Origin of the sequence: Solibacillus sp. CAU 1738, from assembly GCF_039888725.1 — a bacterium.
Classification (GTDB): domain Bacteria; phylum Bacillota; class Bacilli; order Bacillales_A; family Planococcaceae; genus Metasolibacillus.
The window spans coordinates 115,343-173,013 of sequence record NZ_JBDQQN010000003.1 but is presented as its reverse complement, the minus strand read 5'-3'; the positions used below and the strand labels follow the sequence as shown (position 1 = coordinate 173,013).

Sequence of the window (57,671 nt, the reverse complement as noted above, 5' to 3'; positions counted from 1 at the left end):
TTTCCACTTAAACGAACATTTCAAAAATACCAATAACAATCAGCAATCCTCCTGAAATGGCCGTTGAATACTTACCAATAAATGTTTTCGTAAGTAAAACTCCGAACCTGCTACCTATTGCAATCGTTAAAAATGAGAAAGTACCAATAGAAATAACTGTCCATATAGCAGAAATACCATTCGCCCCAATTGCAATACCACCCGCTATACAGTTTACCGATAATACAAATCCAAGTGTAAATGCTTCCCCAAAAGAAATAATATGATTTTTATTTCCATCAAACGATTCAGGATTCGCCATAATCCCTTTATTAGAGAACTTTTGGGAAAATAAAGTCCATAAACCGATGATGCATAGTAAAAGGCTCCCTAAAATATTGGCCGTATGCACTGAAATGTACTCAATAATCGTCCCACCAGCTGATACTGCAACATATGTGACAACCATTGACATAAGAGCAATAATCACATTAGATAAAACAGGAATCCTCACCTGTTTCACTCCGTAAGCTAAACCAATGCCTAAATTATCCAAATTGGAAGCTATGCCTATAAGAATTATCGTAATCCAATGCATCAAAATCCTCCTCAAAACCATTTATCTATCTTTTCTCAACATAGTATGAGTAAAAAATTTATTGGTTCGATTAAGTGATTTTAATTTCTGGACAAGTTATTTCAATTTCATATGACTAGATGCTTTTATAATGAATAGCTCCATCGAGTATCTTTTTAGATCATATGTCTCGTACTCCCCCATAACATGCCTAGGAACAGTAAATAAAATACAAAAAAACTAGCTTACGAACATTAAAACTCCGCAAGCTAGCTATACTTATTATTTTAATAAACCTTGTATTTCTAATGTTTTCACAGGCTGAAATTGTTCACCTGTAGCGTAATACGTAATCGCTACTGAATCCCCTGCCTCTACATACATTGCAAGTGGTGATGTTTCTGTACTAACAATAAAGTTATCACCTGTTGCAGCTAAAAACGATACGATCGTAAAATCACCAACGCGCTCTTTATACACACGCACAACTTTTGCTGTGAGCTGTGCTTCCTCTGCATTTGATGTACCATCTACTGTGCTACCACCATGACTAAGCGCTGTTTTATACTGCTTCAACGCTTCATTTGGTGTAAATGCATAGGTTGAAATTTCAGGGTTTGCTGCCGACACAATGAAGTAATTTTGCAAGAAGCCATTGGAGTCAAGGACAGCTGATAACCAGCTTGCTTCTCCGTAGAAGTTATAAAGAATCGGCATTTCACCTTCCCATTCTTTTTCGATAAACTTCTTTTCTATAATATCTAAAGCACCTTGTGAATCCATATACGATTCCTCTAGATTACCAGTATAATAAGTCGCCTCACCTGTGCGAGCATGCGTTAAAGAATAACCTAGCATAGAATCAACGCCTTCTTTCGGACTAGTAAAATCAGTAAAGTAATACATTTCACCATCTTCCATAAAGATTGGGCTAACATTCGCCTCTGTTCCTTCATCAGAAGGTAATTTCACGTCTTTTTTACCGAATAAACTATTCCAGTATCCGTGAACATAATTGCCATAATAGCTATTTTGTAAGCTCACCGACTCCGGAGATACTGCCCCATCAATAAACGATGGTACATCCGCTAACGCAACTTGCTCTGATGCTCCCGTTTTCGCGTTGACCATAATGATCCCTTTCACATCAAAACCGTTACGAGCCGAAATGAATTCCCCATAAGAACGAATATAATACGGTGTGCCATCATCATCAATTTCTAACTGTGGATCACCAAAGAAAATGAGTGTAGGGTATTGTAGACGCATATGACGCTCTAAGTTTTTATTTAAAAAAGCAGACGGCACAAATGCCATTTCGTGCGCAATAAATTTTGGATTATCACTTGAATCCGTCGCACTCATCTTAAAGTATCCTGGTGTTGTTTTACCTGTAAACCATTTAAATAAACCTGAAAACTCAACAGGTGCAATATATACATATTCACCGTTAATCTTTTGAATTTGTAAGCGACCTAATTCATAATAGCTCGTATTTGGCACTTGCCCGAATGCCTTTTTCATTTTATTTCTTACAAATTTCGGAGGTACACTTGCAGGCGTTTTTGTTTCGTCAAATGACTGAATTTCCACCTTTACCTCCATTTCTGCAGATTTGTATTTCTCCTCTGCATTAAATAAAGGTGCGGCAAGTAAATACGCAACGGCAAGTATAGATGCGAGTGTTAGCGCTGATTTTATTTTTTGCTCGATCCCAGTCGTCAGTAATGCCCCTGCTAAAGCTACTACCGGCAAAATATACAAAAAAACAGTCCATTGCAAGTCAATTTTTGAAATATAAACAGTAAATAATGTTAATATGTAACTAGAAATAAAAACTAAAATTGCTAGAATATCAAATTGTTTGTTTGTTAAATTGCCTTTTGGAACTTTTTTCGTTAACGGTACAATTAAAACCGTTATGACGATAGCAGCAATAAGTGCTGTTATCAATAATTGTCCCATAAAAAATCATCCTCTCTTTCTACTATTTACGTCTGAAATTTAGTTAAGTTTCATATTTACCTATGATGGAATATTCACAAAATTACAATTCATTGAAAAAAGGGGTGTTTTATTTGGAAAGGAAAGTACTATTATCTTTATTCGCCATTTTCGGTTTTTATTATGTATTTATGTTTGAGTCGATTGATCCATCTTTAAAAATGATCTTTAAACTCATTCCAATGATTTTGCTCATTGTACTCGCACTTCGTTCAAAAGGTGAACCACGCTATAAATCGCTAGTCGTGATTGGACTTGTATTTTGTGCAATCGGTGATTATACGCTGCAATGGTTTATTATTGGTTTAACAAGCTTTTTAATAGGGCATCTTTTTTATATTGCCGCATTTCGCAGTACAAACTTAACGAAAACTCCAACTATTGTTAAAATCATACTCATTGCTTACGGTGCAGCGATGATGATTTGGATTGCAGGCTCGTTATTACGCGCAGGTGACACGGTACTTGCAGTAGCTGTTTGTGCATATATTGTAGCTATTTTAACGATGGGCTGGACGTCTTTTCGTACAAGTAGTAAATTCGCGATTGCTGGTGCAATTAGCTTTATGGCGTCGGATTCGATACTCGCAATTAATAAATTTGTAGTCGATGTTCCGTATTCTCATATTTTAATTATGGCAACATATTATGGTGCTCAATTATTAATCGCGTTAAGTATCGTCCAATATTCCGCCATTCGAAATAAGATGATACAATAAAGTCACTATACACAAGGAGGCATTTCGCCCATGAAAGAACAAGTAATTGAACGACTAATTCGCTACGTAAAAATTGATACACAATCTGACTTTAATAGTACAACAACACCTTCAACAATGAAGCAATTTGATTTATTAAATGTATTAAAAGCTGAACTTGCTGAAATCGGTTTAACAGACATTAACTTAGATGAAAACGGCTATCTATTCGCCACTTTACCTGCGAATACAGATAAAAATGTACCAACTTTAGGTTTTTTAGCACATGTCGACACAACATCTGATTTTTCAGGGACAAATGTTAAACCGCGTCGCATAGACAATTATGACGGTGGCGATATTCAATTAAACGACAACTTAGTAATGTCACCAAGCTATTTCCCGAACTTAAAAAACTATGTTGGTCAAACGTTAATTACAACAGATGGCACAACATTACTTGGTGCGGATGATAAAGCAGGCATCTCAGAAATTATGACGGCAATGGATTATTTAGTGAAGCATCCTGAGGTGAAGCACGGGAAAATCCGCGTAGCATTCACTCCAGATGAGGAAATCGGTCGCGGTCCTCATAAATTTGACGTTGAAGCATTCGGTGCAGATTATGCATATACAATGGACGGCGGACCACTCGGTGAGCTACAGTTTGAAAGTTTCAATGCTGCCGGCGTAAAAGTAACAACTCGCGGTACGAGCGTTCATCCGGGTTCAGCAAAAGGTAAGATGGTAAATGCCATTACAATGGCTATTAAATTTCAAAATGAAATGCCTACAGACGCTGTACCTGAAAAAACAGATGGTTATGAAGGTTTTATACACTTATCGAGCTTTAATGGACATATTGAAGAAGCCAAACTTTCTTACATTATACGCGACCATGACCGCGAAAAATTCGAAGCCAAAAAGGCTCATTTTATCGAAGTAGAAAAAATGATTAAAGCACAGTTTGGAGAAGATGCTATAACGGTTGAAATTGAAGACCAATATTACAATATGGGTGAAAAAATCAAACCTGTTATGGAAATTGTGGATATCGTAAAGGAAGCAATGGCAAAACTTGATATTACACCTATTATCGATCCAATCCGCGGGGGTACAGATGGTTCTCAGCTGTCATATATGGGACTTCCAACACCAAACATTTTTGCTGGTGGCGAAAACATGCATGGCAAATTTGAATATGTATCAGGCGAAACGATGGAAAAAGCAACAGAGGTTATTTTAGAAATCGTTCAGCTCTTCGAAGCAAAAGCATAAATTAATTGCTTGCCTAACGAAAAAATAGTTCAGTTCATCTTGTGAGCTGAGCTGTTTTTTTGTACAATTAAAATCTGAATATTCCGATACAAGAAAGAGGTGACGTGCAATGAAGGAAATTTTAATCGGTGTCGTTGCAGCGTTATTTTTTGCCTTTACATTTATATTAAACCATTCAATGGAACTAGATGGCGGTAGCTGGTTATGGAGTGCCTCTTTACGCTATTTCTTTATGCTGCCGTTTTTAATTGTCATTGTTCTCTATCGAAAAAACTTCCGACAATTACGAAACGAAATGATTTCTCGTCCTAAACAATGGCTCATATGGAGCTTTGTTGGATTCGTATTATTTTACGCCCCACTCACATTTGCAGCCGCATTCGGACCAGGCTGGCTCGTTTCCGGAACATGGCAATTTACCATTGTTGCAGGAGTTCTTCTAGCTCCCCTTTTCGTGACATTAGTCGTAGGGAAACAAGTACGACAAAAGATCCCGATCATTTCACTACTCATTTCTTGTATTATTTTTATCGGCATTTTACTTATTCAAATACCGCAAGCAAAGTCCGTATCGTTTAACACCTTAATGCTCGGTATTATTCCTGTTCTTGTTGCAGCATTTGCCTACCCACTCGGCAATCGTAAAATGATGGATGTTTGCGACGGACGTATTGATACATTTCAGCGTGTACTCGGTATGACGCTCGCTTCAATGCCTGCTTGGATTATTATGGCGATATATGCACTACTAACAGTCGGTCTGCCTTCTAGTAGCCAACTTTTTCAATCCCTACTTGTCGGACTTAGCTCAGGGGTGATTGCTACAATATTGTTTTTCATTGCAACAGAGCGAGTACGTGATGATCAAGGAAAGCTGGCTGCTGTCGAAGCAACACAGTCAACAGAAGTCATCTTCGTCATTATCGGTGAAATGATTTTACTAGGTATCCCTCTTCCGGCACCAATTGCCCTTTTTGGGTTAAGCGTCATCATTATCGGTATGCTACTCCATAGCTACCACACGATGCTCATAGGAAAACGTTCTAAACTGACAAAAGAAAATATTGAAGCAGCATCGTAATTCGCTGCTTCAATATTATAAAAAAGACGCCGACATTTGGAGTTATGTCGACGTAAATAGTTTTGTTCTCTAGTAAGAGAAGTATAAAGAAAATATAAAGGGTGTTGAAATTGTTACGACAAATCAACATGATTTGTCGCTATTTACGTTCTAAAAAATGAGGGGGGGTTTAGAACGCTATAATGAACTAGCATACTTCTGGAGAAAAGTAGCTAAAATTCAAGCTCACTCACACTGTTTTGTGGTGAGCGATAACACTTTACATGATAATGATAATCATTTTCATTTAAAAAGTCAAACTATTTTATTGAAAAAACAGTTAATTTTCATTGAGTTTTATCTTTTGCGCTCTGCGATACTGAAATTGCTTCAGCTGTAAATGCATAAAGTAGCCTTACCCTGTAACTCACGTTAATAACACTGACAGAAAAATTGTCCATTGATTGGCGCGCGCAAGTGGACGAGGAAGTGAATTCGGAATAGCCGACACACTAATCCCTACTTTCTTTATAAGTTTAATTTAGTTTAATGCATTTACAATCATTTGTGAAGTCAAAAATGTTACAATAGCGACATATAGAAAGGGTGAAAATTATGCCAGCATTGTCCTACGATCAAGTTCGTCAGCTCAATTCTTATAGCATCTATACTGAAAATCCGGAGCGTCCATTGTTTACACTTGCCAATTTACATAAAGATTTTTATTTAACTGATTTTCGCAATTTAATGATGGGTATTACACAAGCTGCAACTGAAACAGCTGCGATTTCTCATTTTACTCGACGCTATGGAATGTTCGTTGCGATGCAATTTTATATGCTCGCAACCTATGATGAAGTATGGGATGGGAAGTTAGAGGATATTCGTTTTGCACTCGTCCATGAATACGGTACAAACACTTTAGGCACCTTTATTTCAGCAAATGATTTCCGTTACGTTGAAGACGATGAACGTGAAGACGTCATGCATAAAATTTTATATAAGCAAACATTTGAAATTATACAGCAGCTACGTAAAACAACGTCCATCTCCCCGCTCGTGATGTGGGAAAATATTTTTGGCTATATGATATGGCATTATCACACGCTACTTGAAAATCCAGCGCTAGCGGACCGAGCATACGAAGATATCGACATACTCGAAGGCACAAATGTGTGGCGCTACATTTCAGAAAAATCGCTATTTCATAACTACACAGGTGGTAAGCATCCATCTCAACTACTAAATATTCCTGTGCGTAAAAGCTGCTGCCAATCAAAGGATATTCCAGGGCTTATGGCTTGCGGCTTTTGCCCGTTAAAATAATTCGCTACAAAACTTGGTCGCCAAAATTAGTTGGAGCTATGCCTACTGAAAGGAAACGCTTAGAACAGAAATCAACGGTCCTGTACTATTTATTGTGAAAAAAGACTGTATGTAAACTCAAATTTCTTTGAGTTTACATACAGTCTGGAGCTACTCTAAAAGTAGTAGCTCTATACATATATTTCACATATTATTTCCGATATTCTACAAACCAATCATCTGCTCGTTTTTCCATCGCAACTCCAAAATAGCCGTTCTTCAGAAGCTCTTGTTGCGCTTCCACTTCACCCATCGAAACGAAAACAGGTTCGCTACTATGTACACTCTCTGCACCTAAAGATTTCGCAAATACATAGCGTAACTTACCGCCATATTTATATTTCAAAGCAAAGATTTGCATACCTTGAGCAAATTTATCTTTTAAGCTTGCTACATTGTACGGCATTACCGTGGCGCAAACCCAATCAAATTTAGACACATCAACCTGCAACATTATGATGTTGGCTAATACTTTTTGCAAGCCAAACCCACGGAAATCGGGGTGAACGTTTGAAATTTCTTGGTACAGTACGCGCGATAAGTCACTTGCGGCAATATCCACCCCTAAATGCTCGTCCTCATTTACTTTAGGCACTAATAGCGCACGAAATGCAATTAAACGCTCTTCTACAAACGCACCGATCATTAACCCGTTGCCATCTAAAATATTTTGTAACTCCTCTCTACTAAGTGGCTGCAAAATATTATTATCCGGTAATGCCGCAATAACGAAATGTTGCAATTCTTCGATACGCTGTAAATCTGAAATATTTAACCCTTTTACTGTAAATGGAATATCACCGAGAAAACCTTCATACATCATGCCTTCACCACATCAGAATACTGTGTTAGCTCAGCTAAAATTGCTTCATCAATATCTACACCTAGCCCTGCACCGGTACCGAGCTCAATAAACGGAATATGATAACTCCCCTTTAAATTACCAATATCTTGCGAAAACTTAAGTGGTCCTGTTAATTCCACGCTAGTAATCACTTTTTTCGAAAAAGCAACGTGGAATCCTGCTGCAGAACCGACGGAAGACTCGAGCATCGAACCAATTTGACATTCCATACCTGCCATTTCAGCCATTGCTGCTAGCTTCATTGCAGGATATATGCCACCACATTTCATTAATTTGATATTCACTTTATCCGCTGCACGTTTTGCTATAATCTCACGCATATCGCGCATATTGCATAATCCTTCATCGATCATGACAGGTACCGTCGTCTTCGATTTTATTTCCACCATTGCATCTATATCATTTGCAACAACTGGCTGCTCTAGCCAATCTAACTGTGCTGATTTTAAGGCATCGAGCGCCTGTAATGTCGCCCCACTATTTTTCCAACCTTGGTTTACATCTACTCGGATGGCGATATCGTCACCAACACGTTTGCGTACTGCTTGAATTCGTTTCACATCACTCGTAACATCACGACCGACTTTCATTTTAAATGAACGATAGCCTTGTTTTACTCGTTCTTCCGCATCGGCTGCCATCTTTTCCGGTTCTCCAATACTTAGTACGTGGGTTACTGGGAACTTTTCATGATAACGACCGCCGATTAATTGATAAACAGGTACACCTAGCTTTTTACCTGCAACATCAAAGCAGGCAATATCAATAGCAGCTTTAGCAGCGGGCACATTTTTCACCGCTTTATCTAATAAATCATGAATTGCTTCAAAATTCATTGGGTTTTGACCGATTAATAATGGTGCAAATTTATGTTTTAATACAGCATATGTCGATTCAATTGTTTCGCCAGTTACATGGTCATCTGGTACTGACTCGCCCCACCCAACAAGTCCACACTCTGTCGTCAGCTTGACAATAATTGATGGCATCGAAGGATACGTATCGTAGCTCACAATAAATGGTTCAATTAATGGTAAATCTATTGTAAAAATCTCTAGTTGTTGAATTTTCATAGTTATCATCCTTTTATATCTCTGTTGCATTTTTCAATGTTGTTGCAAGTACTCGAGCGCCAATTAATAACGCTTCCTTTTTAAACGTCATTTGCGGATGATGTAAGCCTGGTCCTAAATCTGCACCAATACCTAACATTACCGCTTTAATTTCAGGCTTTGTAATCGTATAAAAGTGGAAATCATCACTTCCTGGTGTGACAACAGCTGGTGCTAAATAATCGTCCCCTAAAGCTTCAATAATGGAGCGCTCTGCAATATCAGCCGCATCCTGTGAAACTTCTGCACCCGGTGTCATGTCTAGCCATTCCCAATCGATCGGTGTGTCGTACATTTCTGCAATTTTCTTAAAGCCTTTTTCAATGCGATTTTGTAAATCTAACAGCACCTCATTTTTTTGTGCTCGCACATCTAAAGAGAACGTTGCTTTCCCTGGGATAATATTAACACTTCCCCCATCCGCATGCATTTTCGTTAATTTTGCTGAATACACGTCAAAAGGATTAATATGAGTGGCATGCAACATTTGCTGGATGGCAAATAATGTATCAATCGAATTTTTCCCTTGATGAGGTCTTGCCCCATGCGCATCAATACCATTAATTGTTCCTTGTAAAAACACTGCTGCTCCGTGATGAATCGCTGGCGTTACTTTTCCAAAAGGTAATTCTTCTGCAGGGCGTAGGTGAATGCCAAATAGATAGCTTACATCATCTACTACACCTTGTTTTAACATTGCTAATGCTCCACCACCAGCTTCTTCAGCTGGTTGGAAAATAAAGCGAATCCGTTTTTTTAGTGGCTTATCTTTTAACTCTAAAAGCGCACCTAATACCATTGAAATATTCGCATCATGCCCACATGAATGGTTTGCCTGCATAACGCCATTTACTTCTTGCCAAAGTGCATCAATATCCGCACGTACAGCAATGACTTCATCACCTGTGCCTATTTCTGCTACAAGCCCTGTTACATCATCAAATGTACGATAAGTTACACCTAATTCATCTAATATAGATGCAATTTTTTTCGTTGTCTCGAACTCTTTCCAACTCACTTCTGGATATTTGTGAAAATGTTCAAACCATGTGTAAATGGCCGTATCGAATACTTGTATTTGAGTCATATTTCGCACCTCGAATTTTTTTGAACTTATTATATTATACCGAATAACATTAAATAAATTAATAATAGAAGCCTACGAATAAATAATAAAAGCGAATGCTCCTAAATTTCTGAACACTCGCATCGTTTATTGTACCTCTATTGATATTAAAACTACTATTTCAAGTTATAGAGAAATGTATCCACATGCTGCAATTACACATTATAAGCTCGTAAAAAACCCCGCTGGATATTCATCTCGTTGCAATTGCTCATTGTTACAATCCACTTCTTCGTTACGCTCGATTTCCATATCCTCATCCAATAAATACGTTTCAAATTTCGAGTATAAAAACTTTGTCAATGACAACACCTCCTATTTAACTGAATTTTCTGATTTTTATATCTTACAACAATTTTATCCAATGTACAACAGATATATGTCCTTTATGCATAAAAAGTATTACTTCCATCTCAAATTGAGATAAAAAAAACCGAGGGCAGCACAAGCTACTCTCGGGATTTTCTATTATACATTTGCCGGTGTTGAACTACCCACTTTATGTTTAGTTATTAATTGTATAGCAAACATAATACCAAAGACAACCAACCCTGTTATATCAGAAATGGATTCTGGATAGATCATTGCCAGTCCTGCCCCAATTAAAATTAGTCTTTCAAACCAAACTAATTTTCTATACCAGAAGCCGATAACGCCAGAGCCTATAGCAATCATTCCCATAATCGCTGTAAATACAACCCAAATAATTTGTATTATCGTTACATCAATCATTAGTAAAGCCGGCGAAAATACAATCATATATGGGATAATAAAAGCAGCAATCGCTAGTTTAGCAGAGTTAACACCTGTTTTAATAGGATCTCCCCCAGATATACCAGAAGCCGCAAATGCCGCAAGAGCTACAGGTGGGGTTATATCCGCGATAATCCCAAAGTAGAATACAAAGAAATGAGCAGATAATAATATAACTACTGGCACTAATTCTTGTGGTGTTCCCGGTGAAAGTAAAGCTACTATAGCCGGAGCAGCGATAGTCGATGTAATAACATAGTTCGCTGTCGTAGGTGCACCCATTCCTAATATAAGTGATGCAATCATTACGAGAAGTAATGTTAAAATAATACTTCCCCCAGATAAGCTTATTAAACTATTCGCTAAGCTTAAACCAAGACCGGTTTTTAATACTACTCCTACGATAATACCTGCACAGGCAGTTGCAGCTACTACACCAAGTGCAGTTCTAGCGCCATCTACTAATGCATCTAAAATATCGCGTGGACCTAAGCGCGTATCTTTGTTGAGCATACCTACTAAAATACATGCGATTACACCATATAATGCTGCATGCATCACTGGCCTACCTGTAAGCATTAGCACGATAATTAATATAATCGGCGTCAATAAATAGATTTTCTTCAATACTTCTTTACGATTTGGCATTTCGTCTTCGGTTAAACCACGTAGCCCTAAGCGTTTAGCCTCAAAATGCGTCATAATCCAAATTCCAGTGAAGTATAGTAGCGCCGGAATAGCTGCTGCTTTTGCAATATCCCAATACGTAACCCCACGTCCAATAAATTCAACCATTAAAAATGCTGCAGCACCCATAATTGGTGGCATTAATTGACCACCTGTTGAGGCAGCGGCTTCTACCCCACCAGCAAATTCTTTTTTATAGCCTAGCTTTTTCATCATCGGAATCGTATATGAGCCTGAAGTAACTACGTTAGCTACAGAACTCCCAGAAATCGTACCTTGCAGAGCAGAGGAGAAAATCGCTACCTTTGCTGGACCGCCAACTAATTTTCCAGCTAAAGTCACTGCTAAATCATTAAAATATTGCCCAACACCTGTTTTCATGAGGAATGCTCCAAATATTAAAAATACGAAAATAAACGTTGCAGATACACTAATAGGCGTCCCTAAAATGCCATCAGTCGAATAGAACATTAAATTTACAATACTTTCAATACTTTGCCCACGATGCGATAAGAAAGCTGGCATGTATGGACCAAAATATGCATAGGCAAGAAACAAACTTGCAATAATAGTAATCGGCAACCCAACAGCACGTCTAGCTGCTTCTAAAACTAGTAAAATGGCTAATAGACCAACAATAAAATCCATTCGCTCTAACTGTCCTAAGCTATTTACTAGTTGTTTATAGTTAATTGTCCAATAGGAACCAACTAACCCTCCCAATAGCGCTAATATATAATCATAGAACGGTATTATATCTTTCTTCTTTTTGCGACGTGCTGGAAATAATAAAAATATAAATACTAAACCAAATCCTAAGTGTATTGTGCGCTGAATTTGCGCTGGAAAGACACCATATATAGCCGTATAAAGTTGAAATAATGCAAACGCTAATAATCCAATATAAATGACATATTTAATAACCCCAGTTACATTTCGGGTATTTGATTCGATATCATATTTTTCTAATAATGCCTGTTGATCTGCTTCTGATAATTGCTTGTGTTGATCATTTTCTAGTTTTATTTCATTTTTATCGACCATTTAGTTTTACTCCTTTCATCTTCTCATAAAATGATATTTTTTGTGCTTGAAACAAATACGATTTCCCTTTTGTTAGTTCCGTTTTCAAATCAATTACTTGCCCTTCATACATAAAGAATAAATCGTAATCTACATTCCCAATATACAAAGTAAAATCCTTTAAGATGACATCATCGGACCGTAATGTATAAACCCCATTTTCATACGTTAGTGACTGCCCCTCTTCTGCATAGCCCGGCATCCCAATGGCAACATCCTCATACTCCATAGAAACGAGTCGAATATTTCTACTTGGTAACAATTCATAGCTTTCAATCACATCCGTTAAATGGATAGAATGAGTAAATTTAGTTTGAAAAAATTTCTCATTGTTCACGGATATATAGTGTATTTTAGGGTTATCGGTTCGCGTTTCAGTAAAAGTAAATACAGTCCACAAAGGGGCTAATAATATTAGTGTACTAATAACAACAGCGCATATAATTGCAATAATCCATTTCACTAAAATGTATAGTCTCCTTTATCGCAGATTAACGGGCAGTAAGACCCCCACTGATTGAAAATTCACTTTATAAAGAAGAGCTCTGAAGCATATAGCAACAGAGCCCCTCTTAAGGTTAAATTAGTTGTTTACTTCGTCGAAATATTTTTTTGCACCTGGATGTACTTCAATACCAATACCATCTAAACCAGTTTTAGCATTGATGAATGCACCCTTTGGATGGCTAATTTTATCTGTGTTATCATAAATCGCTTTTGTGATTTCATAAACTAAATCTTCCGGTAGATCTTTCTTAACTGCTAACATCGCCCCTACTGATACTGCCGGAACTTCTTCCGTTAAGCCGTATGTCCCAGCAGGAATAAGATCTTTTGCATAATAAGGGTATTTTGCAATTAGCTCTTCTGCTTTATCTGCAGTTACAGGAACAATATAAACACCTTTTGTTGTTGCGTTTAACGCTTCAACTGCACCTGTAGGGTAACCCGCCGTTATAAACGCTGCATCAATTTGGCCGGCTTGAATACTGTCTGCTGACTCGCCAAAATCTAAATGTTGCGGCTCTATATCATCCATTGATATTCCATGTATTTCTAATAATTGCTCTGCATTTGCATACGTACCCGATCCAGGTGCTCCTACTGATACTTTTTTCCCTTTTAAGTCTTCAAAAGATTTGATACCTGAACTAGTTAATGTAACGAGCTGAACAGTCTCAGGATAAAGTGCACCGATAGCTGATACAGTATCGATTTTTTCTTTAAACATTAATTTTCCTTCTGTTGCATAGAAAGCAATATCCGTTTGAACGAAAGCGATATCACCTTTACCATCTTGAAGCGCTATCATGTTCGCAGCTGAAGCTTGCGATACTTCGGCTGTTGTCTTAACACCTGTTGCTGTCGTAATTAATTCAGCAAACGTACCACCTAGAGGGTAGTATGTACCTTGTGCCCCACCAGTGTGAATCGATAAATAATCTTTATCAAATAATGGTTTTTCTTCTGTAACTTCTGTATTTGAATCAGTTGTTTGTCCTTCAGTTTCTTTATTATTTTCTGGGCTATTTGTTTCTGAATCGTCATTGCCACAAGCAACAAGTACTAGCATCAAAATACTCAAAATAGTTAAAAACATGAATTTTTTTGATAATTTCATCATAAACCCTCCCACTCTTTCAATATGGGTCTATTTTACATATGATTCTATTCTTTTGTCAAACAATACAGAAGATTCATTGTTTTCTGTAATCAGAAGTATCAACAAACAAATAAAGATGTGTGTGCAAGAAAGTTTTGCACACACATCTTTATTTAATAACACCGCAAGCAATTCGCGTACCTGAATTTCCTGCTGGATCTGTTTTATAATCATCTGCCTTTTCATGAATCACTATAGAAGTACCGTTTCCATCAAGCAATGAATTGGCATGGCCTTTTAATAACGTCACGTTTTCCGAAATGAACTGCAGATCAACTGCCCCTTCATCATCTGTTTTTATATTCGGTAAATCCCCAGCATGCGGACCTTTTGGATTTTCGATTCCGTGCTTTTTGTGCTCAGGGTTGAAGTGTGCACCTGCTGACTCAAATGTAGGCGGTTCACATTTCCCAACTTCATGAATATGGATCCCATGCTCGCCCACAGGTAAACTATTCAGAACTGCCGATAACTCTACTCCTTTCGAAACTTCTGTTAATAATATTTCGCCGATAAGCTCGCCTTTACTATTATGCATTTCCGCTTTTGCAGTCGTAGTAGCCGGCGCATTTACAGGTAGCCCCTCTTCTTTCTGGAATAATGAACAGCCTGCTAGTAAAACAAACGCACTTACCATTAATAATTTGCGCATATGTTTCCCTCCTCTGGACCAGTTTAACCAAATTCGGCACGACTTTATTCGACAAAATAAAAATATCCGCCTAAAATATAGGCGGATTAAAAATTACTCCAAAATTTTTACAGTGACAGTTTTAATTCCCCATGAATTTGCATCATCTTTTGATGGAATAAAAACATCAATTTTATTACCTTTAATGGCACCACCTGTATCAGCTGCAATTGCTTCACCATACCCTTCTACCCATACTTTTGTACCGAGAGGAATGACGTTCGGATCGACTGCAATAACTTTTAAATTTGGATTTGAACGTAAGTCTGTACCGTTTGCAGTAATCCCTGAGCAGCCATTACAGTTTGCTGTATAAGCTGTCGCTTCCATAGTGAGCGTTTTCTCTACAGCTTTTGGTGGTTGTTTACTTTGAGTTTGTTTGCTTTGAGTTTGTTTGCTTTGAGTTTGTTTATTCGTTTCCTTTTGAGATTTTATTCTTTCTTGTTTAGCTTTATCTCCAGACCCTGAAACTACTAACGTATCTCCTGAATAAATCATATCTGATGTTAAGTCATTCCATGCCATCAGCTCGTCTATAGTGACATTAAATTCTGCAGCGATATCGGATAATGTATCGTTTGGTTGTATCGTATAAACTGTACCTTTCTCAGCCACTTTTAATTGCTGATTAGGGAAAATAAGTGATGAATCTAAATTATTTAGTTCTTTTAGATTCTCTACGGATATTGAATATTGTTGAGAAATTTCCCATAAAGAATCCCCTTCCTGAACTGTATGCGTTTCTGCGGTTGCAATTGATGAGTAGCTGCCCACAGTTAAAGTAAATATAGTAGCAAATGCTAGAAATTTCTTATTCATAAAATATTGTCGCCTCCATTTTTACTTGCGCTTTTTTTCGCGCTTTCGAAACTCTGATGACAACTTTACCGAATTTATATTGCAGTTATATGACGGGAAAACGTGCCTTATATTACAATTTGTTTTCACAAACGGAACCATTATTTTACTATTTATTATAATAATTTGTATTATTATTACTATCAATTAGCTTAATATCACTGTTTATATACATATATTCATTAAAAAAGCATATTGCAGAAATATGACATTTCTAACGCGAAATTATTATATGTGTAACAGGTATATGCTTACATTAGTATTATTTGGTTATTTAACTACTAGAAATCCGTTTTCCATAGCCGATATTTAATGAAGAAGGAGGGATTTTTATGGAGATTAACTCAATTATGTCAAATCAGCTTGCTCAGCTACAACAAACGCTGCAAATGACAATTATGGACAAAGCACTTAATGCTGGCGCCGGTGTTGTTGAAATGCTTCAAGAAATGCCAGCTTCTGCTGCTGAGCATCCGTACAAAGGTCAACTAATTGACGTACAGGTGTAAATAATAAAACCCGCGAAGAAAAAACGCGGGTTTTATTATTTTTTGTGTCAAAATTTCAATATAAAGACAAGTTAACTTTGGTTCTTTAACTTACCATAACACTGGCTTATTAACCATTAACCACAACATCACTAGCAGTAAACAAATATATAACCAAGTAGCACGTTTAAGCTTGCGGATAAATTCCGCGCGCACAAAATGTTCCGTACCAAATATTTTCATCGTTGGTTTAAATGCACCTGCTAAAAAGAAAATAGAACCGATCATTAGAGCAACAGTTAATACGACCCACGAAGCATGCCACGGCCAACCACCTAGCCAAATTAATAATATTCCTGATGGAACTACCACATGCCCCGCATGTTTAACGGCTGTAATCCCTGCTTGAAATGAACGAACATAACCTTCTAGCGCTGAATTTTCAGCTGATTCCATAAGCTTGACTATTATCAATAAAACAAATAGCGGGCCAATTGACACGACCGCGCTTAGTATATGGACATATAATATTATTTTAAAGAGAAACAATATAATCACTTCCATTTAAATGTTTGTTTTTAGTATAACATCGCCTCATTGTTAAGATGCTGTAAAAGTGTTGTTAAGTGTGTTGAAATTCGCACTTTTTGGGTATGAATTATAGTAACATGTATGTGAAGGGAGTCCATACATTCCCTTCCCTAATGTCGGACTCTCTAAATATAAAGGAGTGATTTTTATGGGCATTCACCGATTTTTCACAAGTTTAAATGATTTAGAGCGAATTATTCGTTGTCCCGGTCGTTTCAAATTCGAAGAGCATAATGTTGCTGCTCATTCTTGGAAGGTGTCACAGTATGCTATGTTTTTTGCTACACTGGAAGAACGTGCCGGCAACACAATCGATTGGAAATCATTATATGAAAAAACGATTAACCACGATTTTGCCGAAGTATTTATCGGAGACATTAAAACACCCGTTAAGCATGCTTCTCCTGAACTAAAAGAAATGCTTGCTCATGTAGAAAACAAAATGATGGAGAAATTTATTTTAGAAGAGATTCCACCTGATTTTCAAGAAGTTTTCTTTGCACGCATGAAAGAAGGCAAAGACGCAACGATTGAAGGACGCCTACTTGAATTTGCAGATAAGCTCGATCAGTTTTACGAAGCTTTTGCTGAATTAAAACGAGGGAATATAGATACAGAATTCGTCAATATGTATCAAACAGCACTCGCAAAGCTATTATTAATACCACTTGATGCGACAGTTAATTATTTCCGTCATGAAATTTTACAAGATGCGATGCAAGAAGATACACATATCGATGTAGCCACATTAACGAACGAGATTTTAAATAAAGTATAAAACATGCATGTGAAGTTTTCCTATAATAAAGGGAAAGCTTTTTTATTTTGTCTTTTTTTGTAACGAAATACATACTGAAGGTACTAAGATTATGAAAACATAAAATAGTGACTCGCGAAAGGAGGCCGCGATGAAACAGCTTGGAGACATATATGAGCAAATCCAACCGAAGCTTTATACTTTCTTCTATATAAAAACGGCTAATGCATCAGTGGCTGAGGACTTAACGCAAGATGTATTTTATGAGGCAATGAAAAGCATCCACCGTTTTAATGGTCAATCTAGCATTTCCACTTGGCTATTTGCGATTGCGCATCATTTATTAGCAAAATATTATCGCTCAAATCGCTACAAACGCACGTTACATGAAAATTTTAAGCAATTCGGCTCTCCTTCTCATCCGCTCACAACAGAGCAACAAGTGGAGCTCCAGGAAAGTGCCCAAACATTACTCAAAAATATAAATGCCCTTGATACACCCGGAAAAGAAATTGTGTTACTTCGCATTTACGGGGATTGCTCCTTTAAAGAAATCGGTGAGATGCTCGGAAAAAGCGAAAACTACGTGCGCGTCACTTTTCACCGCCTAAAACTAAAGTTACAACAGGAAATGGAGGGAGCCGAATGACTGAATGCAAAATCGTTGAGGATTTACTTCCGCTATTCGAAGAAAATTTATTGCAGGAAGAAACAACAAAATGGGTAAATGAGCACCTTGCCCATTGTTCTACATGCCGTACGAAAACAAATATAGAGTTAACTGAGATCCCTAAGCCTATTCCGAGAAAAACAGCAGCAACAATGATAAAGAATGTTCATATAAAGCTAACTATTTATCAGTTATTATTTGTTCTATTATCTTTTGCTTTTGCAATGAGTACATCCATTTTTACGGGAAGCTTTCAATTTATTTTAAGTTATTTCGTGCTAGGTATATGTACTTTTTACTTTTATCGCAATTGGATTTTAACCATATGTATTGCAATTATTCCTATTTTCATTTGGACTATTTACGATACCATTGCTTCTTTTGGTTCATATAATAATTGGTATTTGCAACAAATGGAATATTACGATTCTATTTTTAGTTTGTTTGGAAGCTTAATTGGTGGGGGCTTGTTAATGGGATTAATCCATACGATTTTTACAATACTTGGTGTAATTGTTGTCGTGCTTGTTACGAAGTCATTTGAAAAGGAGGATACCTTATGACATTCAAAAAATCGCTATATTTAATAGGCGCCTTCCTTATTACGAGTTTCATTTTATTTTTTTACTTTAGCTTTAACGGTAACCCTATTTCAAAAGCATTTGCAAAAAAACAGGCACTCGCCTATTTAGAAATGCAATTTCCAGAAAATAATTATGCAATTCAAGATAATACATTTAATTTCAAAGATGCTAGCTACTATTTTTATTATACTTTAGCAGGGAATAACGGACGTAGTTATCAATATTCGGTTGGAGTAGGAAGAGGATTATACCCAAACAACATTACGTCCAATTATCTCCACTATGATTCGGAAAATTTTGAGATGAGCGAGGAGTTTTCCAATAGTGGAACGGTTTATATTAAAAAACTGACTGAAAATCTAGATTTAAAAGGTGATATATATTACTACGTACAGGTACCTGTAGACTATGTTGAGAAGGATACAAAATGGTCTCCTACTATTGAGTTCCCTGTCGATGCAGAAATAACTGTATTAATTGAACAGCATTTCGAATCAGAAGAAAAATTTATCGCCTATGTCAACTCGATTATGAATGCTTTAAATGACGTAAATTTCAATCAGTTATATGTAGAAAACCGTAATGACGACCAATTGATTTATACTCTCAAAGTAAATAAAGGTGAAAAAGCACAAATTGAAAAAATCCTAAAAAACGAGCGATAATTTGATTTCATAAATAACGCAACTTTATTAATGTTTCTTTAAAAAGAAGTATTTAATCATTAGATCCTAATTAGCCAATCCAAGCCCCATATATTACTCAAAAATAACGTTGTTTTTCGTTGACAAATTTATTAAAACACACTTACTTGCAACGTTATTTCTCATGCTTTACAATACTAACTAAGGCTGCGTTGTACGTATAAATATTAAGTTTTAACCTTTAAGCTGTAACAGGGAGTTTTATATAGAAATTGGAATGGCGTGTCTCAACCCTTTGTGCTTGAGAATAAACAGGAAAATTTTTGCGAACACCCACTTTGAGGAGTGGTGGTTTAAAACTTTCTATAATAAATACGGCATCTGCGGCTTTATTCTTTAACCATACAGCCACAAGGCTTTGAAGCATTTCTCTCATAGTGAAAACTATGGGAGATTTTTTTTGGGAAAAAATGGGTAAATTGTTGGGAGAATATTTAACTTCTCAAATGACATCATATATATTTTTCGTTATCTAAAAATACCAATAATGCTGTCACCAGCAATGTGTCGACGGCTGTTTCTAATTGCGTAAGAAAAAACTTCAGTATTACTTTGTTTGTAAACTGACTCATTGGGAAAACCTCTTTTATAGAACTGATTGTGGCGACTTAATTCTACCAAGAAAAGGTCTTCCTTTTTTGTCGCCTTACTCATTTACACTAAATATTTTTACTCTCTCAAAAAGAGAAAGTCTTTAAAAAAAAGTGAGGGATTTTATTTTGACTGAAAAGTATTTAAAAATAATCGTATTATTTATTTATGGCTTAATATTAAGTGCGATAATAGGTGTTATTTCTTCTGCTTTTTTGATTTTAGTTAATGGATTTACAGATTTTTTATGGACTGACGTACCCAATCGATTAAACATGCCTTCCATTTATCCATTATTTTTATGTACTTTCGGCGGTGTTTTAGTAGGTGTTAGCAGGTATAAGTGGGGAAACCTGCCTAAAATAGCTCATGATTCTATTGTTGAATTAAAAACAACAAAAAGAATGGACTATTCATATGTATATGTAAACTTTTTTATTGCTTTTTTAGTTTTAATCTTTGGTGCAGGTGTAGGTCCTGAAGCAGCCATATTAAGTTCTGTTATTGCGCTATCGGTATGGCAGGCAGATAAAATGCGTTACGTCTATTTTTCCTACAACGAGTGGAAAAAGGATTCTTGGTACATTAGACTAAAAAATTTAGCTTTACCTCATAACTACCGTATTCCCTACGATCCTGATCGAGCTCCTAAAGAGAAAAAATTAGTTTTATTTAAGAAATTATTAAATATGTTATTTATAGTTAATGGTATTGTTACCTTTTGGTTTTTTATTAAAATAACAGAACAACCCCCTCTTGCGATAAAGTTAGGGGAAACTAGTTGGGGACTGAATGAATTGTTTCTTATTATTCCTTTAGTTTTGTTTGGAATTTTATTTAGCAAACTATATAAACTAATGGAAAAAGCAATGAGTAAATTATTTTCTAAAATGAACAATAAAATTATTTTAAGTGCTGTTATCGGTGGTATTGGCATTGGTTTAATGGCTTTAATCGCTCCTAATTTACTTTTTTCCGGCCAACATTCTATGCAATATTTACCTAATTTAGTACCCACTCTTTCAATTGCTACTTTATTTTTAGGTTCTATTTTAAAACTGATTTTTATGGAGTTTTGTTTAAAATCAGGCTGGGTTGGTGGTAATATTTTCCCAGTAATATTCGCTTCTATTTTACAGGGCTATGCTATCGCGGCTTTTTTTCCACAACTAGATACGCTCTTTATCGTAGCCGTTATTGGTAGCAGTGCTTCGATTGCAATTTTACAATCACCGTTATTAGTAGGACTGTTTCTCATACTTTTTTTCCCTAAAGAATTAACCTTAGTAATACTAGTCATTGTGGTTTTATTTATTTGGTTAAGTAAAAAATTCCCCCAAAAAATAACTGCTTAATTTTAGAATAAAATCTGTAGTTCATTTATTACCTTTTTAAATATAAGTTAAATGTCTGTAAAGAACAGTACAACAAGCACTGGTAATATATATGGTTATTAGTGTTAAAATTCACGATAATTAATAAGACCACCCTTTACAGAGTGGTCTTTTTTATATCTAATCGTTTTTTTATTCTACATAAGAGACACGCCATCCATAGAATATCGTGGTAGTCTCATTCTATAAGAAACTATTCATGGCATTTTTAATTTCACTTGTATATTCTTCGACCTCGTTAATCATTGAATTATTAAATATCAAACTACCATTATTGCTATGCCTACGATTCATATCATCCTCAATTAACTTTTTTACATATTTGCTAAAATTGCGGGGCTTACCTTTTAAGGGGTTTATTTTTTCTGCGTGCGTTAATAACGCTACATCGAATTCATCTTTAATGTTAAAGCTTACCGACTTATTATGCCGGCTCATGCAAATGCCCCTTTCGCAATTTCATAATAACCAACAGCGTTAGCGTAAACAGGGACTAATACTTTCACGCCATTCCCACTTTTGATTGTCGGATTTATAATTTCCCCATTGCTGTAATGTTCGATAATTGCAGGAGCTATACCCTCTGCTATCCCTCCGCAAATTAATACTTTATCTGTCTTATTCCATTTGAGCTTTGTTGTATTTCTAATAATTCCTCGTGCGATTGTTGTCATATCATTCTTATCTTTGACCGTTTCCATCCCGAAATTAAATGTAGTGCTGGCGTTGTTAATATGTCGATTATCCATGATCGTTGCAGCGTTAACTGTACCGCTGCCTATGTCGAGTATTCTTGTTAGCCCAGTTGCTGGCTTTGCCCAGTAAGCCGCAGAACCTTCAGGAGCTACACCTACATTATCAATATAAAAACTTCTTATTTTACCGTTAACCTTCACTTCATGTTGCCCGATTAACATTTGCTGAATAATCTTTTTCTCTTCTTCCTTATGCCGCTTAATCGGCTGACCGGTAACTATAGATAGCGTTCCGACGTTTGGGCAATATTTATCTAGGTATCTATTAATCGCAAGTAAAACACGGATTTTATTGTCCTCATGAGCCTTTGTGTCGCCGTACATGGATCCATTGCCGAATTCGTCTTCGAACATTGCGATTGTGCCTGCAAAACCTTTTCGTCCACTGATTTCAAATTCCATATCGTCCTCGCCAAACGATTCTTCTACTTCTCGTTCAAACCAATCACAAATATTCGTTCTAAAAATATCTATACCATGAGGACCAACAACCTTCGCCATGTGATTACCTGCATCAATACCTAAGATTAATTTATTCAACCCTATCCCCTTTCGGATTTTTATTACAACTGTAGTACAATGTATCACTTCACTAAGAGTTTTATTACAATTGTAGTAAAACTGATTTCAAAACGTAAACCTACCTTCTTTATTTTTCACTTTTACTAACAAATAATCGCCATATTATCCATACGATAAAGAACACAATCGCCATCGCTTCCGATCCGGTTATTAGCCAAATTAGAAGTGATAAAAGCCAAAGTATAAAAAATGTCCACATTCCATCCATCCTTATCGTAGTACTCGCCCCTTTTCCTAAGTGATAATTTGTTTTCTTTAGAAAAAATATATGCCAACGAAAAAAATGCGCTTGTTTAAATAATATATTTAAAAAAATATTGTTTAATACAAAAATACGCATCGTTCGGATAACTACGAACGATGCGTATTTTAATCAGATTTAATTTCAATGCAAAGTAACTAATAACGAAATACTACAGTACCATTACTTTAAATAATGACCGATTCTGCAATATTAGATGCATGGTCGCCAATTCGCTCTAAATTACTCACGATATCCGCAAAAACAATTCCAGCAGATCCTACGCATATGCCTTCGTTTAAGCGATTGATGTGTAATTTGCGCAATTTGCGCTCCATTACATCAATTTCAACTTCTTTTTCTAATACTACTTTTGCTAATGATTTGTCTCGTTTTTCTAAAGCCTCAATAGACATTTTCACGGTTTCCATTGTTAGCACGAACATTTCTTGCAGCTCTTCAAATGCTTGATCGCTTAAACGAACACGATGGGAATCTTTATATTGAAGTAGCTCAACGATATTTTCAACATGGTCACCAATTCGTTCAATATCACGAATATTTTCAAATAATGCATGGTGTACATGTGAGTCTGCACCTGATAATGATTGTTTTGAAAGCTCTACTAAATATTCTGTTGATTTTCGATCTAAATTATTTATTGCTTCCTCTATTTGCGCAACTGTAGCAACAGCTTTCATGTCATCTGTCTTTAATATATGCAACGTTTCTTCTAAACCTTGGATGCTATATTCACCCATACGAACAACTTCCATTTTTGCTTGACCAAGTGCTACAGAAGGTGATTTCGTAATCAAAGTAGGATCTAAATATTTTGGTTTATACTCAATTACAGAATCTTCCCCAGGGATTAGCTTTGTTACAACATAAACTAAAACGCCGATGAAAGGTAATTGTATTAGAGTATTGAATAAGTTAAATGTACCGTGAGCAAAGGCAATTTGCATTTTTGGTTCTAAACCTAATAAAGAACTAATCCATTCTACATAGTTTGTAAATAAACCAAGGAAAATCATAAAAATAACTGTTCCGATAATATTAAATAATACGTGCGCTGCAGCTACGCGTCTTGCTGCAACAGATGTCCCTAAAGCTGCTAATATTGCTGTAATTGTCGTACCTATATTATCTCCGAATAGGACTGGTAATGCTCCTTGCAGCGAAATTAGCCCTTCTGAATATAACCCTTGTAAAATACCTATAGTTGCAGAAGAAGATTGTACAATAAATGTGAAAATTGTCCCTACTATTACCCCTAAAATCGGAATGTCAGCCATTCGTACAGTTAGATCTAAGAATGGTTGCCAATCATGTAATGGCTCCATACCTCCGCTCATAAGCTCTAAGCCGATAAACAAGCCCGCAAAACCAAATAATACTTGTCCAATATTTTGAATCGTGCTCTTTTTAAAGAAAAATAAACAGATAGCACCAACTGCCATAATAGGGTAAGCATATGCCCCTACATCAATACCAATAATAAACGCTGTAACTGTTGTACCGATATTCGCTCCCATTATTACACCAATCGCTTGACGCAATTTCATGAAACCAGCACTTACTAAACCAACTGTAATAACCGTTGTACCTGAACTCGATTGAATCAATACGGTTACTACGATACCTACTAATACACCCATTAATGGATTCGTCGTAAATCTATCTAAAATATCTCTAAGGCGATCCCCTGCTGCTTTTTGAAGGCCATCTCCCATATATTTAATTGCAAATAAGAACAGCCCAAGTCCACCTAGAAATTGGAAAATCATTTCTTGTATGTTCATCTCTAAAAATCTCAACCCTTCCCTTGATGTCAGACCTTTCAGACCTTATTATCAATAGATAATCCCCATATGTAAACACTGTTTACAATGCGTTAAATAAATGTTAACAATACCTTTACAATACATTCATATAATCGACATATTTTCCAGTGCATCCTAATGTCGAGTAGCATTGAAAGGTATATTGTTCCACTCATTCCTTTATTACTAATTACTAACATGCGATTAGCCTCATTCTCCTCTCACACCTTTGCTCAATCTTTACTTTCACTCTTGTTAGCATTCCAACTTGGTGGGAGTTTTATTGCTCCTACTTAGAAAAAATATTTATATTTCACTTGCTTCTCACGTTACGTTAGCTTTTACAATAATAGGTAAGAACAAAATAAAACAACGCTGGGAGGTAGTTAAATGTCTGCAAAATATTCAATTGGCGAATTTGCAAAAAAAACCGGTATTACGATTCGGGCATTGCATTATTATGATGAAATAGATTTATTAAAACCGACGTTCATATCGAATGCTGGACGTCGTTATTATTCTGACGCAAATATTATTCAGCTACAAAAAATTGTTACTCTCAAATTTTTAGGTTATTCATTAGAAAAAATTCACGAATTAATACATTTACATGATTGGGATTTGCAAGAGTCATTACAATTTCAAAAGCAAGAGATGATACAAAAAAGAGAACACCTTGACCGTGTAATCCGTGCACTCGACCATGCACTATTTATGATGGAAGAGCAAGGCACAGTCAATGCCAATGTTTTTATGACACTTATTCACAACATCCATAAAGAAGACGAACAAAAGGTATGGTTAAAAAACTATTTTCCAAAAGATGCTGTAGATGAGATGTACAGTTTATCTGAGGAAAAACAAATGGAGCTAAATAGCAAAATGGCTCAACTGATAAATGAGCTAAAAACAGCTTCTGGGCAAGATCCTACAAGCACTTCAGTACAAGCACTTATTGAGCAATATTTTGCTTTGGCATTAGAAGTATACCCAGGCACGATAGAACTTGTTCAAGAATTAGGCAATCAAGAGATTGACATCGAAATGGATAATAGCACAGAGCTCTTCCCGTCTCCTTTTTCCCAAAAGGAAGAGGAATGGATAACACAAGTACTGCAATATTATTTGGACAAAAAAGGTGTGAATATACATGGAGAAGATTGATCAGCAAAAAATGGCGCACTGGAAAAACTTTGTTTTGCTTGTGAAAACTGCGAATGCTCCAAAATGGATTGTTTTTTTAGCTATTGTTTTAGGATTAATCGAAACGATCGCTAGTTTGCTTGTCCCTTTATTTACGATGAATTTAGTAGATCAATTAGCTAATTCAGCTTTCAATGTTTCCTTTATGCTGTTACTTGCAGCCATGTTAATTGTGCAAACTGTATTTTCAGGGCTGTCCTTTTATTTTATGACATATGTTGGTGAGTCGATTGTCTCCTCTATTAGAAGTCGATTATGGCAGCATGTGTTACGTCTACCAGTGCCGTTTTTCGATGCACAACAATCTGGGGAAACAATGAGTAGAATTACGCAAGATACAAATATAGTTAAGACACTGATTACTCAGCATTTAATTACGTTTTTCACAGGTATTATTTCAATAATAGGCTCTATTATTTTCCTTTTGCTCATCGATTGGAAAATGACTGTCATTATGCTTATTTCGGTACCGTTGTCGATTTTGATCATATTACCATTAGGTCAGAGAATATATAAAATTGCGACTTCCACTCAAGATGAGATGGCTAATTTCTCTGGTAATCTCGGGCGTGTTTTATCGAATATTCGACTTGTCAAAGCGTTTCATGCTGAACAAACTGAAAGCTCTTATGGCAATAAAAACATCCGAAATCTGTTCGAATTTGGACTAAAGGAAGCGAAAATACAAGCTTTTATATCACCTTTTATGACATTTGTGATGATGCTCGTTCTCGTTATATTAATTGGCTACGGAGGCGTGCAAGTTGCTTCTGGCGCGTTAACAGCAGGTGCACTTGTCGCAATCATTATTTATATGTTCCAAATTGTTGTGCCGTTCACACAAATGGCCTCTTTCTTTACTGAGCTACAAAAAGCGCTTGGAGCAACGGAAAGAATACAAGAAATTCTCGCTATTGAAAGTGAAACACATGCATCTAAACTCGAAGTAACAAATGCACAACAACCGATTACTTTCCGCAATGTATCATTTGCCTATAAAGAAAACACTATTATTAAGCAGCTTAATTTAACTATTCCTACAGGGAAAATGACAGCTTTCGTCGGACCGAGTGGTAGTGGTAAAACAACGCTATTCTCCCTTCTTGAGCGTTTTTATTCGCCTAGCTCAGGAGAAATCATGCTTGGTCAAGTAAATATTCAAGAGTTCAATTTATTATCTTGGCGTAGCCAGTTCGGCTACGTGTCACAAGAAAGTCCTTTAATGTCTGGGACAATTAAAGAAAATATTTTATACGGCTTAGAGAATGCTGTTACCAATCACGAGATTCAACACGCTTTACAGCAAGCAAATGCACTAGAGTTTATCGGAAAGTTACCAAATGGAATTAATACTGAGGTTGGTGAAAGTGGCATGAAGCTTTCTGGTGGTCAGCGGCAAAGAATTGCTATTGCAAGAGCGCTCATCCGCAATCCTAAAATCCTTCTATTAGATGAAGCTACATCTAATTTAGATAGTGAGTCAGAGCTACTTGTTCAAAAGGCACTGCAACAATTAATGGCTAACCGCACAACACTTGTTATTGCACACCGACTTTCTACCGTGCTAAATGCAGACCAAATTGTAGTATTGGAAAACGGCACAATCACTGGAGTTGGAAAACATGCCGAATTATTTGAAGATCATACTTTATATCAAAAATTAGCAAATCAACAATTGAAAAACCCTTCATATGGCCAAATTTCCATTACCTAAATTCACCTATAATTATCATCGCATAGCGAAACAAAGGCGGCGTCTAAACTTTTATTAGACGCCGCCTTTAATGTTTTATTTTGAAGCATTCTCTATAGATGAAAACTTTGCAAGGTCATTTTTGTTCCCTATCATAACTAGAATGTCCCCCTGTTCAATAATTTGATCAGGTGAAGGAGAAATGATAATATTGCCATTCTTTAAAATGGTAATAACACTAACATTATATTTCGCACGAATATCTAAATCTCTCAAGCTTTTATTGGCCATTTTCGCAGGAATCATTATTTCTTCAATACTATGTTCCTTCGATAATTCTATATAGTTTAACATGTTTGGCGAAAGAAGCTGATTGGCAACACGTTCCCCCATATCTCGTTCGGGATAAATAATCCAATCTGCGCCAACCTTCTCGAGCACCTGGCCATGTCGTTTTCCAAGAGCTTTGGCAATAATCCTTTTAATTCCAAGCTCCTTTAATAAGGAAACAGTTAAAATACTTGATTGCATATCATTTCCAATCGCTACAACGACACAGTCAAAATTCCTTATACCTATAGCATGCAAAGCTTTTTCTTCAGTCGTGTCGGCGACTACTGCATGCGTCAAAAAAAATTCTGCATCTTCCACACGTTCTTCATTAATATCAATCCCTAATACTTGTTGCCCGGCTTCATATAATTTACTAGCAACTCCCATTCCAAATCTGCCTAATCCTATAACTGCATAGTCTTTAACTGTCATCTTTCATTCACTCCTTATAAATCATTAACCAATCATTAAGTCCCCATTCGGGTGATGGAAGTTCGCTGATTTCCGACGTTTTGCTATGGAATACGCAATTGTTAAAGGACCGAGTCTCCCTGCAAACATTGCTAAAATAATAATTATGCGTCCTAATGACGACAGCTCAGGGGTTAACCCCATTGACAGACCTACAGTACCGAATGCCGAAGTTGCTTCAAATAAATATACAATAAAGTCATGCCCTCTTTCCGTTATACTTAGCAGCATTGTAACGGCAACAACTATACTCAAACCACAAAAAGCTACTGTCATTGCTTTTAGAATCGTCTCTGCCACTATTCTATGTCTAAATAACACTACATCTTCTTTTCCTCTTAATTGTGACCACACCGTTGCTATTAATAAGGCAAAGGTTGTTATTTTAATACCACCAGCTGTCGAACCTGAGCCCGCTCCAACAAACATAAGAAAAATAATTAAAAATAACGTAGAATGCGTTAAATCTCCAATGGATAAGGTATTTGAGCCCGCTGTTCTCGGTGCTACAGCTTGATAAAAAGAGCCTAATATTTTGCCCGTTTCGGATAAAGGACCGAGTGTTTTACTATTATTAAATTCAAATATGAAAATAAAAATCGTTGCACCAACAGTTAAAAAAACTGTCATTACTAATACAATTTTTGAATGTAATGATAACCTACGAGTTGTACGATAATCATATAATTCATTTATTACAATAAATCCTAGTCCGCCGATTGTAATAAGAGCACAAATCGTAAACACGACAAATGGGTCATCTACGTAAGTTGTTAATCCATTAAATTTCCCCATTAAATCAAAGCCCGCATTATTAAAATTTGAGATCGAGTGGAAAAAACCGAAGTAAATAGCTTTCCTCATTGGCATGTCATGTGAAAAACGAATTGCCAATAATATACCACCAACTATTTCAATGCTAATCGTAAACAATAAAATTCTCTGTACAAGCTTTACCATTCCCGCCAGAGAGTTATTATTAAAGGCCTCTTTTAATAACAAGCGTTCTTTTAAGGAAATTTTCTTTCTTAACATTAGAAACAAAAATGTCGCGAATGTCATAAAGCCAAGACCACCAATTTGAATAAGTACTAAAATGATTAACTCCCCAAATAACGAAAATGTATCACCTGTATCTACAACGACCAAACCAGTTACACAAGTAGCTGAAGTTGCTGTAAATAGTGCATTTACAACGGACAGTCCTTCTCCATTTTCAGTAGCAATTGGTAAAGTCAATAAGAATGCACCAATAAGAATAATAATCGCAAAACCAAGCACAATAACTTTGGGAGGATTAAGATTGTTTACTCTTTTTTTCATAATGAGCTCCTTATTAACAGCTAAAATCATCCCACCTCATCATGTAGATGGATATAACAAGCTTATGTTTATACTTAACATTTTAACAATATGCGTTTTGATTGATGTGAAAGTGAATTATGAAATGCAAACGTGTAGAAAATTTGATATAGTATGTATCACATAAAAATAGAGAAGATCATGGAGGAGCCTGTCACTTATTGGTACCGCCATGTATTTTTTTTGCAATAAATTTGGATTTGATAAATCTTTAGAAAGAATTTGGAGGAACCTCTAAATGAAATGTATTATTGCGAGCAATCGTCCATTACCTATTCGCTATTACGCTAAACAGCAATGCTTTATCCGAAGAGGAATTAATTGCCCAACTGAAGTCACTTTGCCTTTTTTTGTAGAGGTAGAAATTCATAGTGACTATATGTTTATTATGGAATATTTAAATGATATAACATCCCAATATAAGCAGTGTGATTTACAAATATATAGTACTGAAACTTCTATACTTGAAGAGTTATGTGAAATATATTCAGTCACTCTTAGGCAAGAAACGTCTATCCGTTTAGAATATTCAAGTGAATAGCACCTTGCTCCTCTCTTAGCTCTGCATATTCTTTATGTTTCGACCACTGGTGTTTTTCAACGTACTCTTTTTGAAAATAAGCTAGATGTACGGTCGATACACCAAATATAGAAGTAATTAATGCCTGCACCTCTCCATAATATCTTTTATTGTTAATGGTCTTGCCAACTGTTAAAAGAATACTCCATACGATCTGGCCCGTACTAAATCTATCTACTTACTCTACCCAATCGTCTGCTTTATTCCCTCCACCGATTACCTACAGTTTTTTCAACTTCAAAATTCGCGCTCCCTCTCTTGTTATAAAAACGCATCTTCACATCGCATATTTATACATGTGTTTTTAGCGACTTATTTATTGATATAAATTACTAAAAAATATTTTCAAATAACAAAAATCTCAATTCAAATAACGATATACTCACTCTATATTATAAATAAAAAATGGTTCTTCAAGCGTTTATTTTCTACAAATAGACTATTTCAACATCTGTTATAAACAGTTCCTAATTACAAACTCCGCTATAGCAATTTTTTGCCTTTTTGTAACATAAATCATCAAAAAACGCACCCGCTCCAATGCATAACCATTCTCCAAATTCTACTATCCTGTATCAGTTTCTGTACTATTATTGTAATAAAGGATTTTCGTACCATTTAACTCAACCAACAAAGTAGAAAAAAATTATATTTTTTATTAAAATTTACGTTTCAAGTAGAATATTTCATTATTTCGATATTCTATTTCAACTATTTTTAACCCTATTTTTATTACCTCTTAATTTTCCATCTTACATTTAATAACCCCTTCAAAACATTGATAAATCAACACTTTGCCTTATGTGAACAAAATCACAAACACATAAAATTTCTTATTTAAACACAATTTTCATGCCTAAAGAGAATAATTTGTTTAGAAAAAATTACTTGCGCAACATAATAAAACGGTGTTAACTTATGTTCATGGACGTTCATATTTTAGTCACATTCGCACAGGGGAGAAAATTATAGCAAAATCGATGTTTATAATTGAACGGGGGAGAAATAAATGAATAAGAATCGTTGGTTAATCGCTTTATCTGCTGTTGCTATCCACCTTTCTATTGGCGGAGCTTATGCATATAGTGTGTATAAAAATCCAATCATGAATGAACTGGGATGGAACGCAACTGAAGTAACAATTGCTTTTACAATTATGATGGGGTTAGCAGGATCATCTGCTGCAATTTTCGGTAATTTTGTTGAGAAAAATGGTCCTCGAAAATCAGCACTTATTGCTGCTGTTTTATTTGGTATAGGACAAGCCGGTGCTGGTGTCGCAATTTCAATGGATTCGGTTATTTTATATTGGCTTACTTATGGTCTTTTAAGTGGACTTGGTATGGGGATTGGCTATATTTCGCCAGTTTCTACACTTGTTAAATGGTTCCCTGATCGACGAGGTTTAGCAACAGGAATGGCCGTTCTTGGTTTTGGTGCAGGTTCTTTACTAACAGCACCAGTAGCAGCTGCCCTGATGGAATCAGTCGGTATCGCAAATACATATTTCATTTTAGGAGCTATCTACCTGACTTTAATGACATGTGGTGCACTTTATATTGCTCCTCCAAAGCAAGTGGAAGGTTCAGAAAATGTAAGCAAATATGCTACTGGCGGAACAAAAGAATTAGCACAAATGTCTGCTAAACAAGCAGTAAAAACAAAGCATTTCTGGATGTTATGGTCTATGCACTTAATTAACGTAACAGCAGGTATTATGATGATTTCTGTAGCTTCTCCTATGGCACAAGAAATCGTAGGACTATCTGTCGGCACAGCTGCGACAATGGTTGGATTAATGGGTATTTTCAATGGTGGCGGTCGATTAATATGGGCAGCTGCATCAGATTATGTTGGACGCTCTAATATTTTTGTAATTTTCTTTATCATCCAATTAATCGCCTTTTTAACATTGCCATTTACAACAAATGTACTATTATTCCAGTTATTCATTTTCTTAGTTGTAAGTTGCTACGGTGGTGGTTTCTCAAACTTACCAGCATTCGCGAGCGATTTATTCGGTACGAAACAGCTTGGAGTTATTCATGGATATTTACTAACAACATGGTCTCTTGGTGGCGTATTCGGTCCAATTCTCGTTACAGCGATTAAAGAAAATACGAATAGCTATATTCCAGTATTCTATGTATTTAGTATTTTAATTGCCGTTGCATTCGGAATTTCAATTTGGTTACGCTCGGACATTACTAAAATGCGTAAGAAAAAAGAAGCTGCATTAGACAATTCAAATACTGTTACAACAGCTCATTAAAAATTGTATTAACAAGCCTTCTACAATTAGAAGGCTTCAGACTGTAGACAAACTCATAGAAATTTGAGTTTGCCTACGGTCTTTTTTCTTTTAATAGTAAGAAACCGTTGATTTCCGTTCCAGGCGCTCCCTTTCCGCGGGCACGGCTTCAACTAATTTTTGCGGTAGATTGCCGCAAAAATGGATTTTCCGCTCGTGCTGTTCCTGCAGGAGTGTGACGCCTTCCACTCCAATCAACTTATATTGGCTAATGATAAAATATCCTACTCTTAACTTGCTAAAAATACTCGAGGTGATGATAAACATAATGACGAAAAATCAAATCAAGGGATTATTAAAACATTTAAGAATGTTGGGCGTCACAACCGAATGTGAAAATAACGGTTATTTTTTCTCATAAAAAATTCAAAATGGTTACCTACTTTAAAATGCGTAAATGTTAATCACGTTTATTACTGTTCTTTCTTTTTATCAATCACAACATGCTCAAATAGTGTGCCAGAAATCGTTACATTAAACGCTTTACCGAAACCTACAACATAACGCCCTTCTTTTGGAGTTAGTGCAAAAAGAGAAAAATCTAATGTTCTTAATAGCGACATCAATTTATCGCCATGTACTTTCTCAAACTCCGCAAATATCTCATCATGTCCTTCATTGCCAAGGTTCGTCGGCTTACATTTAAATCGTGCTCGCTCTGTCGCAAAATGATTATGTGTTTCATTTTCATCTGCAACAAGCATCAGATTAATGACCTCACTATTGTTAATAAAGTTAAAATGATCAGCAATACTACTAATATAAATATAGAAAGCCTCGCCATATTTCACAAACGCCGCATTGCTAATGAATGGCTGACCTTCATCATCTATCATACTCAGCACACATGACTTCCTGTTTTCAATAAATTTTATAAAGTTTTCTTGTTCTTTCTCAATATTAATTGGTTTCATCGTTCTTCCTCCTATTTAACCGCGCTTACTAAATGTATACGCGGTGCGTCATCCCAAATAACATGTTGAATTTCAGATTCCATTTTATATACATCGCGAATCATTTGCTTCGTCATTACTTCATCAGGACTACCCGTTACTTTACGATCACCCTCTTGAATAACAACGATTTGATCGCTATAGCTCGATGCTTGATTTAAATCATGCAGTACCATGACAACCGTCATACCCATTTCTTCATTTAATTCCCGCACTAGTTGTAATACTTCATGCTGATGTGAAATATCTAAATAGGTTGTCGGTTCATCAAGCAGTAAAATTTGTGGACGCTGCGCTAATGCCATTGCAATCCATGCTCGTTGTGATTCGCCACCCGATAAAGCTGATATCGGTCGGTCCTTATAATGCAGTAAATGTGTCTTTTCTAACGCCCAATCGACAATTTGCATATCTTCATCATTCAAACGTTCAAACCACTTTTTGTGCGGGTAACGTCCATAGCTAACTAAATTTTTCACCGAAATATCGTTTGGCGCCTGGTTTCGCTGACTAAGCATACAAAGCTTTTTGGCAATGTCTCTAGAACTCATTGATTTCATATTGACATTGTTTAACGTAATACTGCCATTGTCATATGGCAACATACGGGCAATGGCCTTTAGTAGCGTGGACTTTCCCGAACCATTCGGACCAATAATTGAAACAACGTCTCCACTTGCTACATGAAATGAAAAATTTCTTACTACTTGCTTGTGCTCATAGCGAATAGATACATTGTCTACCTTTAGCATTAGAACGCCCTCCTACGCATTAAATATAAGAAATACGGTGCACCAATGACCGCCATTAAAATCCCCGCTGGAATATCGAGCGGTGCAAATAGTGTGCGTCCTCCGGTATCAGCAAGTAACAACACGAGTGCCCCTAAAATCATGCTCATAGGCAGCATATATTTGTAATCTGAGCCGACAAGCATACGCGCCATATGTGGCACAATTAGACCTACAAAGCCTATCATTCCAATTGCGGCTACTGAAATCGCTGCTAGAAATACCGCAAGTAACGAAAGGACAATACGAATACGTGTTACATTTTCACCTAAATTGACTGCTACTTGATCGCCTAACCGAATAATATTGGCCTTACGAATCGCAAAGATTGATAGAATCCAACCGACAATTGCATATGGATAAACCATAAATAATGCATTATTGCCCTTTGCTGCTAAACTACCATTTAACCACTGTACGGCTGATGGCAGGCGGTCACTATATAGGATAGATAGAAAACCGACAACCCCACCACACAGTGCATTAACTGCAACGCCTGATAAAATAATCGTAATGGGTGTAATACCAGTACGGCGCCACGCGAGCATATATACTAAAGCTGCAGAAATCACACCACCTACAAAGGCAGCAATTGGTACTAAATAAGTGTACTCGGGATAAACGAGCATAATGACAAGTACACATGCAGCAGCACCTGCTGTAACGCCTGTCAAACCAGGATCAGCAAGCGGATTGCCCATTACCGCTTGCAATAGGGCACCTGAAATCGCGATGTTTGCACCAATAATTAGTGCCAATAACACACGCGGTAAACGAATATCAAAAATAATCGTATCAAATTTTGTTTCACTACCTGCCGTAAATAATGTCGCTAAAATATCTGGCACTGCTATACGTACACTACCTAAACCAATAGCAATCACAGCAGCAATTAGCATGACGCAAAATGTGATTATGATGATTGCACGACCTTTTGCTGTATTAACCATGATTGCAACAAACCCCTCTTATTTGATAAAATATTCCGACACTTTCGTCAATGCATTGTCTACATTCATAATCGACGTCACACCGAATACGTCGTATTCTAAAATGTGAATTTGTCCATTTTGGTACGCAGATAATTTTGTCCATGCATCATTTTTAGCTACTTCTTGCTGGAACTTTTCTTCATTTGCTCCGTGATCACCTGAAGCTAATACTAAAATGATATCCGGATCAGAAATCACGATATCCTCTAAATTTACTGCTGAATAGGTTGCATCTACCTTCAAGTCCGTTGTCGCAATATTTTCTGCACCTAATCGTTTTATTAGGCTACCTAAATATGAATTTTCACTCATTACCATGAACGAATCAGATGTCCCAATCATAAGTAAAACATTCGGTAATTCTTTCCCTTCAGCTAACTTCATTAACTCATTTTCTTTCGCTAAAATATTTTCTAATACTTCATTCATTTTGTCTTCTTTCCCAAAATATGTACCTAAAACTTTAAAGCTTAGTTTTAGATCTTCAAATGAATCTGTTGGTAAATATGCAGTTGTTAAATCCAAACTTTCTAAATTCTTTTCAAGAGAAGATTGTAATGACTTTGCACCAATTAATAAATCTGTTTCTAAATTTGTAATGACTTCTAAATCAGGTGTCATAGGTGAACCAATTTGTGTGATGCTATTGAATGCTTCTGGAATTGGATTTGTCGATGTCGGTACTCCTACAGGATCCACACCTAATAAATACAGCATTTCTGTTAATGGAACTGAAGTGACTACGATGCGCTCTGGTTTTTCTGCCGGTAACGTCGCTAATAACTCTTGGAATTTTGCTTCGTCCACTCCATCATTTTCAAGTGTCAACGCATTTTCATCTACTGTACCCTCTTGCTGGTCTTTCTTTGTTGATTGGTCTTGCTTCTTGACCATGTCCCCTGTTTTTGAATCAGCAGGCTCCGCTTCTTTCCCTGAACAAGCAGCTAAAAACAGCACACTACAAACAAGTAGTACTAATAATTTTCTCAACACTAATTCCTCCTGTACGATATCTTGATAATGATAATCATTTTCAATTATATTTCAAAGATTTTTAATGTCAATCTATAATTTATTAATTTATTGTCTGCAATTATTTCATAATAAGATTTTTAAGCGGGGCTATTAATCTATTTCATATAGTTATAAATACGATTTTTTAACTATATTAATATAATTAAAATGCGTGTTATTAAGTAATAAAAATAATTCCTCTGCATGAATATATACAGAGGAATTTTTTATAAACAAATTAAGTTGATGCGATCTCACTTGAGCAACACAATTAATAAACGCGTACCTAACTATGTCTTTCTTTAATATTTTAAAGTAGGTTTTGGAGCGCTCTTACATAATGTACCCTGGCACATTAAATGTGCGTAGCGTCCGCGCTAGTTAGGAAATATTGAATTATTAGTACAGTAATTATACATATTTATTTTCAGAATGTTAAAATAATGTATAAAAGGGAATTTTACATAGTTAGGGGAGAATTTATGTCACGTCAACATGCAGGAGTGTTATTTGGGGGAATTTTATTTCTAGTAGTGGCGATGGGGATTAGTCGTTTTGCGTTCACACCTATTTTACCGTTTATGCGGGATGATGAAGGTTTTTCATTGGAAGTAGGCGGCTGGCTTGCATCGAGTAACTATATTGGCTATTTCGTTGGAGCATTAGGGGCTGGCTTTATTTACAAAAAGAAAAAGAATTTTTTGATGGCAAATGTGCTTATTAATGTTATCTCCATTATTGTCATGGGGTTAACACACTCATTCGTTCTATGGATACTGCTGCGCTTTATTGCCGGAGCGACAGGCGGTTTTATTTTCGTGTTAACATCAAGCATTATTATGGATTATTTAGCAACTCATTTACTAACGCGCTGGTCAGGCTTTTTATTTAGTGGAATTGGACTTGGTATTGCAATTTCAGGGCTAGTAGTACCGTTTTTAGAAAGCTTCGTATCATGGCAAGGTACGTGGATTGGGCTCGGTGCTTTATCGGCATTATTTTTATGCACGACGTTATTTTTATGGCGACGCATTACTGTGCAGGACGGTGAAAAAATTGAAAAGTCAGGCGATACAAATATTTGGAAAGGTTTTATGCCATGGCTAATCCTCGCATATGGCTTAGAAGGACTAGGCTATATAATTACCGGCACGTTTTTAGTAGATATTATTTATAATATTGAAGGCTTGCGCGCTTATGCAGGCTATAGTTGGGTAGTGGCAGGGCTTGCTGCAGTACCATCCGCGCCAATCTGGGTAACACTCATGACAAAGCTTTCACCCATAAAAGCAATGTCAATTGCATACATTCTTCAAGTAATTGGAATTGTACTTCCTGTGTTTTCACAAACGGCATGGGGCGTTTTTTTATCTGCATTTTTATTCGGGATGACGTTCGTTGGTCTAGTGACGATGTCAACAGGTTACGCACGACAGCTTTTCCCGAATCAAAGCGGTACGATCGTATCGATTTTAACAACATTTTATGCGCTTGGACAAATTGTCGGACCAATTTTAGCAAGTAAATTCGAGGCGCATTTCAATAGCTTTAAAGCTCCCCTTCTTTTTGCAGGTGCTATTGTTGCACTGGCACTAGTCATTTTAGTTGTTGGTAAATGGTGGAGTGATCAGCGACAAGTTGCTGAAGATATTATACGAGAAAAGGAAAGAGCTCGTGTTTGATGCGAGCTCTCCCCTCTAGTAATCACTCATGTTGATATTATGCTTTTTTCTTAGCAGAGAATATTTAGGATATTTAAATCAAACTCGTTAAATGTTCTAGGGAATTCAAATAGTGAATTCTTGTTTCATTAGAACGCAACTCTAGTAAATGGTGGCCGGTATCACCTGTATAAAAAATATGATTATCTACTAAAGTCTTCCCTAGTAAGATATTCAATAGATTATTGATAGTACCACCGTGTGCTACTATTGCAATCGTCTCTAAATGCTTATACTGAGATAAAATCATATGTACAGCATTCTCTACCCTGTAACGAAATTGAAGCATTGATTCTCCGTCTTTAATGGCCACGTGTAAAGGTCGTCCCCCTTCTGGCAAAGGGTACTTTACTAGAGCTTCTTTTCTCGGCAGCCCAGCTAATACACCGTTATTATATTCCATTAAATCTGCTTCAATTTCAAAGTCGCATTGGCATTGTAACTGAAGTATTTCAGCGGTTTGATAGGCTCTTTTTAACGGGCTCGAAATTATTAAGTCTATATCATATTTATTTGCAATAAAAGTTGCTAATTTATTTGCTTGCTGAACACCTAGCTCTGTCAAGTTAAAATCAGCTCTTCCTTCATGAACTTGTAGTAAGTCTGCTTCAGATTGGCCATGTCTAATTAAAAATAACTTCATCTTTTATCCCCCATTTATAAAATGTTCAATTGGTATATTCCTTAATAAAACTCGTTCCTTAAAACATTCATACGGTTTAAATATTATTTATTTCGGCTCTGCTAATTACATGATTTATTATTTCAGCAAAATTATAATAAGCGAAAATAGTATAGTCTTTCATAGAAAGCGGACCGCACAATGCAGTATTTGCGCGAAAGGCTTGTCCGTTCGCCTACGGAAAGTAGAACTATTTGCGCCTTTATCAACAGCGAAATACACATAGTATTGTTTAAAAATTCAATTAATTCTATCATGTTTATCACCTAAAATGTCTATAAATATTGAAAAATTTTGCAGATAAGATAAACGAGGAAGTATATTATAGACATAACAGCTTAAATTAAATTAAAATAACAAAACTTAACTATAAATGAAGCAAAACCATTGACCCTATAGTAGCTATACGGTTTATTTTTATATAGGACAATAATAAATTTATATATAGGAGAAAAATATGTTAACGAAAGAAACAAAAGTCACCTTAGGAATTTTACTTACGAACTTGTTCATCGCATTTTTAGGAATTGGGCTTGTTATTCCTGTACTACCTACGATCATGAATGAATTGAATATGAGTGGTTCAGTTGTTGGTTATATGGTCGCAGCGTTTGCGATTACACAATTGATCGTGTCACCAATTGCTGGAAAATGGGCTGATAAATACGGTCGAAAGATTATGATCGTTATGGGGCTTTTTATTTTTGGCTTCTCGGAGTTGCTATTCGGGATTGGAGAAACGGTCTCCGTACTCTTTATTTCACGTATGTTAGGCGGAGTAAGTGCTGCGTTTATTATGCCTGCTGTAACGGCGTTTATTGCAGATATTACTACTATGGCGTCACGCCCGAAAGCACTAGGCTTTATGTCTGCGGCCATTAGCACAGGATTTATAATAGGGCCAGGGATTGGCGGATTTTTAGCGGAAATCGGCACACGCGTCCCGTTCTTTGCAGCTGCTTTGTTAGGTACTCTAGCAGCAATTTTATCGATTGTATTATTAAAAGAACCAGAACGTAGAATAGAGGAAGAAACAGTATCAAAACAAGCATCTGGCTTCCGTCGTATTTTTGTACCAATGTACTTCATCGCGTTTATTCTTATTTTTGTATCATCATTTGGCTTAGCCGCGTTCGAGTCGTTATTTAGCTTATTTGTCGATCACAAGTTTAGCTTTACACCTAAAGATATCGCGATTGTTATTACAGGTGGTGCAATTATTGGTGCTATAGGGCAAGTGGTATTTTTTGATGGTCTGACAAAACGGTTAGGTGAAATTGTCCTTATTCGTTATTGTTTAGCATTCTCAGCATTGCTTGTGTTTTTAATGACGATTGTTAATTCTTATGCCACAATACTAATTACGACATTTTTAGTTTTTGCCGGTTTCGATCTTATTCGCCCTGCTATTACCTCTTATTTATCTAAAATAGCTGGTAATGAACAAGGATTTGTTGGTGGAATGAACTCGATGTTTACGAGCCTTGCGAATATTTTCGGTCCAATTATCGGCGGTGTTTTATTCGACATCGATTTAAACTATCCATACTATTTCGCAACAGTTGTCCTTGTACTCGGCCTCATTATGGCTATATTTTGGAAACAACCTAAAAATTATATGCGATAAAAAACAGTGCTTGCCACTGTTTTTTTTTTTTTTGCTCCGAGCCTTTCTTGGAATCATTATTTTTAATACGCTATACTTATAATAAATGGTTTTTATTGATTAATTTTCAATAATAAAGGGGGATTTTTCATGACGAATTCAACACAGATTATTGCACAAACAGAAAAGTATGGTGCCCATAACTATCACCCGCTTCAGGTTGTAATTGCTGAAGCAGAAGGTGTGTGGGTAAAAGATCCTGAAGGCAATCAATACATGGATATGTTATCGGCGTACTCGGCAGTGAATCAAGGGCATTGCCATCCTAAAATTATCGATGCATTGAACAAACAAGCTGCTCGTGTGACGTTAACTTCACGTGCTTTCCATTCCGACCAGCTTGGACCGTGGTATGAAAAAATGAGTAAATTAACGAATAAAGAAATGGTGTTACCGATGAACACAGGTGCAGAAGCAGTTGAAACGGCTATAAAAGCTGCTCGAAGATGGGCATATGACGTAAAAGGCATTGAAGCAAATAGTGCACATATTATCGCTTGTGAAGGGAATTTCCACGGGCGTACACTTGCAGCTATTTCTCTATCATCCGAAGCAGAATATCAAAGAGGATTTGGTCCACTCGTACCTGGCTTTAGCTTAGTTCCATATGGTGACATTGAGGCATTAAAAAAAGCTATCACACCAAATACAGCAGCATTTATCGTTGAGCCAATACAAGGTGAAGCGGGTATCATTATCCCTCCAGTTGGATTTTTAAAGGCTGCGAAACAGTTATGCGAGGAACACAATGTACTGTTTATTGCGGACGAAATTCAAAGTGGCTTAGCCCGTACTGGGAAAATGTTTGCTTATGAGTGGGAAGATATTGTACCGGATATGTTGATTTTAGGTAAGGCACTCGGTGGTGGCGTATTCCCGATTTCTTGTGTTGCCGCAAACCGTGATATTTTAGGTGTGTTTAACCCGGGTTCACACGGCTCGACTTTTGGCGGTAATCCACTTGCATGTGCAGTATCGATTGCTGCACTCGAGGTTATAGAAGAAGAAAATTTAGTTGCACGTTCACTCGGCATTGGTGATTACTTCCAAGAGGAACTTCGCAAAATCGAACACCCTGCCATTAAGGAAGTGCGTGGTCGCGGTTTATTAATTGGTTTGGAATTACACACATCCGCTCGCCCTTATTGCGAAAAATTAATGGAGCTCGGCTTATTATGTAAAGAAACACACGATACGGTTATTCGCTTCGCCCCACCGCTTATTATCAAAAAAGAAGAACTCGATTGGGCGATGGAGCAAATAAAAGCGGTATTTTCATAGATTCATCAAAACAGCTTGCCCGTTTAAGTTGGCAGGCTGTTTTTATAAAACAAATTTTTAATTCAAAAAAGAAAGGAACACTTATGAAATTCATTTGGATATTAGGACCACAAGCAGTAGGTAAAATGACTGTTGGCCAAGAACTTGCAAAACGTACAAATATGAAATTGTTCCACAATCATATGACGATCGATTTAGTCACACAAATATTTGACTATCATTCAAAAGAAGGCAAACATTTAATTAAGCTGTTTCGGCAATCTATTTTTGAAGAGGCTGCTAAAAGCGATTTAGAAGGGTTAATATTTACATATGTACTTGCTTATAATTTGCAATCCGATTTAGATTATGTGCAAAAAGTGACGACGTTTTTTGAATCAAACAATATAGAAGTGTATTTTGTAGAACTTGAAGCGACAGTTGAGGAAAGATTAACACGAAACCGTACACCAAATCGTTTAGAGCATAAGCCTTCCAAAAGAGATTTACAATGGTCAGATCAAGACCTGCTAAAATCTACAGAGAAGTATCGGTTAAATTCGATTGAAGGCGACTTTAAGCATAAAAATTATTTAAAAATAAATAATACAAACTTATCCGCTAGTGAGGTAGCAGAAAAAATTACTATACATTTTTTTATATAAAGTGTGTGATGTCACTGCATGCGCTCTATTCAACTGAGGCGTATAAGCCATTTGTTGTGACTTATCGCAGATTAACGGGCAGTAAGCCCCCCACTTTAAGAAGTTAAGCAAAACTAAAATTTCTAAGTGGGGATCAACTGCCAGTAAAAGCCCGATTGGTTCATCTAACAATCAGTAGGGGAGAAGGACCCCCCCACTAATTGAAGATTCACTTTATACGTCTCTCTACATAAATGTTTTTTCGAAATTCTTGATTGGAATTAGATTGCAAAAGTAACAGCCTAGCTTTATGTATATATCTGTTGCCTGACAATAAATTGAATCGACAATTCATTAAATAATTTTGGTTGGTCAACATTGCATACATGTCCGCAATTTTCAATAACCTCTAATTCATTAAGCTTAAAGCTCTTCGCAATCTCTTGAACTGGTAATAAAAACATATAATCTTGTGCTCCCATTACATACAATGTCGGGATATTCGTATCACGTTCACCATACTTCAGTAAAATCGAAGCAACGGAAGAAGTTAGCTTAAACCAACGTAAAAACTCCTTTTGTTGTACTTTTTTCGCCTCTTGCACAAACAAATTCCGTGACTGCTTATGAGTATTTCTTGGCATCAATATCCACGCTAAAAAACGGTACAGCCACATATATGGTACATAATGCTTTAACGCATTTGCCATTTTCAATAGAATATTTAGTTTAGGTGTAATGCGAATAACAGCTCCACCAAGTACCATACTCTGAATGCGCTCTGGGTATTTATCAGCTAAATTACGAATTAAAATTGTGCCGAGGGAAATACCAACAAAATGCGCTTTTTCAACTTTTAAATAATTCATTACTTCTATAATGTCTGAAGACACCATTTCAAACGTATACTCTTTTTTCTCGAGAAACGATTTTTTAGATTGTCCATGTCCGCGCAAATCTAATAATACAATATTAAAATATTTTCTATACTCTCTTATTTGTTTAAACCAAATTGACGAGCTTCCACCAGCACCATGGACAAACATAACCCATGTCTTGCTCGTATCATGTTTAAACACTTTATGATATAAAATATAAAACACCTCAAAATAAATACTTCCTAATAGTTTTTACGATTTTATATTAAAAAAGTTTCAATTTCTCTGCATCAAACAATAAAAATACTACAAAAACATCGGATTTTCATCACAAAGGAGACACATTTATGATTAAAACTATTTACGTAACAGGCTATCGTCCTCATGAACTGGGTATATTTAATGATCAGCATCCTGGGGTAGCTATTATTAAAAAGGCACTTGAAGAAAAGTTACGGAACCTTGCCGATGATGGACTTGAATGGGTAGTAGTTAGCGGACAGCTTGGCGTTGAATTGTGGGCTACCGAAACTGTACTCTTATTGCAGGCAGATTATCCTGATTTAAAATACTCGGTTATTACCCCTTTTTTAGAACAAGAAAAAAATTGGAATGAACACAAGCAGGAACAATATATGGGAATGATTGCACAGGCAAACTTCGTTACAAGCGTGACAAAACGCCCTTACGAAGCACCTTGGCAATTTATAGAAAAGGATAAATTTATTATTAATAATACTGATGGAATGCTTCTCGTATATGATGAAGAGAACGAAGCATCACCAAAATATGTACTTAATTTAGCGAAAAAATTCATGGAGCAGCACGCTTACGAGTTATTCACTATTAATGCGTACGATTTACAAGTAATTGCGGAAGAAATACAACGAGGCGATTGGTAATCTTTTTCTAAATAAGCTAAATTTTCAGATTAAATCTCAGGCTTTTTTGATATAATGATAAGAAAAATAGGATTTGAACATCTGGAAAGGGGCTAATCGTGATGGAGAAAATCAAGATGATCGTAGCGCAGGAGCCGGTGAACGTTACGCATGACACTTATCGAAGAGAATGTCGTTATACGCGGGGCGTGCATATTCCAGTAGCCGACTTTGCACAAATTGTAGAGCGAATGTCAGAAGACACAAAAATATATTTTGAATTTCATAATGTAGCAAAAAAAATTGAACAAGGAACGTATTTCAACGGACATTCAAGCCTCGCCAAGCAGATCGACGAATATTACAAAACTGAAAAAAATACTGAAATTGTCGGTATTAATAACGGACAGGATTTTTACGTGAAGCTCATTTAATACGTTTGAGTGACAAAACACCACTCACTCATCAATAATCGATTGATAAGAAGTGGTGTTTGTATTAATTTTTTGAGGCGAGCTATTATTCTATAATTTTCCCTTTTGAAATAACAACTCGTTCTAATGGTCTACGCGCAACAACTTCTGCTGATGACGCCGCATTCATTAATACAAAGCTTGCTTCGTCCCCTATATTTGGCCAAGCATATTTCCCGTCTTGCGTTAGCGGAGTAATTCCATTTGTAATGTAACGAAGCGTATTTCGTAAAGCCCGCTCGTTACTTTTGTGGGAAATTTCTGCGTATCTTGTCGCCTTTTCTAAAATATCACCTGAACCGAGTGGGCTCCAGCTATCATAAAAGCCATCACAGCCGAAATGAACATCAACACCATACTTTGTTAATAAATCAATCGGTGGGATATTACGCCCCATACTAATCGGGACAGTCGACATAATCTTAACTTGCTGTGCCGCTAAGCGTTCTGCAATTTTTTGTTGTGCTCCTACTGACACATCTCCTAATGAAAAAGCATGGCTAATTGCTGTTCTGTCTTTGTAATTTGCCTGCTCTACAATATCTATCCATTTATCCACTGTGTAATACCCAACTTGTCCACCGTCATGTAAATGTATATCAACATCTACATCGAACTCATTCGCAATGTCCATTACTGTATACAGTGAACGCTCAATTGTAAGATCAATACCAGCTGGATCTAATCCCCCTACCATCGTCGCACCATTTCGTAATGCTTCTCTCATTAAGCTTGGTACATCGTCACGTAATAATCCGTGCTGTGGAAATGCAATGATATCAGCGGTTACAACATCTTTATAATGTTCTAAAGCTGCCAGAACACCTTCAAGATTTTTCAACCCAATATACGGGTCGATATTAACATGCGTACGAATATGCGTTGCCCCGTTACGTAAAATTAAATCAATCATAGTCATCGCACGTTCTTTACCTGTTTTAGCTAAAATGGATAATTCCGCTGCCTCCATGTCTAAGCGATGTTGTAAATTTTTCGATGGAATTGTCGCTTTCCAAGGTTGAGATAAATACGTTTTATCTAAATGATTATGCATTTCTTTAAACGCTGGTAGCAGTAATTTCCCCTGCATATCTACTTGCTCCGCTTTTTGTGGTAAAGGTTCAGTAGCAGAACAAATTTGCTGTATTGTACCGTTTAGTATTTCAAGATGAAACGACTCAACCTTTGTACCGATTGTGCCGTTATCCTTTTCGTATTCCCCTGTTTCTAATCGCACATTCGTTAGCCAATAGTTCATCGATATACCCCCTTTAATTCGATTGAACTTTGATGAATAATATTACCGTTAGAAATAACCGTAGTAATAGGGCATCTACGTGCGACAACATGCGCCGTACTCACCCCATCAAGAAGTAGCATATTCGCTGCATCCCCTACTTTTGGCCATACTCTTTCACCGGCATCATTTAATGGCGTAATTCCTCCCGAAGCATATTTCCAAGTACGATTTATTGAGTATTCATCAATATAGCGGAATCGTTCTGCTAAAATATTTAATTTTGTAATTGTATTGCCTGTGCCAAATGGAGACCAATGATCAACTAAACTGTCATGTCCCACTGATACACGAATGCCATTTTCCCATAAATAGGGAATCGGAATAGTGTTAGATTTTAGCCCTATAGGGACAGTCGATGTAACATCCATTTGCACTTCTGCCATTTGTGCGATTAGCTCGTTTAAAGGTGATTGTTCTAGTCCAGCTAAAGCAAAGGCGTGACTAACCGTTACATGTCCTTGTTTTCCTGCCTCTTTTGTTAAAGCAGCTAATTTTTTAATTTCAAATGCACCTAAAGTGTCGCCATCATGTAGATGAATATCTACACCAGCATTATATTCAACCGCAATATCCATCATTTGTTGCAACGAACGTTCAATATCGCGGTCAACTGTTGCCGGATCAACCCCGCCAACTAAAGTTGCACCAAGTTGCATTGCCTCTTTCATTAATGGTAGTACTTCCGATTTTAATAAACCGTGTTGAGGAAAAGCTACAATATCATATGTAATTTGCCCTCTGTACTTTTCTAATACTTCCTTCACAAGCTCCACATGCTTTGTACCAATTTGCTGATCTACATTACAATGTGAACGGATATGTGTATGACCTTGCGCAATTAACATTTGCACAATTTTTTCAGCACGAAACGCGGCTGTAGGCAATTGCTTTGGTAATAGTATCTTTTCTTCGTCTATTCTCGTTTGAATACCATTTGTCGCAATACTCGGCGCTTGCCACTCACCACCAAAATACGTTTTATCTAGATGGATATGCATTTCACGGAATGCAGGTAACAATAGCTGACATTGTGCATCAAAGACTTCAATATCATCAGCCACTTCTATTTGTGGTGCAATTTCCGTTATAACATCATTAGTAATGAGCACATCATAAATCCCTGTATTCGTAGCTACAATTTGTTCATTAGTATATTCAAAAGATTCTTCTAGTCTTACTCTTTTTAATAACAATGCTGTCATTCCAATCCCTCCCTGTCTCTCTCATATGTAGTAAAAATTTACGCATTACCTTATTATCATACTATTTTGAATATAAATCTGTCACTTAACCTATATTGAAAGACTAGAAAAATATTTACTTGCAAAGATCTTCGTTATCGCGAAATATTTAGTTTTTTCTTTGCGGTAATATTAATTGCCAAATGCTATGTCCGATGAAATAGCAAATCTTTTTGTAAGGTTTGTCATTTTGTCCATTAGGCAAAACTATTATAGTAAGGTACCCTTTTAAAGTTTGTATAAAGGAGCGATTTAAAAATGGAATTCCGTATCGAGAAAGATACAATGGGTGAAATTAAAGTGCCGGCTAATAAGCTATGGAAAGCCCAAACACAACGCAGCTTAGAAAACTTTAAAATTGGAACTGAAAAAATGCCGATTGAAATCATCCGCGCTTTTGCAATTTTAAAGCGCTCTGCTGCATTAGCAAATCAAAAATTAGGCAAGCTTTCTAATGCAAAAGTAAACGCCATTGTGCAAGCAGCTGACGAAGTATTAACAGGCAAATGGGATGATCAATTCCCTCTTGTTGTATGGCAAACCGGCTCTGGTACACAATCGAATATGAATATAAATGAAGTGTTATCGTTCCGCGCAAATCAAATTTTGCAAGAACAAAATTCTGAGGAAACAGTACACCCTAATGACGATGTGAACAAATCACAAAGCTCCAACGATACATTCCCAACAGCATTACATGTTGCTGCAGTTTTAGCAGTGGATGACTATTTATTGCCGAAATTAAATGTATTAAAAGCTACACTTCAAGCAAAATCCACAGCATTTAACGATATTATTAAAATCGGTCGTACCCATCTACAAGACGCTACGCCGCTTACTTTAGGTCAAGAAATATCAGGTTGGGCACATATGCTAGTAAAGTCCGAGAAAATGATTCAAGTGACGGCCGAATTTATGCATGAGCTTGCCATTGGTGGTACAGCGGTAGGTACGGGGATTAATGCACATCCTAAATTTGGAGAAATGGTTGCACAAGAAATCGCAATCTATACAGGCAAAAAATTTGTGACAGCAGAAAATAAATTTCATGCATTAACGTCGCATGATGAAGTGACAACTGCACACGGGGCACTAAAAGCACTAGCAGCAGATTTAATGAAAATTGCTAACGATGTACGCTGGTTAGCATCAGGACCACGCTCCGGCATAGGTGAAATTACGATTACGGAAAATGAGCCAGGTTCTTCAATTATGCCAGGAAAAGTAAATCCAACACAATCTGAGGCAATGACAATGGTCGCTTGCCAAGTATTCGGCAACGATGCGACAATTGGTTTTGCAGCTTCTCAAGGGAACTTTGAATTGAATGTATTTAAACCTGTTATCATCTATAACTTCCTACAATCAATACGTTTACTTGCCGACGCGATGCAAAGCTTTAACGATAACTGCGCAGTAGGAATTGAACCGAACAAAGAAGTACTCGATGCAAATTTACGCAACTCATTAATGCTCGTAACAGCACTTAATCCATATATCGGCTATGAAAATGCGGCCGCTATTGCGAAGAAAGCACATAAAGAAGGCACTACGTTAAAAGAAGCAGCACTTGCTTCCGGGTTATTATCCGAAGAGCAATACGACGAATACGTAGACCCTGCTACTATGATTTATCCGAATGTAGAGTAGATTTTGCTAAGAAAAGCGCAAGCGCCCTGCTTAGCCCCGACAAGCTGCTGAAGCCCCTCGGGCGAAAGCGTCTCTTATTAATTTATCTAATTACTATAGTTATTTATCAAATGTGAGTAGTTATTTATCTAATTGGCTGAATTATTTATCTAAGCAGTCTTTTAGAGGAAAAAAAGAGACCGCCATATTAAACGGTCTCTTTCCCTATAATTACGCATACACTTCATTAAGCTGAAGCGGCTTTACAGATAAGCTTTTTATTAGTTTCGCTAACAATAACGTACGCTCAGTTACGGAAGAAATTTCTAGATATTCTTTTTCAGAATGTGCATTTCCCCCTATAGGTCCTAAACCATCAATGGTAGGAATGCCCATTGCAGCTGTGAATGAGGCATCTCCTCCACCACCACTCGACACATCTTTTAAATCAAATCCTATTTCCTTACTTACTTCATAAATCCTCTCGAGCAGTAAGACTGTCCCCTCATTTTTTTCCATCGGAGGACGTCTAATACCTCCAACCATTTCCGTTCTTGTACCTGGAACATGTACCTCTTTACAAATTTGAGCAATCTTTTTCTCCAGCATTTCTCCATGCTCAAATTTTGAAGTACGAATATCTACATTTACTTCCACATAATCTGCAATCACATTGGCTGCAGTACCACCATGTATAACGTCTACATTGACACTAATACCTTTAGCAAGATCATTTAGCTCTTGTAGTTTAATGATTTTATAGGCAATCTCTGCTATGGCATTTGCACCGTCTTGTGGAGCAGCGCCAGCATGTGCGGCTTTCCCATATACTTTAATGACATAGCCCCCGCCGCCGCGTCTTCCACTTACTAATGCTCCATTTGCACGAGCTGGCTCCATGCATAGACAGCAATTTTTTCCGACCGCCATTTTCTCAATCAGGTTGCGAGATGTCGGAGAGCCAATTTCCTCATCGGAATTAAAGATAATGACAATGTTCTTCAGCATATCTGCTTCACCATTATTAATCAGTGCTTTTAAAGCATAGATCAACGTCACATGACTTCCCTTCATATCATAAACCCCTGGACCATGTGCAAGGTCGCCATTTATACTGAATGGCCAAGTGGATACAGTATTCGAACCAAATACTGTATCCATGTGAGCTACTAATAAAACTGAGGGAGCGACAGCATCTTTATGCTGAATGACTAAATGATTGCCAGTGATTTGCTGCGGCACTTCTTTTACAACAAAGTCTAATTGCTCAAATTCTTGTGCAAGAATTTTGCCGACTTTATCAACACCTTCTTTATAATCACTTCCCGAGTCCTGATTCACTAATCTTTTCAACAATGTAAACATATTGCTTTGATTTTCTTCAATATATTTTTTCATAATATTTGTCACGATTTGAAAAACGAATCGTTTTGACATTTCCCCTCTTTTCGAAATTTTTGTACAAACGATTAACTATTTACCTTTACTAATTGTTTATTCTCATGTTGAACAGGATAAAAACAAGCTACTTGGTGCCCCGATTCTAATTCTATTAACTCTGGCGAATCGATTTTACATTTTTCCTGAGCAAATGGGCATCTTGTATGGAACCGGCATCCTGTTGGTAAGTCGACATTGCTCGGAATATCTCCTTGCAAAATCATCCGTTCTCTTGAATCACGAATTTTTGGATCTGGCAATGGAACAGCTGCCACTAAGCTATTCGTATAAGGATGCATAGGATTATTAAACAATTGCTCTTTTGTTGTAATTTCTACAATTTTCCCTAAATACATTACTGCAATTCGATCGCTAATATATTTTACTGCCGGCAGTCCATGGGCAATGAAGATAAATGTCAGGTTAAATTCTTTTTGCAAACGAATGAGCAAATTTAAGATTTGTGCCTGAATCGATACATCCAATGCAGAAACAGGCTCATCACAAATAATTAGCTTAGGGCGTAAAGCGATAGCCCGTGCAATGCCGATACGCTGTCTTTGGCCACCAGAAAATTCATGCGGAAATCGGTACGCATACTGTCTAGGGAGACCAACAGCATCCATCAATTCATAAACCAGCTGTTCTCTTTCCTTTTTCGACTTTTTCAAATGTGTCTTAATCGGTTCAGCAATAATATCCATTACGCGCATCCTTGGATTTAAAGAAGAAAACGGATCTTGGAAAATCATTTGAATATCTGCTCGAGATTTTCTTAACTGCTCCCGGCTCATGTCATCCATATCGACGCCATTAAAAACGATTGCTCCGCTCGTCTTATCTAAAAGATGCATTAGCAGATTTCCTGTCGTAGACTTGCCGCATCCAGACTCCCCTACAATGCCAAGCGTCTCTCCTTCAAATACTTGAAATGAAATATCATCCACGGCTTTTAAACTCTTTGTTTGGCGAAAACCTTCTTTTATTTCAAAGTGCTTTATTAAGTTCACTACATCTAATAAAACATTCTTTTCCTCTAAAGGCGTTGTCATGAAATCGCCTCCTCTTGTTCTATTAACCAACAACGTACTTGTCGTCCATTATCTAGCTGTTTTAATTGTGGTTCTGCTTCCATACATTTATCAAAAGCCAATGGACAACGTGGACAGAATTTACAGCCCTTCGGCATATTATCCATCGTTGGGACAGTTCCTTTAATAGAAGTCAGCACTTCATTTTCTTCAAAAAACTTTGGTGTACTATCCAAAAGCCCTTGTGTATAAGGATGTAGCGGATTATCAAAAATACTATAAACATCTCCAAATTCTACTACTTGACCGCAATACATAACTGCAACTCGATCGGCCATTTCAGCTACTACACCTAAATCATGGGTAATTAATAAAATAGCTGTATGCTCTTCTTTAGAAAGCTTGCGCATCAAATCCAAAATTTGCGCTTGGATTGTTACATCTAGTGCTGTTGTAGGCTCATCAGCAATAAGTAATTTAGGCTGGCATGATAAAGCAATCGCAATCATCACACGTTGACGCATCCCTCCACTTAACGTGTGAGGATATGAATCAAATACTTTTTCTGGACGAGGAATCCCTACATGCTTTAGCATTTCAATTCCTTTTATTTTCGCTTGCTTTTTATCCAATCCTTGATGCAGTTTAATAGACTCCGAAATTTGGTTACCAACTGTGAATAAAGGGTTCAATGATGTTAATGGTTCTTGGAAAATCATTGCAACATCATTACCGCGCAGTTTTCGGTATTGGCTTTCGCTAACCTTCGCTAAATCTACGTCGCCAAATAGTATTTTTCCTTTACGGATTTCACCTGGCTTCTCGATGAGCCCCATTATTGATAAAGATGTTACGCTTTTTCCTGAACCAGATTCCCCTACAATCGCTAGTGTTTCACCTTCTTTTATTTCAAAAGATACGCCATTTACTGAAGGTACGTCACCGCTACTTGTACGAAAATAAGTATGTAAATCTTCTACTTTTAAAATGACATTTGATTTCATGGTGCTGCCTCCTAACCTCTACCTTGAGAGCGAGGGTCAAGAATATCACGTAACCAATCTCCCAAGAAAATAATGCCTAATACAGTAATCGTAATTGCTAAACCTGGCAAAGTAGCTAACCACCAGCTTGTCGCTAAATAGTCACGGCCATCACTTAAAATCCCGCCCCACGAAATAGTTGGTGGCTGAATACCTAAACCTAAGAAACTTAAAGAAGCTTCTAAGATAATAGTTGATGCAACGCTTAATGTTGAAATAACAATAAATGACGATATGACATTCGGTAAAATATGACGAATAATAATGAGTGGATTTCTTACCCCTATAGACCGTGCAGCTTTCACAAATTCTCGTTCTTTTATAGACAGTGCTTCGCTTCGCACAATCCTTGCATAAGCAACCCAATTTGTTACACCTATTACAATAATTAATGTCGGTACACTTGCACCAAAAACTGCTAAGAATACTAAAGCAAATAAAATATTTGGAATTGCTAAAAATGAATCGACTAAACGCATTAGAATCATATCAACTATGCCACCGTAAAATCCTGCAACTAATCCGACGATGAGTCCTATAATCCCAGCTAAAGCTACCGCTGATATCCCTACTAGTAAAGACACCCGCGACCCGTAAATAATACGGCTTAATATATCACGACCTAAATTATCTGTTCCTAGTATATGTGCCGGATCGCTTCCATCAATCCAAATCGGCGGCTTCAATATTTTTGTTACATCCATTGCTCCAGGATCAAAGGGAGCAAGCCATGGGGCGAAAATAGCGATGAATGCTACAATGAACACAATAATAAATCCAACCAACCCAGTTTTACTGCGCAATAACGACTTCAATATTTTCCCTGCGCCGGACTGCTTTTTTACTTGCGTATATGGAATTTCTTTTTCAACCGTTGTAATCTGCTCTGACATACTTTTTCCCTCCCTTTAATACTTAATGCGCGGGTCTAATACACGATATAACATGTCGGCAATTAAATTCATGACAATTACTAATATTGCAATAACGAATACGCTTGCCTGTACAATTGCCATATCGCGTGTATTTACGGCTTGAATTAACAGCTGGCCAAGCCCTGGCCAAGAAAATACTGTTTCAGTAATAAGTGCGCCCCCTACAAGTGTAGAAATTTGCAGTGCTGTAATCGTAATAACAGGAATTAAAGAATTTCGAAATGCATGTTTATACACAACAAAAAAGCGGTTAATCCCTTTACTTTTTGCTGTTCTAACATATTCCTGGTTTAAAATGTCAACCATACTCGAACGTACTAAACGTGTCATCTCAGCACCAATGCCTGTACCTAAAGTAATCGCTGGTAAAATTAAATGCTGCCACGTTCCATGCCCCGATACAGGAAGCATACCTAGTGTTACTGAAAAAATTAAGATGAGCATAATACCTAGCCAGAAGTTCGGCATTGCTTTTGCAACTACTGACGTACCCGTTACAAACAAATCTAGTATTGTATTACGTTTCGTTGCTGACCAAATGCCAAAAGGAATGGCAATCAGTATCGCAATGACCATTGATGCTGCCGCTAATTCCAAGGTAGCGGGTAGCCGTTCTAAAACTAACGGCAAGGCTGCTGTGTTGTAACGGAATGAATCTCCAAAATCACCTTGCAGCACACCTAGCATATAGTTGCCGTATTGAACGATAAATGGGTCGTTTAAGCCCATAGCTTCTCGTAAATTATTTATATCTTCTTGGGTAGCATCATCAGGCAGCATCAAAGCAACCGGGTCCCCAGCTACAAACACAAGCGTAAAAACAATAAATGAAATAATTAGCAATACAGGGACAATCTCTAACAATTTTTTCACTATAAATTTCAGCATCGTAACACCTCCAAATAGAGAAGGACCAGAGACAATACTTGTCTACCGGCCCATACTCACTTTCACTTTCATTTTAATTTCATATATGGTGCATAAAGCATTTCATCAGAAGTTGGCGTGAAGTCAATACGATCATTTACACCTACATTGATTTCTTCAATGTAAAGGTTAATATAAGGTGTATCTTCTGCGGCAATTTTTTCAATTTCTTGAAGCTGCTTTTCTCGAGTTGTAGGGTCCATATTTACTTTAGATTGTGCTAATAATTCTTCGATCTTTGGATTAGAGTAGTCAGTATGGCCAACATTACGCTCTGCACTATAGAAGTCAGCAGTATATGCTGCATCATACATTGAGTTACCCATTCCTAGCATGTAGGCATCTTTATTTTTATTAGCATTACGCATTTCAACAAAGTTGCTCCACTCCATGAATTCAAGTTTTACTTTAATGCCGACTTGGCTTAACATACCTACAATTAATTCAGATACTTCTGCATCCATTAGGTAGCGGCCTTTTGGTGAATGTAATGTCATTTCAAAGCCATCAGGATAGCCTGCTTCAGCTAATAATTTCTTTGATTTTTCAAGATCATAGTTAAACGTATTATATAAGCTTGGTTCATGACCAAAGTTTCCTGGTCCAACTATTGAAAGAACAGGAATGCCGGCACCCTTCAACGCTACTTCTGTTAACATTCCGTCGTTAATTGCATAATCAATTGCTTGGCGAACTCGAACGTCCGAAGTTGGATAACCTTCTGTTGTACGAAGCTTTAAGATAATTGCCCGGTTCGATACTTCTTGTTTTAGACTTGTCCCCTTATTACTGTTAACACGATCCCAGTCAGCGGGTGGAATATTTGTCGCAATATCAACGCCACCTGTTAGTAGTTCAGAAACGCGTGTTGAGTTTTCAGGAATAATACGGAATGTTACTGTATCCCACTCACTTATGTCCCCTTGATAGTAGTCGTCAAATTTCTCGAATACAATTTTGTTATCGCGTACCCACTCGACAAATTTATAAGGACCTGTACCGATCGGATGTTCTAGGAAGTAATCCCATCCATTTTCTTCTATATATTTTTTAGGGAGCATGCCAGAACCTATTCGTGATAAACGGTGAATAATTGAAGGTTCTGGTTCAAACGTAATAATATTCACAGTATATTTATCTACTACTTGCACTTCTTTAATTTGTTTATAGTTAGGGTTTTCCTTTAATGTCGGTGTTTGTGCAACACGCTCTAAAGAGAATTTCACATCTTCCGCCGTAAATTCATCTCCATTATGGAATTTAACACCTTGTTTTAAGGAAACTTTCAATGTTGTATCATTAACTATTTCATATGAATCTGCCAACATCGGTTGTAATTCATCGTTTGCATCACGTTTAAATAAGTAATCAAACATGTTTTGATGAATAGATTCTGTAGATGTATTGCTATGGTCATGAATATCAAACCCTAACATATCTGAACCGATTGCGATTGTTAAGTCTTTACTTTGATTTTCTGGTGTTGAGGTTGTACTTCCACCTGCTTCACCATTTGAACTATCATCTGAACTACATGCACTTAAAATTAAAACAAATGCAAATAACAGTAATGATAATATTTTTTTATTCATTTAAATCCCCCCTGTTATTATTGAATGATAATAAATTACATTTTGCCGTTTTATTACTTTACTACCATTCGTTTAATCATTTTCCTACAAAAAAACGTGTTTTGCAACAAAAAAATTCTAAATAGAACAAATTGCGAGAATTTTCGACATACAATCTCGCTACATATATCTAACTAATGTTATATTAAAAGAAAAATAATATTCTGTTTCTTTAATACATCTCTCTCCATTTGCGTATTACAGTGGAAATGTAAAATATTTAATATTTGATAGTTTTTTATAATCATTAGAAACATGGAGTAAAAAATGTCAATATTACAGCGATCATCTGAAATTTCAGATGAGATTATCGAAATTAGTCGTTTGTGAAAGATGATAGCAGCAGGAGCGCTCCAAAGCCCAACTGTTGATGCAATTGTTGCGCTGAAAAAGAGCGTTCGAAAAGTCATTTTTCATACGCTCCTTTTTTACGCATTTTGCAGCCAAATATATAGAAAGTAAAAAAAGAAGGTGGTACTTTTATAGTTCCTCATATATTTGAAAGACAGTATTTAACCAAATTTCAATGGCTAACAACATATCATCTTCTTCAATATCAAAGCGCTCATGATGATGGCCTGCTGCTAAATTAGTACCGATAATCGAATAGCTTGCTTGTCCACCATTGTGCTGTACTTTTTGCATTAAAAATGTTGCATCTTCAGAGCCTGCTTTAAAATCTTGATATTCAATTACTTCTTCAATAGCTGTTTTACGAGCAGCCTTAGCAAGAATATGTGCCAATTTTGGATCAGACGGAACAGTAATAGCGCGCCCTACTTTTTCAATTGTTGCTTCTATGTTATACATGGCTGCTGCACCATGAATAACATGCTCTACTTGCTCCTCGTAAAATTCATTTATTTCCGTTGTTTCCCCACGTATCTCTAGCTGCATTTCAGCTACAGAAGGTATAATATTACGCCCATTTCCTGCATGTAGGATTCCGACATTTACTCGTGAAACACCATCGCTATGTGGCGGCAAACTATGCAAGGCAAGTGTCGCTTGCGCACTCGCTAAAAGTGCATTTTTCCCTCGCTCCGGTAACGCCCCTGCATGTGATGCTAAACCGGTAAATGTCACATTATATTTAGTAGAAGCTAAAAACCCATAAGTACCTGCAACAAAAGTACCTTTAGGAACCCCAGTACCGATATGCAAAGCAAATAAATATTCCACATCATCTAACGATAATGAGTCAACAATTGCATTCGCTCCTCGAACACCTTCCTCAGCCGGCTGGAAAATTAAAATTATTTTCCCCTTTAGCTGTTCTTTATAATGCATCAGTTGATGTGCAAAACCTAAACCAATTGTGGCGTGGCTATCATGACCACAAGCATGCATAAAACCTTCATTTTTAGAACGGAATCCTAGCTGCTCGGGAATATGCCCGTTTTCTTTGGATTCCAATATTGGTAACGCATCAATGTCAACACGAAATGCGATAGTAGGCCCTTCCTTCCCTGTATCCAAGGTCGCAATGACACCTGTATAACCGCCTACCATTTTGTCTAACCATTGCTGTGGCGCTCCATTTTGCTGTGCACGTTCATAATACTCGTCTAAAATTAGTTGCTCAGGGACGCCTAATCGCTCCC

The 57,671-nt window shown here is 36.7% G+C and carries 54 protein-coding genes and 1 other RNA gene (1 of these 55 cut by a window edge); 22 read left to right on the top strand and 33 right to left on the bottom strand.

Features of this window, described 5'->3' with window-relative positions:
* Positions 1 to 7: 7 nt before the first annotated feature.
* Together AAFN87_RS10375 and AAFN87_RS10370 are read right to left on the bottom strand one after the other, a co-directional pair.
* Positions 8 to 577, bottom strand: coding sequence for a manganese efflux pump (locus AAFN87_RS10375; protein WP_347790993.1), 570 nt, complete (start codon positions 575 to 577; stop codon positions 8 to 10).
* A 261-nt stretch (positions 578 to 838) separates the two neighbouring features.
* Positions 839 to 2,521 carry a hypothetical protein gene (locus tag AAFN87_RS10370; protein ID WP_347790992.1) on the bottom strand — a complete coding sequence of 561 codons (1,683 nt, stop codon included), beginning with the start codon at positions 2,519 to 2,521 and terminating at the stop codon, positions 839 to 841.
* Positions 2,522 to 2,634: 113 nt separating this feature from the next.
* On the opposite strand from AAFN87_RS10370, the gene AAFN87_RS10365 reads away from it, so the two are divergent.
* From AAFN87_RS10365 to AAFN87_RS10350, 4 genes are all read left to right on the top strand, one after another.
* On the top strand, positions 2,635 to 3,279 hold the full coding sequence (locus tag AAFN87_RS10365) for a lysoplasmalogenase (RefSeq protein ID WP_347790991.1): 645 nt from the start codon (positions 2,635 to 2,637) through the stop codon (positions 3,277 to 3,279).
* Positions 3,280 to 3,309: 30 nt separating this feature from the next.
* Positions 3,310 to 4,536: a peptidase T gene (gene pepT, locus AAFN87_RS10360; RefSeq protein WP_347790990.1), complete on the top strand. Its 1,227-nt coding sequence runs from the start codon at positions 3,310 to 3,312 to the stop codon at positions 4,534 to 4,536.
* Positions 4,537 to 4,645: 109 nt separating this feature from the next.
* Positions 4,646 to 5,617 carry a DMT family transporter gene (locus AAFN87_RS10355; protein ID WP_347790989.1) on the top strand — a complete coding sequence of 324 codons (972 nt, stop codon included), beginning with the start codon at positions 4,646 to 4,648 and terminating at the stop codon, positions 5,615 to 5,617.
* Between the two features lie 594 nt (positions 5,618 to 6,211).
* Positions 6,212 to 6,922 (top strand): Fe-S oxidoreductase, encoded by a 711-nt coding sequence (locus AAFN87_RS10350; protein WP_347790988.1) that lies wholly within the window; start codon positions 6,212 to 6,214, stop codon positions 6,920 to 6,922.
* Between the two features lie 190 nt (positions 6,923 to 7,112).
* Here the strand turns inward: AAFN87_RS10350 and AAFN87_RS10345 are convergent, their stop codons facing one another.
* From AAFN87_RS10345 to AAFN87_RS10305, 9 genes are all read right to left on the bottom strand, one after another.
* Positions 7,113 to 7,784, bottom strand: coding sequence for a GNAT family N-acetyltransferase (locus AAFN87_RS10345; RefSeq protein ID WP_347790987.1), 672 nt, complete (start codon positions 7,782 to 7,784; stop codon positions 7,113 to 7,115).
* Positions 7,781 to 8,899, bottom strand: a complete 1,119-nt coding sequence (locus AAFN87_RS10340; RefSeq protein WP_347790986.1) for a mandelate racemase/muconate lactonizing enzyme family protein — start codon at positions 8,897 to 8,899, stop codon at positions 7,781 to 7,783. Before AAFN87_RS10340 ends, AAFN87_RS10345 begins: the two co-directional genes overlap by 4 nt.
* A 13-nt stretch (positions 8,900 to 8,912) precedes the next feature.
* Positions 8,913 to 10,025 carry an amidohydrolase gene (locus AAFN87_RS10335; RefSeq protein ID WP_347790985.1) on the bottom strand — a complete coding sequence of 371 codons (1,113 nt, stop codon included), beginning with the start codon at positions 10,023 to 10,025 and terminating at the stop codon, positions 8,913 to 8,915.
* 201 nt (positions 10,026 to 10,226) lie between these two features.
* Positions 10,227 to 10,367, bottom strand: coding sequence for a hypothetical protein (locus AAFN87_RS10330; RefSeq protein ID WP_347791465.1), 141 nt, complete (start codon positions 10,365 to 10,367; stop codon positions 10,227 to 10,229).
* A gap of 165 nt (positions 10,368 to 10,532) precedes the next feature.
* Complete coding sequence (locus AAFN87_RS10325) at positions 10,533 to 12,548, bottom strand: TRAP transporter permease (RefSeq protein WP_347790984.1); 2,016 nt, start codon at positions 12,546 to 12,548, stop codon at positions 10,533 to 10,535.
* Entirely contained in the window at positions 12,538 to 13,050 is a 513-nt protein-coding gene (locus tag AAFN87_RS10320) for a DUF1850 domain-containing protein (protein WP_347790983.1), read from the bottom strand. The genes AAFN87_RS10325 and AAFN87_RS10320 overlap by 11 nt, the downstream gene beginning before the upstream one ends.
* A gap of 120 nt (positions 13,051 to 13,170) precedes the next feature.
* Entirely contained in the window at positions 13,171 to 14,211 is a 1,041-nt protein-coding gene (locus AAFN87_RS10315) for a TAXI family TRAP transporter solute-binding subunit (RefSeq protein ID WP_481886471.1), read from the bottom strand.
* Between the two features lie 148 nt (positions 14,212 to 14,359).
* Positions 14,360 to 14,902 (bottom strand): superoxide dismutase family protein, encoded by a 543-nt coding sequence (locus AAFN87_RS10310; protein ID WP_347790982.1) that lies wholly within the window; start codon positions 14,900 to 14,902, stop codon positions 14,360 to 14,362.
* A gap of 93 nt (positions 14,903 to 14,995) precedes the next feature.
* Complete coding sequence (locus AAFN87_RS10305; RefSeq protein WP_347790981.1) at positions 14,996 to 15,760, bottom strand: LysM peptidoglycan-binding and 3D domain-containing protein; 765 nt, start codon at positions 15,758 to 15,760, stop codon at positions 14,996 to 14,998.
* A gap of 371 nt (positions 15,761 to 16,131) precedes the next feature.
* Between AAFN87_RS10305 and AAFN87_RS10300 the strand changes: the two genes are divergently transcribed.
* Positions 16,132 to 16,308: a putative motility protein gene (locus AAFN87_RS10300; protein WP_347790980.1), complete on the top strand. Its 177-nt coding sequence runs from the start codon at positions 16,132 to 16,134 to the stop codon at positions 16,306 to 16,308.
* Positions 16,309 to 16,398: 90 nt separating this feature from the next.
* On the opposite strand, the gene AAFN87_RS10295 is transcribed toward AAFN87_RS10300, so the two are convergent.
* Positions 16,399 to 16,743 carry a hypothetical protein gene (locus tag AAFN87_RS10295; RefSeq protein WP_347790979.1) on the bottom strand — a complete coding sequence of 115 codons (345 nt, stop codon included), beginning with the start codon at positions 16,741 to 16,743 and terminating at the stop codon, positions 16,399 to 16,401.
* 283 nt (positions 16,744 to 17,026) lie between these two features.
* On the opposite strand from AAFN87_RS10295, the gene AAFN87_RS10290 reads away from it, so the two are divergent.
* The 6 genes from AAFN87_RS10290 to AAFN87_RS10265 all read left to right on the top strand — a co-directional run bounded on the left by AAFN87_RS10290 (position 17,027) and on the right by AAFN87_RS10265 (position 21,539).
* A complete protein-coding gene (locus AAFN87_RS10290; RefSeq protein WP_347790978.1) occupies positions 17,027 to 17,656 on the top strand; it encodes a YfbR-like 5'-deoxynucleotidase in 630 nt (209 codons plus the stop codon).
* 130 nt (positions 17,657 to 17,786) lie between these two features.
* A complete protein-coding gene (locus AAFN87_RS10285; RefSeq protein ID WP_347790977.1) occupies positions 17,787 to 18,284 on the top strand; it encodes an RNA polymerase sigma factor in 498 nt (165 codons plus the stop codon).
* Entirely contained in the window at positions 18,281 to 18,868 is a 588-nt protein-coding gene (locus AAFN87_RS10280; protein WP_347790976.1) for a zf-HC2 domain-containing protein, read from the top strand. Before AAFN87_RS10285 ends, AAFN87_RS10280 begins: the two co-directional genes overlap by 4 nt.
* Positions 18,865 to 19,554: a YfjL-like protein gene (locus tag AAFN87_RS10275; protein ID WP_347790975.1), complete on the top strand. Its 690-nt coding sequence runs from the start codon at positions 18,865 to 18,867 to the stop codon at positions 19,552 to 19,554. Before AAFN87_RS10280 ends, AAFN87_RS10275 begins: the two co-directional genes overlap by 4 nt.
* A gap of 180 nt (positions 19,555 to 19,734) precedes the next feature.
* Positions 19,735 to 19,927: non-coding RNA, 6S RNA (gene ssrS / locus AAFN87_RS10270), on the top strand.
* 385 nt (positions 19,928 to 20,312) lie between these two features.
* Positions 20,313 to 21,539 carry a chloride channel protein gene (locus AAFN87_RS10265; protein WP_347790974.1) on the top strand — a complete coding sequence of 409 codons (1,227 nt, stop codon included), beginning with the start codon at positions 20,313 to 20,315 and terminating at the stop codon, positions 21,537 to 21,539.
* Positions 21,540 to 21,761: 222 nt separating this feature from the next.
* Here the strand turns inward: AAFN87_RS10265 and AAFN87_RS10260 are convergent, their stop codons facing one another.
* From AAFN87_RS10260 to AAFN87_RS10245, 4 genes are all read right to left on the bottom strand, one after another.
* Positions 21,762 to 22,016, bottom strand: a complete 255-nt coding sequence (locus AAFN87_RS10260) for a hypothetical protein (protein ID WP_347790973.1) — start codon at positions 22,014 to 22,016, stop codon at positions 21,762 to 21,764.
* Positions 22,013 to 22,873: a ParM/StbA family protein gene (locus AAFN87_RS10255; protein WP_347790972.1), complete on the bottom strand. Its 861-nt coding sequence runs from the start codon at positions 22,871 to 22,873 to the stop codon at positions 22,013 to 22,015. Before AAFN87_RS10255 ends, AAFN87_RS10260 begins: the two co-directional genes overlap by 4 nt.
* A gap of 109 nt (positions 22,874 to 22,982) precedes the next feature.
* Positions 22,983 to 23,114 carry a hypothetical protein gene (locus AAFN87_RS10250; RefSeq protein WP_347790971.1) on the bottom strand — a complete coding sequence of 44 codons (132 nt, stop codon included), beginning with the start codon at positions 23,112 to 23,114 and terminating at the stop codon, positions 22,983 to 22,985.
* Between the two features lie 230 nt (positions 23,115 to 23,344).
* Positions 23,345 to 24,946, bottom strand: coding sequence for a Na/Pi cotransporter family protein (locus AAFN87_RS10245; RefSeq protein ID WP_347791449.1), 1,602 nt, complete (start codon positions 24,944 to 24,946; stop codon positions 23,345 to 23,347).
* Positions 24,947 to 25,372: 426 nt separating this feature from the next.
* On the opposite strand from AAFN87_RS10245, the gene AAFN87_RS10240 reads away from it, so the two are divergent.
* Both AAFN87_RS10240 and AAFN87_RS10235 read left to right on the top strand, forming a co-directional pair.
* On the top strand, positions 25,373 to 26,146 hold the full coding sequence (locus AAFN87_RS10240; RefSeq protein WP_347790970.1) for a MerR family transcriptional regulator: 774 nt from the start codon (positions 25,373 to 25,375) through the stop codon (positions 26,144 to 26,146).
* On the top strand, positions 26,133 to 27,899 hold the full coding sequence (locus tag AAFN87_RS10235) for an ABC transporter ATP-binding protein (RefSeq protein ID WP_347790969.1): 1,767 nt from the start codon (positions 26,133 to 26,135) through the stop codon (positions 27,897 to 27,899). The genes AAFN87_RS10240 and AAFN87_RS10235 overlap by 14 nt, the downstream gene beginning before the upstream one ends.
* A gap of 75 nt (positions 27,900 to 27,974) precedes the next feature.
* Here the strand turns inward: AAFN87_RS10235 and AAFN87_RS10230 are convergent, their stop codons facing one another.
* A complete protein-coding gene (locus AAFN87_RS10230; protein ID WP_347790968.1) occupies positions 27,975 to 28,643 on the bottom strand; it encodes a potassium channel family protein in 669 nt (222 codons plus the stop codon).
* 24 nt (positions 28,644 to 28,667) lie between these two features.
* The gene (locus tag AAFN87_RS10225) at positions 28,668 to 30,005 is read right to left on the bottom strand and encodes a TrkH family potassium uptake protein (RefSeq protein WP_347790966.1); all 1,338 of its coding nucleotides are present in this window, start codon (positions 30,003 to 30,005) and stop codon (positions 28,668 to 28,670) included.
* A 277-nt stretch (positions 30,006 to 30,282) separates the two neighbouring features.
* On the opposite strand from AAFN87_RS10225, the gene AAFN87_RS10220 reads away from it, so the two are divergent.
* Both AAFN87_RS10220 and AAFN87_RS10215 read left to right on the top strand, forming a co-directional pair.
* A complete protein-coding gene (locus AAFN87_RS10220; RefSeq protein WP_347790965.1) occupies positions 30,283 to 30,585 on the top strand; it encodes a hypothetical protein in 303 nt (100 codons plus the stop codon).
* Between the two features lie 1,048 nt (positions 30,586 to 31,633).
* Positions 31,634 to 32,896, top strand: coding sequence for an L-lactate MFS transporter (locus tag AAFN87_RS10215; protein ID WP_347790963.1), 1,263 nt, complete (start codon positions 31,634 to 31,636; stop codon positions 32,894 to 32,896).
* A 452-nt stretch (positions 32,897 to 33,348) separates the two neighbouring features.
* Here AAFN87_RS10215 and AAFN87_RS10210 read toward each other — a convergent pair whose 3' ends face one another.
* The 4 genes from AAFN87_RS10210 to AAFN87_RS10195 are packed head-to-tail and all read right to left on the bottom strand — an operon-like array spanning position 33,349 to position 36,661.
* Positions 33,349 to 33,849: a pyridoxamine 5'-phosphate oxidase family protein gene (locus AAFN87_RS10210; protein WP_347790962.1), complete on the bottom strand. Its 501-nt coding sequence runs from the start codon at positions 33,847 to 33,849 to the stop codon at positions 33,349 to 33,351.
* Positions 33,850 to 33,860: 11 nt separating this feature from the next.
* The gene (locus AAFN87_RS10205; RefSeq protein WP_347790961.1) at positions 33,861 to 34,640 is read right to left on the bottom strand and encodes an ABC transporter ATP-binding protein; all 780 of its coding nucleotides are present in this window, start codon (positions 34,638 to 34,640) and stop codon (positions 33,861 to 33,863) included.
* Entirely contained in the window at positions 34,640 to 35,629 is a 990-nt protein-coding gene (locus AAFN87_RS10200) for a FecCD family ABC transporter permease (protein WP_347790960.1), read from the bottom strand. The genes AAFN87_RS10205 and AAFN87_RS10200 overlap by 1 nt, the downstream gene beginning before the upstream one ends.
* Positions 35,630 to 35,647: 18 nt before the next feature.
* Positions 35,648 to 36,661, bottom strand: a complete 1,014-nt coding sequence (locus tag AAFN87_RS10195; RefSeq protein WP_347790959.1) for an ABC transporter substrate-binding protein — start codon at positions 36,659 to 36,661, stop codon at positions 35,648 to 35,650.
* 506 nt (positions 36,662 to 37,167) lie between these two features.
* On the opposite strand from AAFN87_RS10195, the gene AAFN87_RS10190 reads away from it, so the two are divergent.
* Complete coding sequence (locus AAFN87_RS10190; RefSeq protein ID WP_347790958.1) at positions 37,168 to 38,367, top strand: YbfB/YjiJ family MFS transporter; 1,200 nt, start codon at positions 37,168 to 37,170, stop codon at positions 38,365 to 38,367.
* Positions 38,368 to 38,440: 73 nt separating this feature from the next.
* Here AAFN87_RS10190 and AAFN87_RS10185 read toward each other — a convergent pair whose 3' ends face one another.
* The gene (locus tag AAFN87_RS10185) at positions 38,441 to 39,049 is read right to left on the bottom strand and encodes a histidine phosphatase family protein (protein WP_347790957.1); all 609 of its coding nucleotides are present in this window, start codon (positions 39,047 to 39,049) and stop codon (positions 38,441 to 38,443) included.
* Positions 39,050 to 39,545: 496 nt separating this feature from the next.
* Here AAFN87_RS10185 and AAFN87_RS10180 point away from each other — a divergent pair, with 496 nt between their 5' ends.
* The 3 genes from AAFN87_RS10180 (at position 39,546) to AAFN87_RS10170 (ending at position 42,679) form a co-directional block, all read left to right on the top strand.
* Positions 39,546 to 40,715, top strand: coding sequence for an MFS transporter (locus tag AAFN87_RS10180; protein WP_347790956.1), 1,170 nt, complete (start codon positions 39,546 to 39,548; stop codon positions 40,713 to 40,715).
* Positions 40,716 to 40,844: 129 nt separating this feature from the next.
* The gene (locus AAFN87_RS10175; RefSeq protein ID WP_347790955.1) at positions 40,845 to 42,035 is read left to right on the top strand and encodes an ornithine--oxo-acid transaminase; all 1,191 of its coding nucleotides are present in this window, start codon (positions 40,845 to 40,847) and stop codon (positions 42,033 to 42,035) included.
* An 83-nt stretch (positions 42,036 to 42,118) separates the two neighbouring features.
* Positions 42,119 to 42,679: an AAA family ATPase gene (locus AAFN87_RS10170; protein WP_347790954.1), complete on the top strand. Its 561-nt coding sequence runs from the start codon at positions 42,119 to 42,121 to the stop codon at positions 42,677 to 42,679.
* Between the two features lie 287 nt (positions 42,680 to 42,966).
* Here AAFN87_RS10170 and AAFN87_RS10165 read toward each other — a convergent pair whose 3' ends face one another.
* On the bottom strand, positions 42,967 to 43,761 hold the full coding sequence (locus AAFN87_RS10165) for an alpha/beta fold hydrolase (protein ID WP_347790953.1): 795 nt from the start codon (positions 43,759 to 43,761) through the stop codon (positions 42,967 to 42,969).
* 122 nt (positions 43,762 to 43,883) lie between these two features.
* On the opposite strand from AAFN87_RS10165, the gene AAFN87_RS10160 reads away from it, so the two are divergent.
* On the top strand, positions 43,884 to 44,438 hold the full coding sequence (locus tag AAFN87_RS10160; RefSeq protein ID WP_347790952.1) for an SLOG family protein: 555 nt from the start codon (positions 43,884 to 43,886) through the stop codon (positions 44,436 to 44,438).
* A gap of 101 nt (positions 44,439 to 44,539) precedes the next feature.
* Entirely contained in the window at positions 44,540 to 44,851 is a 312-nt protein-coding gene (locus AAFN87_RS10155) for a hypothetical protein (RefSeq protein ID WP_347790951.1), read from the top strand.
* A gap of 85 nt (positions 44,852 to 44,936) precedes the next feature.
* Here the strand turns inward: AAFN87_RS10155 and AAFN87_RS10150 are convergent, their stop codons facing one another.
* Both AAFN87_RS10150 and AAFN87_RS10145 read right to left on the bottom strand, forming a co-directional pair.
* Positions 44,937 to 46,148: an amidohydrolase gene (locus tag AAFN87_RS10150; RefSeq protein WP_347790950.1), complete on the bottom strand. Its 1,212-nt coding sequence runs from the start codon at positions 46,146 to 46,148 to the stop codon at positions 44,937 to 44,939.
* Entirely contained in the window at positions 46,145 to 47,392 is a 1,248-nt protein-coding gene (locus AAFN87_RS10145) for an amidohydrolase (RefSeq protein ID WP_347790949.1), read from the bottom strand. The genes AAFN87_RS10150 and AAFN87_RS10145 overlap by 4 nt, the downstream gene beginning before the upstream one ends.
* Before the next feature lie 297 nt (positions 47,393 to 47,689).
* On the opposite strand from AAFN87_RS10145, the gene fumC reads away from it, so the two are divergent.
* Entirely contained in the window at positions 47,690 to 49,081 is a 1,392-nt protein-coding gene (fumC, locus tag AAFN87_RS10140) for a class II fumarate hydratase (protein ID WP_347790948.1), read from the top strand.
* A 210-nt stretch (positions 49,082 to 49,291) separates the two neighbouring features.
* Here the strand turns inward: fumC and AAFN87_RS10135 are convergent, their stop codons facing one another.
* The 7 genes from AAFN87_RS10135 to AAFN87_RS10105 form a co-directional block, all read right to left on the bottom strand.
* Complete coding sequence (locus tag AAFN87_RS10135) at positions 49,292 to 50,497, bottom strand: M20 family metallopeptidase (protein ID WP_347790947.1); 1,206 nt, start codon at positions 50,495 to 50,497, stop codon at positions 49,292 to 49,294.
* Between the two features lie 32 nt (positions 50,498 to 50,529).
* On the bottom strand, positions 50,530 to 51,552 hold the full coding sequence (locus tag AAFN87_RS10130) for an ABC transporter ATP-binding protein (protein ID WP_347790946.1): 1,023 nt from the start codon (positions 51,550 to 51,552) through the stop codon (positions 50,530 to 50,532).
* Positions 51,549 to 52,535 (bottom strand): ABC transporter ATP-binding protein, encoded by a 987-nt coding sequence (locus AAFN87_RS10125; RefSeq protein WP_347790945.1) that lies wholly within the window; start codon positions 52,533 to 52,535, stop codon positions 51,549 to 51,551. The genes AAFN87_RS10130 and AAFN87_RS10125 overlap by 4 nt, the downstream gene beginning before the upstream one ends.
* 11 nt (positions 52,536 to 52,546) lie before the next feature.
* Positions 52,547 to 53,467 carry an ABC transporter permease gene (locus AAFN87_RS10120; protein ID WP_347790944.1) on the bottom strand — a complete coding sequence of 307 codons (921 nt, stop codon included), beginning with the start codon at positions 53,465 to 53,467 and terminating at the stop codon, positions 52,547 to 52,549.
* 15 nt (positions 53,468 to 53,482) lie between these two features.
* Positions 53,483 to 54,397, bottom strand: coding sequence for an ABC transporter permease (locus AAFN87_RS10115; protein WP_347790943.1), 915 nt, complete (start codon positions 54,395 to 54,397; stop codon positions 53,483 to 53,485).
* A 68-nt stretch (positions 54,398 to 54,465) separates the two neighbouring features.
* Positions 54,466 to 56,028 carry an ABC transporter substrate-binding protein gene (locus AAFN87_RS10110; protein ID WP_347790942.1) on the bottom strand — a complete coding sequence of 521 codons (1,563 nt, stop codon included), beginning with the start codon at positions 56,026 to 56,028 and terminating at the stop codon, positions 54,466 to 54,468.
* 519 nt (positions 56,029 to 56,547) lie between these two features.
* On the bottom strand, positions 56,548 to 57,671 hold the 3' portion of the coding sequence (locus AAFN87_RS10105) for an amidohydrolase (protein WP_347790941.1). 172 nt of this gene lie beyond the right edge of the window; 1,124 of the gene's 1,296 nt are visible here — the last part of the coding sequence; the start codon falls outside the window, past its right edge — the gene reads right to left on this strand; it ends in the stop codon at positions 56,548 to 56,550.

Excerpts from the sequence above, each read along its gene's own strand:
- AAFN87_RS10375 (WP_347790993.1), bottom strand. The coding sequence starts at position 577 with ATGCATTGGATTACGATAATTCTTATAGGCATAGCTTCCAATTTGGAT.
- AAFN87_RS10370 (WP_347790992.1), bottom strand. The coding sequence starts at position 2,521 with ATGGGACAATTATTGATAACAGCACTTATTGCTGCTATCGTCATAACG.
- pepT (WP_347790990.1), top strand. The coding sequence starts at position 3,310 with ATGAAAGAACAAGTAATTGAACGACTAATTCGCTACGTAAAAATTGAT.
- AAFN87_RS10355 (WP_347790989.1), top strand. The coding sequence starts at position 4,646 with ATGAAGGAAATTTTAATCGGTGTCGTTGCAGCGTTATTTTTTGCCTTT.
- AAFN87_RS10350 (WP_347790988.1), top strand. The coding sequence starts at position 6,212 with ATGCCAGCATTGTCCTACGATCAAGTTCGTCAGCTCAATTCTTATAGC.
- AAFN87_RS10345 (WP_347790987.1), bottom strand. The coding sequence starts at position 7,784 with ATGATGTATGAAGGTTTTCTCGGTGATATTCCATTTACAGTAAAAGGG.
- AAFN87_RS10340 (WP_347790986.1), bottom strand. The coding sequence starts at position 8,899 with ATGAAAATTCAACAACTAGAGATTTTTACAATAGATTTACCATTAATT.
- AAFN87_RS10335 (WP_347790985.1), bottom strand. The coding sequence starts at position 10,025 with ATGACTCAAATACAAGTATTCGATACGGCCATTTACACATGGTTTGAA.
- AAFN87_RS10325 (WP_347790984.1), bottom strand. The coding sequence starts at position 12,548 with ATGGTCGATAAAAATGAAATAAAACTAGAAAATGATCAACACAAGCAA.
- AAFN87_RS10315 (WP_481886471.1), bottom strand. The coding sequence starts at position 14,211 with ATGATGAAATTATCAAAAAAATTCATGTTTTTAACTATTTTGAGTATT.
- AAFN87_RS10310 (WP_347790982.1), bottom strand. The coding sequence starts at position 14,902 with ATGCGCAAATTATTAATGGTAAGTGCGTTTGTTTTACTAGCAGGCTGT.
- AAFN87_RS10305 (WP_347790981.1), bottom strand. The coding sequence starts at position 15,760 with ATGAATAAGAAATTTCTAGCATTTGCTACTATATTTACTTTAACTGTG.
- AAFN87_RS10300 (WP_347790980.1), top strand. The coding sequence starts at position 16,132 with ATGGAGATTAACTCAATTATGTCAAATCAGCTTGCTCAGCTACAACAA.
- AAFN87_RS10295 (WP_347790979.1), bottom strand. The coding sequence starts at position 16,743 with ATGGAATCAGCTGAAAATTCAGCGCTAGAAGGTTATGTTCGTTCATTT.
- AAFN87_RS10290 (WP_347790978.1), top strand. The coding sequence starts at position 17,027 with ATGGGCATTCACCGATTTTTCACAAGTTTAAATGATTTAGAGCGAATT.
- AAFN87_RS10285 (WP_347790977.1), top strand. The coding sequence starts at position 17,787 with ATGAAACAGCTTGGAGACATATATGAGCAAATCCAACCGAAGCTTTAT.
- AAFN87_RS10280 (WP_347790976.1), top strand. The coding sequence starts at position 18,281 with ATGACTGAATGCAAAATCGTTGAGGATTTACTTCCGCTATTCGAAGAA.
- AAFN87_RS10275 (WP_347790975.1), top strand. The coding sequence starts at position 18,865 with ATGACATTCAAAAAATCGCTATATTTAATAGGCGCCTTCCTTATTACG.
- AAFN87_RS10260 (WP_347790973.1), bottom strand. The coding sequence starts at position 22,016 with ATGAGCCGGCATAATAAGTCGGTAAGCTTTAACATTAAAGATGAATTC.
- AAFN87_RS10250 (WP_347790971.1), bottom strand. The coding sequence starts at position 23,114 with ATGTGGACATTTTTTATACTTTGGCTTTTATCACTTCTAATTTGGCTA.
- AAFN87_RS10245 (WP_347791449.1), bottom strand. The coding sequence starts at position 24,946 with ATGATTTTCCAATTTCTAGGTGGACTTGGGCTGTTCTTATTTGCAATT.
- AAFN87_RS10240 (WP_347790970.1), top strand. The coding sequence starts at position 25,373 with ATGTCTGCAAAATATTCAATTGGCGAATTTGCAAAAAAAACCGGTATT.
- AAFN87_RS10235 (WP_347790969.1), top strand. The coding sequence starts at position 26,133 with ATGGAGAAGATTGATCAGCAAAAAATGGCGCACTGGAAAAACTTTGTT.
- AAFN87_RS10230 (WP_347790968.1), bottom strand. The coding sequence starts at position 28,643 with ATGACAGTTAAAGACTATGCAGTTATAGGATTAGGCAGATTTGGAATG.
- AAFN87_RS10225 (WP_347790966.1), bottom strand. The coding sequence starts at position 30,005 with ATGAAAAAAAGAGTAAACAATCTTAATCCTCCCAAAGTTATTGTGCTT.
- AAFN87_RS10220 (WP_347790965.1), top strand. The coding sequence starts at position 30,283 with ATGAAATGTATTATTGCGAGCAATCGTCCATTACCTATTCGCTATTAC.
- AAFN87_RS10215 (WP_347790963.1), top strand. The coding sequence starts at position 31,634 with ATGAATAAGAATCGTTGGTTAATCGCTTTATCTGCTGTTGCTATCCAC.
- AAFN87_RS10210 (WP_347790962.1), bottom strand. The coding sequence starts at position 33,849 with ATGAAACCAATTAATATTGAGAAAGAACAAGAAAACTTTATAAAATTT.
- AAFN87_RS10205 (WP_347790961.1), bottom strand. The coding sequence starts at position 34,640 with ATGCTAAAGGTAGACAATGTATCTATTCGCTATGAGCACAAGCAAGTA.
- AAFN87_RS10200 (WP_347790960.1), bottom strand. The coding sequence starts at position 35,629 with ATGGTTAATACAGCAAAAGGTCGTGCAATCATCATAATCACATTTTGC.
- AAFN87_RS10190 (WP_347790958.1), top strand. The coding sequence starts at position 37,168 with ATGTCACGTCAACATGCAGGAGTGTTATTTGGGGGAATTTTATTTCTA.
- AAFN87_RS10185 (WP_347790957.1), bottom strand. The coding sequence starts at position 39,049 with ATGAAGTTATTTTTAATTAGACATGGCCAATCTGAAGCAGACTTACTA.
- AAFN87_RS10180 (WP_347790956.1), top strand. The coding sequence starts at position 39,546 with ATGTTAACGAAAGAAACAAAAGTCACCTTAGGAATTTTACTTACGAAC.
- AAFN87_RS10175 (WP_347790955.1), top strand. The coding sequence starts at position 40,845 with ATGACGAATTCAACACAGATTATTGCACAAACAGAAAAGTATGGTGCC.
- AAFN87_RS10170 (WP_347790954.1), top strand. The coding sequence starts at position 42,119 with ATGAAATTCATTTGGATATTAGGACCACAAGCAGTAGGTAAAATGACT.
- AAFN87_RS10160 (WP_347790952.1), top strand. The coding sequence starts at position 43,884 with ATGATTAAAACTATTTACGTAACAGGCTATCGTCCTCATGAACTGGGT.
- AAFN87_RS10155 (WP_347790951.1), top strand. The coding sequence starts at position 44,540 with ATGGAGAAAATCAAGATGATCGTAGCGCAGGAGCCGGTGAACGTTACG.
- AAFN87_RS10150 (WP_347790950.1), bottom strand. The coding sequence starts at position 46,148 with ATGAACTATTGGCTAACGAATGTGCGATTAGAAACAGGGGAATACGAA.
- AAFN87_RS10145 (WP_347790949.1), bottom strand. The coding sequence starts at position 47,392 with ATGACAGCATTGTTATTAAAAAGAGTAAGACTAGAAGAATCTTTTGAA.
- fumC (WP_347790948.1), top strand. The coding sequence starts at position 47,690 with ATGGAATTCCGTATCGAGAAAGATACAATGGGTGAAATTAAAGTGCCG.
- AAFN87_RS10135 (WP_347790947.1), bottom strand. The coding sequence starts at position 50,497 with ATGTCAAAACGATTCGTTTTTCAAATCGTGACAAATATTATGAAAAAA.
- AAFN87_RS10130 (WP_347790946.1), bottom strand. The coding sequence starts at position 51,552 with ATGACAACGCCTTTAGAGGAAAAGAATGTTTTATTAGATGTAGTGAAC.
- AAFN87_RS10125 (WP_347790945.1), bottom strand. The coding sequence starts at position 52,535 with ATGAAATCAAATGTCATTTTAAAAGTAGAAGATTTACATACTTATTTT.
- AAFN87_RS10120 (WP_347790944.1), bottom strand. The coding sequence starts at position 53,467 with ATGTCAGAGCAGATTACAACGGTTGAAAAAGAAATTCCATATACGCAA.
- AAFN87_RS10115 (WP_347790943.1), bottom strand. The coding sequence starts at position 54,397 with ATGCTGAAATTTATAGTGAAAAAATTGTTAGAGATTGTCCCTGTATTG.
- AAFN87_RS10110 (WP_347790942.1), bottom strand. The coding sequence starts at position 56,028 with ATGAATAAAAAAATATTATCATTACTGTTATTTGCATTTGTTTTAATT.